The sequence below is a fragment of the Pseudomonas alkylphenolica genome (genome assembly GCF_016009175.1).
In the GTDB taxonomy this organism is placed as follows: domain Bacteria; phylum Pseudomonadota; class Gammaproteobacteria; order Pseudomonadales; family Pseudomonadaceae; genus Aquipseudomonas; species Aquipseudomonas alkylphenolica_B.
Genome location: NZ_JADUCM010000001.1, coordinates 226,366 through 284,036, shown reverse-complemented (window position 1 = coordinate 284,036; position 57,671 = coordinate 226,366). Strand labels below are relative to the sequence as shown.

At 60.0% G+C, this 57,671-nt stretch carries 47 protein-coding genes and 3 pseudogenes (2 of these 50 only partly in view); 29 read left to right on the top strand and 21 right to left on the bottom strand.

The window, feature by feature from the left end:
• Positions 1-444, bottom strand: the beginning of a protein-coding gene (locus tag I5S59_RS01365) for an amidohydrolase (RefSeq protein WP_197875044.1). 1,299 nt of this gene lie to the left of the window's left edge; only the first 444 of its 1,743 coding nucleotides appear in the window; it begins with the start codon at positions 442-444; its stop codon lies beyond the left edge, outside the window.
• A gap of 103 nt (positions 445-547) precedes the next feature.
• Here I5S59_RS01365 and I5S59_RS01360 point away from each other — a divergent pair, with 103 nt between their 5' ends.
• The 3 genes from I5S59_RS01360 (at position 548) to I5S59_RS01350 (ending at position 3,289) form a co-directional block, all read left to right on the top strand.
• The gene (locus I5S59_RS01360) at positions 548-1,465 is read left to right on the top strand and encodes a LysR family transcriptional regulator (RefSeq protein ID WP_197875043.1); all 918 of its coding nucleotides are present in this window, start codon (positions 548-550) and stop codon (positions 1,463-1,465) included.
• A 38-nt stretch (positions 1,466-1,503) separates the two neighbouring features.
• A complete protein-coding gene (locus tag I5S59_RS01355; protein ID WP_197875042.1) occupies positions 1,504-2,640 on the top strand; it encodes a polyamine ABC transporter substrate-binding protein in 1,137 nt (378 codons plus the stop codon).
• Between the two features lie 94 nt (positions 2,641-2,734).
• Positions 2,735-3,289, top strand: coding sequence for a YdeI/OmpD-associated family protein (locus I5S59_RS01350; protein WP_197875041.1), 555 nt, complete (start codon positions 2,735-2,737; stop codon positions 3,287-3,289).
• Between the two features lie 15 nt (positions 3,290-3,304).
• Here the strand turns inward: I5S59_RS01350 and I5S59_RS01345 are convergent, their stop codons facing one another.
• Positions 3,305-6,010 (bottom strand): AAA domain-containing protein, encoded by a 2,706-nt coding sequence (locus tag I5S59_RS01345; protein WP_197875040.1) that lies wholly within the window; start codon positions 6,008-6,010, stop codon positions 3,305-3,307.
• A 213-nt stretch (positions 6,011-6,223) separates the two neighbouring features.
• On the opposite strand from I5S59_RS01345, the gene I5S59_RS01340 reads away from it, so the two are divergent.
• The 11 genes and pseudogenes from I5S59_RS01340 (at position 6,224) to I5S59_RS01290 (ending at position 18,451) form a co-directional block, all read left to right on the top strand.
• Positions 6,224-7,357 (top strand): aminotransferase class V-fold PLP-dependent enzyme, encoded by a 1,134-nt coding sequence (locus tag I5S59_RS01340; protein WP_197875039.1) that lies wholly within the window; start codon positions 6,224-6,226, stop codon positions 7,355-7,357.
• Positions 7,358-7,520: 163 nt separating this feature from the next.
• Complete coding sequence (locus I5S59_RS01335; protein ID WP_197875038.1) at positions 7,521-8,666, top strand: AI-2E family transporter; 1,146 nt, start codon at positions 7,521-7,523, stop codon at positions 8,664-8,666.
• Positions 8,667-8,680: 14 nt separating this feature from the next.
• Complete coding sequence (locus I5S59_RS01330; protein WP_197875037.1) at positions 8,681-10,189, top strand: efflux transporter outer membrane subunit; 1,509 nt, start codon at positions 8,681-8,683, stop codon at positions 10,187-10,189.
• Between the two features lie 17 nt (positions 10,190-10,206).
• Positions 10,207-11,304 (top strand): HlyD family secretion protein, encoded by a 1,098-nt coding sequence (locus I5S59_RS01325; RefSeq protein ID WP_197875210.1) that lies wholly within the window; start codon positions 10,207-10,209, stop codon positions 11,302-11,304.
• Positions 11,294-12,346 (top strand): DUF2955 domain-containing protein, encoded by a 1,053-nt coding sequence (locus I5S59_RS01320; RefSeq protein WP_197875036.1) that lies wholly within the window; start codon positions 11,294-11,296, stop codon positions 12,344-12,346. Before I5S59_RS01325 ends, I5S59_RS01320 begins: the two co-directional genes overlap by 11 nt.
• Complete coding sequence (locus I5S59_RS01315) at positions 12,340-12,783, top strand: potassium channel family protein (protein ID WP_197875035.1); 444 nt, start codon at positions 12,340-12,342, stop codon at positions 12,781-12,783. The genes I5S59_RS01320 and I5S59_RS01315 overlap by 7 nt, the downstream gene beginning before the upstream one ends.
• A gap of 284 nt (positions 12,784-13,067) precedes the next feature.
• A complete protein-coding gene (locus I5S59_RS01310; protein ID WP_197875034.1) occupies positions 13,068-13,865 on the top strand; it encodes an SDR family NAD(P)-dependent oxidoreductase in 798 nt (265 codons plus the stop codon).
• A gap of 105 nt (positions 13,866-13,970) precedes the next feature.
• On the top strand, positions 13,971-14,627 hold the full coding sequence (locus I5S59_RS01305) for a hypothetical protein (RefSeq protein ID WP_197875033.1): 657 nt from the start codon (positions 13,971-13,973) through the stop codon (positions 14,625-14,627).
• 205 nt (positions 14,628-14,832) lie between these two features.
• Positions 14,833-15,453: pseudogene (locus I5S59_RS26385) on the top strand (tyrosine-type recombinase/integrase).
• 152 nt (positions 15,454-15,605) lie between these two features.
• On the top strand, positions 15,606-16,394 hold the full coding sequence (locus I5S59_RS01295; RefSeq protein ID WP_197875032.1) for a DNA polymerase beta superfamily protein: 789 nt from the start codon (positions 15,606-15,608) through the stop codon (positions 16,392-16,394).
• A 197-nt stretch (positions 16,395-16,591) separates the two neighbouring features.
• Complete coding sequence (locus tag I5S59_RS01290; protein ID WP_197875031.1) at positions 16,592-18,451, top strand: ATP-dependent nuclease; 1,860 nt, start codon at positions 16,592-16,594, stop codon at positions 18,449-18,451.
• A 271-nt stretch (positions 18,452-18,722) separates the two neighbouring features.
• Here the strand turns inward: I5S59_RS01290 and I5S59_RS01285 are convergent, their stop codons facing one another.
• Positions 18,723-19,271, bottom strand: coding sequence for a hypothetical protein (locus tag I5S59_RS01285; protein ID WP_197875030.1), 549 nt, complete (start codon positions 19,269-19,271; stop codon positions 18,723-18,725).
• Between the two features lie 662 nt (positions 19,272-19,933).
• On the opposite strand from I5S59_RS01285, the gene I5S59_RS01280 reads away from it, so the two are divergent.
• The 5 genes from I5S59_RS01280 to I5S59_RS01260 all read left to right on the top strand — a co-directional run bounded on the left by I5S59_RS01280 (position 19,934) and on the right by I5S59_RS01260 (position 25,883).
• Positions 19,934-20,275, top strand: coding sequence for a DUF6124 family protein (locus I5S59_RS01280; RefSeq protein WP_197875029.1), 342 nt, complete (start codon positions 19,934-19,936; stop codon positions 20,273-20,275).
• Between the two features lie 272 nt (positions 20,276-20,547).
• Positions 20,548-21,501: a sensor domain-containing diguanylate cyclase gene (locus I5S59_RS01275; RefSeq protein ID WP_197875028.1), complete on the top strand. Its 954-nt coding sequence runs from the start codon at positions 20,548-20,550 to the stop codon at positions 21,499-21,501.
• A gap of 390 nt (positions 21,502-21,891) precedes the next feature.
• Complete coding sequence (locus I5S59_RS01270; protein WP_197875027.1) at positions 21,892-22,398, top strand: sigma-70 family RNA polymerase sigma factor; 507 nt, start codon at positions 21,892-21,894, stop codon at positions 22,396-22,398.
• On the top strand, positions 22,395-23,393 hold the full coding sequence (locus I5S59_RS01265; protein ID WP_197875026.1) for a FecR domain-containing protein: 999 nt from the start codon (positions 22,395-22,397) through the stop codon (positions 23,391-23,393). Before I5S59_RS01270 ends, I5S59_RS01265 begins: the two co-directional genes overlap by 4 nt.
• An 81-nt stretch (positions 23,394-23,474) precedes the next feature.
• Positions 23,475-25,883, top strand: a complete 2,409-nt coding sequence (locus I5S59_RS01260) for a TonB-dependent siderophore receptor (protein WP_197875025.1) — start codon at positions 23,475-23,477, stop codon at positions 25,881-25,883.
• A gap of 90 nt (positions 25,884-25,973) precedes the next feature.
• Here the strand turns inward: I5S59_RS01260 and I5S59_RS01255 are convergent, their stop codons facing one another.
• From I5S59_RS01255 to I5S59_RS01245, 3 genes are all read right to left on the bottom strand, one after another.
• Complete coding sequence (locus I5S59_RS01255; RefSeq protein WP_197875024.1) at positions 25,974-27,026, bottom strand: GGDEF domain-containing protein; 1,053 nt, start codon at positions 27,024-27,026, stop codon at positions 25,974-25,976.
• A 213-nt stretch (positions 27,027-27,239) separates the two neighbouring features.
• On the bottom strand, positions 27,240-27,680 hold the full coding sequence (locus tag I5S59_RS01250; RefSeq protein ID WP_128323552.1) for a CopD family copper resistance protein: 441 nt from the start codon (positions 27,678-27,680) through the stop codon (positions 27,240-27,242).
• Positions 27,681-27,709: 29 nt separating this feature from the next.
• The gene (locus I5S59_RS01245; protein WP_197875023.1) at positions 27,710-28,381 is read right to left on the bottom strand and encodes an SOS response-associated peptidase family protein; all 672 of its coding nucleotides are present in this window, start codon (positions 28,379-28,381) and stop codon (positions 27,710-27,712) included.
• A gap of 223 nt (positions 28,382-28,604) precedes the next feature.
• On the opposite strand from I5S59_RS01245, the gene I5S59_RS01240 reads away from it, so the two are divergent.
• Positions 28,605-29,114, top strand: a complete 510-nt coding sequence (locus tag I5S59_RS01240) for a ProQ/FinO family protein (protein ID WP_128323554.1) — start codon at positions 28,605-28,607, stop codon at positions 29,112-29,114.
• A gap of 51 nt (positions 29,115-29,165) precedes the next feature.
• On the opposite strand, the gene I5S59_RS01235 is transcribed toward I5S59_RS01240, so the two are convergent.
• From I5S59_RS01235 to I5S59_RS01210, 6 genes and pseudogenes are all read right to left on the bottom strand, one after another.
• Entirely contained in the window at positions 29,166-29,882 is a 717-nt protein-coding gene (locus I5S59_RS01235; protein WP_128323555.1) for a GntR family transcriptional regulator, read from the bottom strand.
• Positions 29,883-29,952: 70 nt separating this feature from the next.
• Positions 29,953-30,984, bottom strand: coding sequence for a GlxA family transcriptional regulator (locus I5S59_RS01230; protein ID WP_197875022.1), 1,032 nt, complete (start codon positions 30,982-30,984; stop codon positions 29,953-29,955).
• Positions 30,985-31,055: 71 nt separating this feature from the next.
• Positions 31,056-31,907 carry an ABC transporter permease gene (locus I5S59_RS01225; RefSeq protein WP_197875021.1) on the bottom strand — a complete coding sequence of 284 codons (852 nt, stop codon included), beginning with the start codon at positions 31,905-31,907 and terminating at the stop codon, positions 31,056-31,058.
• Positions 31,894-32,754, bottom strand: a complete 861-nt coding sequence (locus I5S59_RS01220) for an ABC transporter permease (RefSeq protein WP_197875020.1) — start codon at positions 32,752-32,754, stop codon at positions 31,894-31,896. The genes I5S59_RS01225 and I5S59_RS01220 overlap by 14 nt, the downstream gene beginning before the upstream one ends.
• Positions 32,751-33,868, bottom strand: a pseudogene (locus I5S59_RS01215) (quaternary amine ABC transporter ATP-binding protein). The gene I5S59_RS01220 and the pseudogene I5S59_RS01215 overlap by 4 nt, the downstream one beginning before the upstream one ends.
• A gap of 75 nt (positions 33,869-33,943) precedes the next feature.
• The gene (locus I5S59_RS01210) at positions 33,944-34,795 is read right to left on the bottom strand and encodes a glycine betaine ABC transporter substrate-binding protein (RefSeq protein WP_128323560.1); all 852 of its coding nucleotides are present in this window, start codon (positions 34,793-34,795) and stop codon (positions 33,944-33,946) included.
• A gap of 470 nt (positions 34,796-35,265) precedes the next feature.
• Here I5S59_RS01210 and I5S59_RS01205 point away from each other — a divergent pair, with 470 nt between their 5' ends.
• The 5 genes from I5S59_RS01205 (at position 35,266) to I5S59_RS01185 (ending at position 41,497) form a co-directional block, all read left to right on the top strand.
• Positions 35,266-36,585 (top strand): NAD(P)/FAD-dependent oxidoreductase, encoded by a 1,320-nt coding sequence (locus I5S59_RS01205; protein WP_128323561.1) that lies wholly within the window; start codon positions 35,266-35,268, stop codon positions 36,583-36,585.
• Positions 36,586-36,615: 30 nt separating this feature from the next.
• Positions 36,616-37,944: an MFS transporter gene (locus I5S59_RS01200; RefSeq protein ID WP_128323562.1), complete on the top strand. Its 1,329-nt coding sequence runs from the start codon at positions 36,616-36,618 to the stop codon at positions 37,942-37,944.
• A gap of 49 nt (positions 37,945-37,993) precedes the next feature.
• Positions 37,994-38,896, top strand: coding sequence for a dihydrodipicolinate synthase family protein (locus I5S59_RS01195; RefSeq protein WP_128323563.1), 903 nt, complete (start codon positions 37,994-37,996; stop codon positions 38,894-38,896).
• A gap of 1 nt (position 38,897) precedes the next feature.
• Positions 38,898-40,388 carry an aldehyde dehydrogenase gene (locus I5S59_RS01190; RefSeq protein ID WP_197875019.1) on the top strand — a complete coding sequence of 497 codons (1,491 nt, stop codon included), beginning with the start codon at positions 38,898-38,900 and terminating at the stop codon, positions 40,386-40,388.
• Positions 40,389-40,588: 200 nt separating this feature from the next.
• Entirely contained in the window at positions 40,589-41,497 is a 909-nt protein-coding gene (locus tag I5S59_RS01185; protein ID WP_197875018.1) for a DMT family transporter, read from the top strand.
• Positions 41,498-41,584: 87 nt separating this feature from the next.
• Here I5S59_RS01185 and I5S59_RS01180 read toward each other — a convergent pair whose 3' ends face one another.
• On the bottom strand, positions 41,585-42,202 hold the full coding sequence (locus I5S59_RS01180) for a hypothetical protein (protein ID WP_128323566.1): 618 nt from the start codon (positions 42,200-42,202) through the stop codon (positions 41,585-41,587).
• A gap of 169 nt (positions 42,203-42,371) precedes the next feature.
• On the opposite strand from I5S59_RS01180, the gene I5S59_RS01175 reads away from it, so the two are divergent.
• From I5S59_RS01175 to I5S59_RS01165, 3 genes and pseudogenes are all read left to right on the top strand, one after another.
• A complete protein-coding gene (locus I5S59_RS01175; RefSeq protein WP_197875017.1) occupies positions 42,372-43,091 on the top strand; it encodes a tellurite resistance TerB family protein in 720 nt (239 codons plus the stop codon).
• Between the two features lie 168 nt (positions 43,092-43,259).
• Positions 43,260-43,445 (top strand): annotated as a pseudogene (locus I5S59_RS01170) (MFS sugar transporter); the annotation flags it as partial.
• Between the two features lie 67 nt (positions 43,446-43,512).
• Complete coding sequence (locus I5S59_RS01165) at positions 43,513-44,451, top strand: cyclase family protein (protein WP_197875016.1); 939 nt, start codon at positions 43,513-43,515, stop codon at positions 44,449-44,451.
• Between the two features lie 69 nt (positions 44,452-44,520).
• On the opposite strand, the gene I5S59_RS01160 is transcribed toward I5S59_RS01165, so the two are convergent.
• Positions 44,521-45,357, bottom strand: coding sequence for an SDR family NAD(P)-dependent oxidoreductase (locus I5S59_RS01160; RefSeq protein ID WP_197875015.1), 837 nt, complete (start codon positions 45,355-45,357; stop codon positions 44,521-44,523).
• 266 nt (positions 45,358-45,623) lie between these two features.
• Between I5S59_RS01160 and I5S59_RS01155 the strand changes: the two genes are divergently transcribed.
• Positions 45,624-46,892: a serine hydrolase domain-containing protein gene (locus tag I5S59_RS01155; RefSeq protein WP_232239531.1), complete on the top strand. Its 1,269-nt coding sequence runs from the start codon at positions 45,624-45,626 to the stop codon at positions 46,890-46,892.
• A gap of 45 nt (positions 46,893-46,937) precedes the next feature.
• On the opposite strand, the gene I5S59_RS01150 is transcribed toward I5S59_RS01155, so the two are convergent.
• The 7 genes from I5S59_RS01150 to I5S59_RS01120 form a co-directional block, all read right to left on the bottom strand.
• Complete coding sequence (locus tag I5S59_RS01150; RefSeq protein WP_197875014.1) at positions 46,938-48,026, bottom strand: formylglycine-generating enzyme family protein; 1,089 nt, start codon at positions 48,024-48,026, stop codon at positions 46,938-46,940.
• Between the two features lie 35 nt (positions 48,027-48,061).
• On the bottom strand, positions 48,062-50,413 hold the full coding sequence (locus I5S59_RS01145; RefSeq protein ID WP_197875013.1) for an arylsulfatase: 2,352 nt from the start codon (positions 50,411-50,413) through the stop codon (positions 48,062-48,064).
• 148 nt (positions 50,414-50,561) lie between these two features.
• The gene (locus I5S59_RS01140; protein ID WP_197875012.1) at positions 50,562-52,973 is read right to left on the bottom strand and encodes a TonB-dependent siderophore receptor; all 2,412 of its coding nucleotides are present in this window, start codon (positions 52,971-52,973) and stop codon (positions 50,562-50,564) included.
• A 120-nt stretch (positions 52,974-53,093) separates the two neighbouring features.
• Complete coding sequence (locus I5S59_RS01135; RefSeq protein ID WP_197875011.1) at positions 53,094-54,080, bottom strand: FecR domain-containing protein; 987 nt, start codon at positions 54,078-54,080, stop codon at positions 53,094-53,096.
• Positions 54,067-54,582, bottom strand: coding sequence for a sigma-70 family RNA polymerase sigma factor (locus I5S59_RS01130; RefSeq protein ID WP_197875010.1), 516 nt, complete (start codon positions 54,580-54,582; stop codon positions 54,067-54,069). The genes I5S59_RS01135 and I5S59_RS01130 overlap by 14 nt, the downstream gene beginning before the upstream one ends.
• A 320-nt stretch (positions 54,583-54,902) precedes the next feature.
• The gene (locus I5S59_RS01125; protein WP_197875009.1) at positions 54,903-57,383 is read right to left on the bottom strand and encodes a TonB-dependent siderophore receptor; all 2,481 of its coding nucleotides are present in this window, start codon (positions 57,381-57,383) and stop codon (positions 54,903-54,905) included.
• Positions 57,384-57,474: 91 nt separating this feature from the next.
• Positions 57,475-57,671, bottom strand: the 3' portion of a protein-coding gene (locus I5S59_RS01120) for a FecR domain-containing protein (RefSeq protein ID WP_197875008.1). The gene runs 766 nt beyond the window's last position; 197 of the gene's 963 nt are visible here — the last part of the coding sequence; its start codon lies off the right edge, out of view — the gene reads right to left on this strand; its stop codon occupies positions 57,475-57,477.

Below are 57,671 nucleotides of genomic sequence, written 5' to 3'. Positions count from 1 at the left end.
GAACGCCTGCGCCTTGGACCAGTCGCTGGAGTTCATGCCCACCCCCTGAAGGAACTCGCCAAGCTTGGCACGGCCATCGGCGCGCCAGGTGCGCAGGCGCTGTTCCAGCTCGTCGACGCTGACCGATTCGCCTTCCATGTTCGCCGCTGCAAGCTCCAGGCCGCCGAACACCGAGTGCGAGTGAGAGTCGATCAGGCCGGGCGTGACGCGCTTGCCTGCCAGGTCAATGACCTGGGTGGCGTTGTCGGCGAAGCCACGCACCTCGGCGTCGCTGCCCGCGGCGACGATTTTGCCGTGCTCGACGGCGATGGCCTGAACCTGGGGGTTGGCTGGGTCGGCGGTGAAGATCTTGCCGTTGACCAGTATCAAGTCTGCCGCCGCCATGGATTCCGATGAGGAAAAAGCGACTGCCAGTGCCAGTAGCGCCGGAACGAACCGAATCATGTGCTGCCCTCTTGTAGTTGTTGGCGACGGCGAGACTATCTGTGTCATGCTATTTCCAGAATGGCCACTTCGCTAAAAAGCTTTTTGCCAGTTTGGAAAAACTATGGACACGCTCGGTGCGATATCGATGTTTGTTGCCACGGCTGACCAGGGCAGTTTCAGCCGTGCGGCAGAAATGCTGGGCAAGACGCCTTCGGCCCTGACCAAGTCCGTGAGCATGCTGGAAAAGCAGCTGGGTACCCTGCTGTTCGAGCGCAGCACCCGGCGCATTGTGCTCACCGAGTCGGGCCGTATTTATCTGGAGACGGCGCGGCAGGTCTTGCGCAGCCTGCATGAAGCTGGGGAAGAGATCAGCCAGCTGCACCAGGGGCTGTCCGGTACGTTGCGGCTGACCGCGCCCCTGGCCTTCGAGCGCGCCTTTTTGGGCGAAGTGTGCGCGGGTTTTCTGCAGGAATACCCAGATATCCAGTTACGTGTCGAATTGTCCGATGACTTTGTCGACCTGATCGAGGCCGGCTACGACCTGGGAATCCGTCAGGGCCGCAGCGATCTGCCGGGGTTGATTGCACGGGTGGTCGGCCAGAACCGCATCTTCCTCTGTGCCAGCCCGGAATACGTTGCGCGCAACCCCCTGCCACTGTCGCCGCAAACCATCGACCAGCACGACTGGCTGAAGTACGTTCACCCCGCGCTGGATGTGAAGATCTGGTGGGTCCAGTCGGCGGCAGGAAAGGTTCGCCTGAACTATCCGCAGCGCGCCCGCCTGGAAAGCGACAGCTATGACCTGCTGCTGCAAAATGCGCTGGCCGGGCGTGGCATCCTGCATACACCGCAATGGAGCGTGGACAGGTATTTGCGCGAAGGGCGCCTGGTGCGTCTGATGCAGGATTACATCATCGACCCGGATGCCTTCGGTGATGACATCCTGGCGGTGTATCCCAGCCATCGCCGCGCCAGCCGCAAGGTGCTCGCCTTCGTCGATTACCTGCAGGCCCACCTGTCACACCTCAACAGTGCCTGACTCAGGCGGCGACAAGTAACCGTTATGGCGCAAACATCATGAAACCTCTATTCGCACGAGCAACGCCTGCCCGCTGGGCAAAATCGCTGCTATCGGTGCTGGTACTGTGGGCCTCATTTGGCGGCTACTGCCACGCTGCTGACGGCGCCAGAGAGCTGCGGGTGTACAACTGGGTCGAATACCTGCCGCAGTCGGTGCTAGAGGACTTTCAGCGCAACACCGGGATCAAGGTCACCTATGACGTGTATGACACAGGTGAAGTGCTCGAGGCCAAGCTGCTCGCGGGTAACTCGGGTTACGACATCGTCTTCCCCTCGCACAATCAGCTACCCAAGCTGATCAAGGCGGGAGCCCTGGAGCCGCTCGACAAGACCCGGCTGCCGAACTGGTCGCACCTGGACCCGGCGTTCATGGGGGAGCTGGCCAGGATAGACCCCGGCAACAGATATGCTGTCCCCTACCTTTGGGGCACCACCACCATCGGCTACAACGTCGACGCGGTGAAGAAAGTGCTGGGGCATGACGTTTCCGAAACCGAGTCCTGGGGGCTGGTTTTCAAACCGGAAAACCTAGCGCGCTTGAGTGCTTGCGGCGTGGCTTTTCCGGACTCGGGGCCCGAGGTTTATGCGCTCGCGCTTAACTATCTGGGGCTGGACCCCGCGAGCACAAAACCGGATGACTATTTCAAGGCGCAACAGCTGCTGATGCAGCTGCGCCCGAGCATCAAGTATTTCCACTCTTCGCGCTTTGTGACCGATCTCGCTTCTGGCGATATCTGTATCGCCGTCGGGTATTCGGGGGGGCTCATGCTTGCCAGGAGCACCGCTGAGGCTGCGCATAACGGCGTTCAGATAGCGATCGCATCACCCCGCGAAGGCGCGTTGATGTGGGCTGACAACATGTCCATCGCGCAGGGGGCCAAGCACAAAGCGGAGGCAGAAGAATTTATCAATTACATCCTGGAGCCCAGGGTCATTGCCAGGATTTCAATGGAGATTGGCTACGCAAATCCCAATGCAGACTTCTCCGCCTATGTTGATCCTGCGACCGCTGCAGAGAAAGGTCTTTTGATCTCGGCCCAGGCACGGAGCGGTCTGTTCTTGCAGCAGCCCATGCCAGCCAATGTCGATCGGTTTATAACCCGCTTGTGGATGGGGCTTCGCAACGGGAAGTGATGCAAAGTGCGCAGTACCTGGCGGTTCTGGAGATTTCCTTCTGTACTGAATCTTTATCGCCGCTGAGCCCGGCGTGATAGCTGGAGGCGTTGCCATGAAAACAATCGATGTGAAATCCCGATTCGAAGCAACGCTTCTTCGCCCGGCAAAGCCTGGAGACGATGCGTCGTGGGCGTTCGTCGTGCTGCCAAAAGACACGAGCGAGCAACTTCCCAGGCGTGGAAGGACGACGGTTGAAGGCACACTCAATGGGCAGCCTTTCCAGGCAACCCTTGAGCCGGATGGCCAACTGAGCCATTGGCTGCAGATAAGTACAGCGTTACTCGAAGCCGCAGGTGCTGCCCCTGGGGATCGCGTTACATTAGAGCTGGCCCCTGTGAAGCAGGAACCCGAGCCCGACATCCCGCCAGACTTTCAGGAGGCACTGGCAGCCACCCCTGAGGCGCGTTTGGTCTGGGAAAGCACGACCACCCTCGCCCGCGTCGACTGGATTCACTGGATTACTTCAGCCAAACAACTCAGGACGCGCGCAAAACGCATCGGCGATGCCTGCGACATGCTTGCGTCCGGCAAGAAGCATGTTTGCTGCTTCGATCCGTCCGGTTACTACAGCAAGGCCTTTCGTGCACCTGAGGCAGAAGATTTTTAGAATGAATAATGCTGCTTAGGGGCCAGGGCGAGCCCACTGGTCGATAAAGTCGCCCACTCTCTGCGCAATATCACTCTCGACAGTCCGCAGCCGCAGGATGGGAATACTGCTTTTAGCCAAAATGTCATTCTTCAAGGCGTCCCGAGCAGCCTGCTCAGAACGATCATGGTACCCGCCATCGACCTCGATTACCCCTAGCGGGGTCTTGCCTACTTTGAAATAGATCACGAAATCGCAACTGGCGCGCCTCAAGAAGGCACGCTGGCGTTCTGTCCATTGCGGGTTAGCCGGCGATGCGAGCTGATCCAGCCTGATCTGAGTGTGATACATCAATGTCTGGTACGCCGGGGCACAAAGCGCTTCGCGCAGCAGTTGCTCCACGATCTGCTCGGACTTGAAGCGCGAATCCCTGGGTCGCAGGCGGGCGTTCAAGCGTGCAAGGGACTGGTCGTACTCGCGGTACAGCACATCGAATGCCGACACCACCGGCGCCCGTACGATCTGCTCGTCCTGCGCGTAATAGCTGATGTAGCGGATCAGGGCGGCAATGTGGCCATTGTTGTCGGTGAACACTTCATCGCCGGTCACCAGGGTGAAGCGATGTTTGGCACGGGAGACGGCCACGTTGATCATGCAGGGGTCGTCGACGAAATCCAGGCGCCTTCGCGCCTGGTTGTAGTGTTTCTTGTCCAGTACGGTGGAAAAGACTATCTCGTCGCACTCCCGCCCCTGGAATTTGTGCACGGTGTCCTTGACGAAATCTGCCGGAAGGCGCGTGCCAGCGAGGTTCACCTGTGCCCGGAACGGGGCTATGTAACCACGGCCTTCGCCGTCCATTCCGACTGCCTGACCCTCGTCCTCAAGCACCTTGAGCAGGGAGTCCAACTCCCGAAGGTTGGTGTTCTGCCGTGCGTGATTGCCCTTGGTCGTTACCACCAGGCGAAGGGGTGCTTCGCCCTTGTCCTCGGTCATTGGCACCAGTGCGTTGTCGTAGAACTGCTGGTTGCAGAACTGGATGATCCTGGGGTGGCAACGGTAATGCTCTTTCAGCAGGGTCCTGGGCAGCGCGTGCTGGAAAACGGCGATACATGAATCGAGCAGGCTGTAATGTTCGCAATCGTAAGCCTCGGCAGGCGCCTGAAGCCCCAGTCTTACAGGGATGTGCGGCAACTGGCGGTTGTCTCCAACGACGACCAGATTCTTCGCACAACCCAGTGGCAGGATGCCTGGCACGATGTCCTGCAAAGAGGCTTCGTCGATGATCACATAGTCGAGGACCGCCCCCGGTGCGATCGAGTTGACGATGGAGTGCGTGCCGCTTCCCAGAACAGGAAAGCGCCGCACGAAAGCGTCAAAATGCCTGCGGTAAGTCTTGGCATCGAAACTGTCCGACGGCGGTACCTGACGTTGCAGATGCTGCTTCAGATGGTGCATCGATGCTGATGTCAGTTCTTTCAGCAACGCCGTGAAATTTGCGCTTGCCAACGATTCACGGCACGCCCGCAGTTCCGTTTCCTTGTCCCGTAGCGACTTGTCGTAATAATGCATCTGCAGGGAATGAAACATGGCCATGCGCGCCTGGCCCGGAGCGAAAGGTTTGGCACGAAAGATTCTGAATTTGAACAGTAGCTCCATGCGGTCTTTGAGTTGAATGCGCTGCTCGCCGAGGTTGGCCAGGTAGGCCATAAGGTCTGCAGTCTTGCGCGGGGTCAGCCCGTACTTGTCCAACGAGCCTGTGGTTTGCACATCGCTTTGCCCCTGCCACTGCTGCAGGTAGCGGCGCTCGATGACCAGCTCGTCGAGCTCGATTTGCAGTTGTGCCGCCTTGTTGTGGTCGTGCAGGTGCTGCTTCAATCGGGTCACCAGAACCTGGATCTCCTCCAGGGACAGCGCAGGCTCGGGCGCGCTGGACGGCCAAGCAGGCAGGTCGGCGAAGAATGCGTCGCGGTTGTCCTGGTTGCCGAGTTTGGCGACCAAGTGGCCCAGGCCACATTTCTCCAGCTTTTCGTAGACGTTTTCCACGGCCGCATTGTTGTTGGACAACACCGCTACCGTCTGCCCGCGTAACAAGATATTCGCGAGGATGTTGAGGATGGTCTGGGTCTTACCGGTCCCCGGCGGGCCTTCGATCACACTGATTTGCGCGCTGAACGCCCGCTCGACCGCCTGGACCTGGCTTTCGTTTAACCCGAACGGATAGATGAGCCCCTGGCCCGCCTCGCGTGTGCCGTTGTGCCCCGTGCAATAGGCTTGCAAGGCTGTGCCGTCGATGGCGGGCAGTTTTCCGAGCTGACGCACGACATTGTTGGCGATTTCTCGATCTGTCTTCGACTCAGCGTGATCCTGTCGGGCATTCGCCACTGTAGTGAGATAGCGGAAGACCGCTGTGTCCTTGATCGACGTCGGGGCGGTAAAGCTGATGCCGTCCATCTTGTAGACATAGGGCCTGACGCCCCCCGGATAATGCACGACAGCATAACGCTCGCCGTAGATCGTGGCTTTGGCGATGGGCGTGACGATTGTGCTGCCGGGTTTCGTCAGCAGCATGTTGCTGAGCTCCCGAATGGGGGAAACTCGACAGTCGCTGAGCGGGTGGGTGTATTTTTTCCTGAGGGGGTAATGACACGTCAGTAGCAGAGCCTTGTACTTATCGCTCCAGAAAATCGCCCAGTCGCTGATCTCCGCGGTCTTGTCTTCACCATCCACATGAATCGAAGCCATATTCCCTCATTCCTATGCGCACGGTATCCGGCTTCGCCTCGCGCCGAATGCTACTTTCTCCATGATGGGTCATCTTGCCATTGTTGCGCGAAGGGTCGATAGCCGGCTCATGCTTCCGGTCAGCTTCCGTGCTGGAGGCCAAGTTACCTTGTCATTTGCCAAGGCTTGAGGCAGGGTCGATACCACGGAAATTTCTGCCAAAGGAGTCACCGCATGTCAAAGCTATATCCCAGCATCGATCCTGAGGGGCTGGTTGAGTACTCGGTGGTCTACACCGACCGCTCGCTCAACCACATGTCGCAGCAGTTTCAAGGCGTGATGAAGAACATTTCCAGCACCCTGAAACAGGTCTACAACGCCCAGGCAGTGGCGGTGGTGCCGGGCAGTGGCACCTTCGGCATGGAAGCGGTAGCACGGCAGTTTGCCACCGGCCAGCAATGCCTGGTGATACGCAACGGCTGGTTCAGTTATCGCTGGAGCCAGATCCTGGAGATGGGCAACATCCCGGCGGCCACCACGGTGCTCAAAGCCCGACCGGTCGAAAGCGGTCGCCAGGCTGCCTACGCGCCTCCCCCGCTGGACGAAGTGCTGGCTGCCATTGCGGTGCACAAGCCGCAGATTGTCTTCGCTCCCCACGTTGAAACCTCCTCAGGGATCATCCTGCCCGACGACTACCTGCGGGCCGTCGGCGACGCCGTGCATGCGGTGGGTGGCCTGTTCGTGCTGGACTGCATCGCCTCGGGCACGATCTGGGTTGATATGCACAAGTGCGCTGTAGACCTGCTGATCAGCGCACCGCAAAAAGGCTGGAGCGCCTCCCCTTGCTGTGCCCTGGTGATGTTCAGTGCCTTGGCTCTGGAGCGCATCGAGCAGACGCAAAGCAGCAGCTTTGCCTGCGACCTGAAAAAGTGGCTGCAGATCATGCAGGCCTACGAACAGGGCGGGCATGCCTACCATGCGACCATGCCCAGCGATGCCCTCGCGCGCTTCAACGACGTGATGAAAGAGATGCAAGCCTACGGTTTCGACAAGGTCCGCGATGAACAACAGGCGCTGGGCGACCGGGTGCGCGCAATGCTCACCGGCAAAGGCATCAAAAGCGTGGCTGCAGTCGGCTTTCAGGCCGCTGGCGTGGTGGTGAGCTACACCGATGATGCCGACATCAAAAGCGGCAGGAAATTTGCCGAGCACGGCCTGCAGATCGCCGCCGGCGTACCGTTGCAATGCGACGAGCCGGCCGACTTCCAGACCTTCCGCCTCGGCCTGTTCGGGCTCGAAAAGCTGCACAATATCGAGCGCACGGTCAGCACCCTGGAGCAGGCCCTGGACGAAGTGCTAGTCAACTAAGCCCTCATCTTGCCGTCAGCCAGCCCATGGTGCTGTGCGTCTACCCATAGCTGCCCTTCACGGAGGGCAGCTACCGTTGCGAGAGCTTGGAGCTCCCGGCAAATCAACGTCTATGCTGCCTAAGCGTATCCCGATCCTGGTGCGAATCGCGAGGGACTAGACAATGTTGCGCACGAACATTTCTGCAAGGGCGCTGTCCGGTGGGTTGCTCGATGTTCTAATTCGCGCCGGCCTGATCACGGTGCTGGTGCTGTTCTGCTTCCAGATCTTTCATCCCTTTCTCAATTTGATGCTCTGGGCAGTAATACTGGCCATTACCCTGTACCCGCTGCACAACATGCTCAAGGGCAAACTGGGTAACAAGGACGGTCGCACCGCTACCCTGATCGTAGTGGTCGCCCTGGGCTTGCTGATGGTGCCGATTTACCTGCTGGGCACTTCGATCAGCGATTCGATCGAAGGCACCCTCGCCGTGCTCAGGTCCGACAGCCTGGAAATCCCGCTGCCAAGCGAAAAGATCGCCGCCCTGCCCCTGATTGGCAAACCGCTCTACACCTTCTGGATGCAGTCGGCGACCGACATGAGCAGCGTACTGATGAAGCTGATGCCTTACATCAAGACGGTCGGTTTGACCCTGCTGGGCAAGATGGCCGGTGTTGGCGTGGGCTTTCTGCTGTTCATCGGTGCCCTGATCATTGCCGGTGTGCTCATGGCCTACGGTGAAAACGGCGAACGCAGCGCCATCGCTATCGCCACCCGCCTCTCCGGCCCCACGCGCGGCCCGCGCATTACCGAGCTGTGCACCGCGACCATCCGCGCGGTCGCCCAGGGCGTGGTGGGTATCGCCTTTATCCAAATGCTGCTGGTGGGGGTCGGCTTCGTGCTCATGGGGGTGCCCGGTGCTGGGCTGCTGGCCATGCTCGCGCTGTTGATGGGGATCATGCAGTTGCCGGTGATTCTTGTGAGTTTGCCGGTAATCGCCTATGTCTTTGCCACTGAGGGAACCTCGCTTGCCACAATCGTGTTTGCCATCTACAGCCTGATTGCCGGCATGGCCGACAACATCCTCAAGCCAATGATGCTGGGCCGCGGCGTCGATGTACCTATGCCAGTGATCCTGATTGGTGCCTTGGGCGGTATGGTCAGCGGCGGTTTCATCGGGCTGTTCATCGGGCCGGTGGTACTGGCGGTCGCCTATCAACTGTTCTGGCAATGGGTCGAGGACAAACCGCTAATCGACGTACTGGATGAACAGTCGCGCGATGAGCAACCGCGACTTGAGAAACCAGACGAGCATCCATCGGGCTGAGGAGAGTGTGCTTGATGTCGTGTCCTGCTCGCATGAGCCGGCTGCTGCTGTGTGGCGCCTTGGGCCTGGGTGGCTGTGTGCGCCTTGGCCCTGACTTCCAGTCACCGACCCAGGCCTGGGTCGGGCACTGGAACACTCAGGCTCTGGAGCGTGTCAGCCAGCAACATACGCAACCCGATAGCCGGCAGTGGTGGCACGTATTTACCGACCCGGTGCTCGACCATCTGATCGCCGAGGCCGATGCCCACAATGCCGACCTGGAGATCGCCGGTCTGCGGGTAATGGAAGCCCGCGCACAATTGGGTATCGCGTTAAGTAACCGCTACCCCCAATTCCAGCAGGTCAGCGCCGACAGCGTCTACCTCAAGCGTCGCCAATGGGGCGGCGACAACCCGCAAGACAGCCATCTATGGCAACACAGCGCGGGTTTCGACGTCGGCTGGGAACTGGATTTCTGGGGCCGATTCAGCCGCGCCATCGAGTCGGCCGATGCGTCTTGGTTCGCCGCCCAAAGCAACTATGAAAACGTTCTGGTACTGCTTCACGCTCAGGTGGCGCAAACCTACTACGCGCTGCGTACCGCCGAGGCGCGCCTGCTCATCGCCAGGAACAACGCCAGACTGCAGAAGCGCAGCTATGAGATTACCGAGCGCCTGTTTACCAGCGGTGACAATGCCGAGCTAGACCTGCAACAGGCCAAGACTCAGTACCTGGGAACCCTGAGCACCATTCCCGATCTCGAGGCGCAGGTCGCAAGCACACGCAATGCATTGTCCACCTTGATAGGCCGCCCGCCCGGCGCGATGCCGGAACTCCATAGCAACACCGGTATGGTGCCCTTGGTCGACCGTGCCGTGCTGCAGGGTGTGCCGGCCGACTTGCTGTTGCGCCGCCCGGATGTTCGTACCGCAGAAGCACAGGTCGCAGCCCAATCGGCGCTGATCGGTGTCGCCGAGGCCGACCTTTACCCCTCCATCAGCCTGCTGGGCAGCATTGTGTGGTCCGCAAGCTCTCTGGACGGCACTTCCAACACCCTGGACCTGATCGGCGGGCCGAGCCTGCGCTGGGACGTGTTCGACCATGGCCGAATCACCAACAACGTGCGCATCCAGGATGCCCGCCTGCAGCAATTGATAGTCGTCTACCAGGACAGCGTTCGCCAGGCGGCACGTGAGGCCGACGATGCGGCCACCGGTCTGGTCAAGGCCCTGGAACGCGACCGTATCCTCAGCGAAGCGTCGATTGCCGCCGAGCGCTCGGTATCCCTGGCCAATGCCCAGTACCGTGAAGGCTATTCGGATTTCCAGCGGGTACTCGATGCCCAGGCTGCCCTGTTCGCCCAGCAGGATAACTACCTGGTCAATCGCAACACGGCCGTCAACAGCCTGATCGCTCTGTACAAGGCCCTCGGCGGCGGTTGGTACAGTGACCGTCCGCTGCTCGACCCCGCCACCCGCCAACAGATGCAGCAACGCACCGACTGGGGCAACCTGCTCGATGAAGCGAAGGAAGGTGTCAATTGAGTGACCGCCAACAAGAGATGGAAGTAACTGCACCGTCGCCTGTGGCCGACCCGGCAAAAAAAGCGCTGAATTGGGTTGCTGTGCTGATCGTCCTGAGCCTGGTCTGGTACCTGCTGGCCGACCGCTTTACCCCCTACACGCAACAGGCACGGGTGCAGACATTCATCGTTCCGGTGGCGGCGGAGGTCGCGGGCACTGTCACCAAAGTCAACGTGCGCAACAACCAGGACGTCAAGGCCGGCGACGTCCTGTTCGAGGTGAACCCGCAGCACTACCAGATCGCTGTCGACCGCGCGCGTGCCGACTTGCAGAGCACCCGCAAGCAGATCGGCGCCAACACCGCCGGCATCGACTCCAAGGTGGCGTCGCTGAAAGCGGCCCAGGCCAACGAAGTCATGTCCCGCAAGGACCTCCAACGCCTTGAGCGTCTGTACAAGGAAGACCCTGGGACCATCTCCGTACGCCGGCTGGAAATTTCCCGCTCCACCCTCGATGCGGCCGTCGCCCATGTCGCCGCAGCGCGGGCAGAAGTAGAACGCGCCCGAGAAACCCAAGGTGGCAGTGACGAGAAAAATGCCCAGCTGCTCAGCGCCATTGCCACTGTGGACAAGGCCGAGCTGGACCTGGCCAACAGCTCGGTTCGTGCCCGCTCGGACGGGCTGGTCACCGACCTGCGCACCGATGTTGGCCAGTTCGCCGCAGCCGGTGCGCCGTTGATGACCTTGATCGCCATCCACGATGTGTGGGTCACGGCCGACATGACGGAGAACAACCTGGGCAAGGTCAGGCCCGGGACCCCGGTGCGCATCGTGCTGGATAGCCTTCCCGGCACGGTATTCGAAGGCCGTGTGCGCAGCATCGGCTATGGTGTGAGTACCGGCCAGAGCACGCCAGCCGGGACCTTGCCCACAGTGCAGAACAGCCGTGACTGGCTGCGCCCGGCCCAGCGTTTTCCAGTGATCATCGAGCTTGCGCCCGGCCAGTTGAGCGACCTCAGCGGCATCCGTGTCGGTGGCCAGGCCGAGGTCATGGCGTTCCCCAGCGAAGGCAACCCGCTGAACCTGCTGGGCCGGCTGTTCCTGCGCGTGATGAGCTGGATGTCGTATGCCTACTGAACAACAAGTCCGTGCCAGGCGAGCCCTGCGCCTGGCCACTGGCACTGCGCTGTGCCTGGCCGCAAGCTTCGGCCTGGCCCTGCCGATCCCGTTCATCGCACCGATGCTGGCGCTGACGATGCTGGCGGCGATGAATCGACCACTGCCGTTCAAGGCCAGCCTGGGCCTGACGGTGGTGCTGATGGTGACCACCGGCAGCGGCTTGCTGTTGATACCGCTGCTGCATTACTACGCGCTGACCGGTGTGATACTGGTCGGCCTGTGCCTGTTTCTGGTGTTCCGCTATGGCATGAGTGGCGGCAATTCGCTGGTCGCCACCTTCATGGTGGTTGGCTTGACGATGATCAGCGCGGCCGGCGCTACCGAGTTCGACCTGGCACTGCAGGTGATCGTGTCGCTGGTCAAGGGCTTGCTCCTGGCCGTCACAGTGGTGTCGATCAGCCACTGGCTGTTCCCTGACCCGCTCGGCGCCCAGCCGCCCGCCCCCACCCCAGCCCTGTCGGCCGACGAAATCAGCTGGTTGGCTTTGCGCGCAGCACTGGTGGTGATGCCCGCCTTCCTGTTGGCGCTGATCGATCCGGCCAGCTACATGCCGATCATCATGAAGTCGGTCAACCTCGGCCAGCAGAGCACCGCCACCCGTGCACGCACTGCCGGGCGGGAGCTGCTCGGCTCGACCCTGCTCGGCGGCCTGATGGCGATTCTCTTCTGGTTCGCCCTGGGCCTGTTCGTCAACCTGTGGATGTTCTTCCTGTGGATGCTGCTGTTCGGGCTGGTGCTGGCCCGAAAGCTCTACGGGCTGAGCCCGGGCAGCTACACGCCGGGCTTCTGGCTCAACAGCCTGACGACCATGATCATTCTGCTCGGCCAGTCGGTGCAGGACAGCGCCGCCGGCAAGGATGTCTACACCGCCTTCGCCATCCGCATGGGGCTGTTCATCCTGGTCACCCTGTACGCCTGTGCGATGGTTTACCTGCTCGACAAGCGCCGGCAACGTCGAAATGCTTCCAAGCCACCTGCTGAAGAGGGTCACCCATGCTGATCAATTTTCTGGTAGGCCTGCCGGTGATCGTGCTCTGTGTTGTGTTGCAGGCAGTGTTTCTAGCCCTGTGCGCGCGTCGCTATGTGTCGCTGCGACGCAAGATGAACCTGAGCCCCTCCTGGGGCGATGACGTGCGCTTGCTGTCGATGGTCATGGTGGTGATGCTCATCGGCAACTACGTGCAGATGGCTTTATGGGCGCTGTTGTTCCTGCTGCTCGGTGAGTTCGAGGACTTCATCACCGCGCTGTACTTTTCCGGAGTGACCTTCTCCACCCTGGGCTATGGCGATGTGGTCCTCAGCCCGCAATGGCGCTTGCTCAGTCCACTGGAGGCGGCCAATGGCATACTCATGTTCGGTGTTTCAACCGCAATCATGACCGCTGCGGTGATGGACATCATCAAACAGCACACGTCTGGCGAGCATGCAAAGCGATAGAGGCCTACGGACCTTCACCCCCGGAATAGGCGCAAAGCGCTCCAAATCACCGGGACAAACCTTATTCACGGGTCATTCGCCTGAGCCAGCGTCCTGTAGCGAATTACCGCCACTTCATTCCTTCTCGTTCTCCTGTCCCTGCCTGCTTTGCGGCGCCACGCTATGGCGGCGGCGCTGAGCGGTGTCTTCATCAGCCTGGACCTTGGCTATGCTGCATATCGGTCGCCAGCAGGCTGTCGCTGGCACGCCCTCCATCGCTGCAACTCACGCACAGGAGCCACCCCATGAACATCGACCTCGGCGCGCGCACCGCCATCATCAGCGGCTCGACCGGCGGCATTGGCCTGGCCATCGCTCGCGGCCTGGCCCGCGCCCACGCCGACGTAGTCATCGCCGGCCGTAGCCAGAATTCGCTGGATGCCGCCCTGGCCGAGCTGCGCGCCCAAGGCGGACGAGGCCAGGTGCAGGGCGTCGTCGCCGATCTGGGCACCGCCGCGGGTGCCCAAACCTTGATCGCCGCCCATCCCGAGGCCGACATCCTGGTCAACAACCTGGGCATCTACGACGATGTCGACTTCTTCGAAGTAGACGACAGCGAATGGGCCCGCTTCTACGAAGTCAACGTACTGTCGGGCGTGCGTCTGGCTCGCCACTACGCCCCGGGAATGGTGAAAAAGGGCTGGGGGAGGATTCTGTTCATCTCTTCGGAATCGGGCATCGCCATCCCTGCCGACATGATTAACTACGGCGTGACCAAGAGCGCCAACCTTGCCGTCTCGCACGGTCTGGCCAAGCGTCTGGCAGGTACCGGCGTCACCGTCAATGCCGTGCTGCCCGGGCCGACCCTGAGCGACGGCGTCGCCAACATGGTGGCCGAAGCCGCCAAGGCCTCCGGTCGCAGCATCCGCGAAGAAGCTGACCATTTCGTGCGCAGTGCCCGCCCGAGTTCGATCATCCAGCGCGTTGCCGACGTCGACGAAGTCGCCCACCTGGTGGTTTACCTCGCTTCCCCTTACTCCTCCGCCACCACTGGCGCAGCCCTGCGGGTCGACGGCGGTGTGGTCGACAGCCTCGCGATCTGAATCCAGCGTGTTTGAACACAAGGGCCGCATAGCGGCCCTTCGTCAAAGGCAGCTAGCGGCCTGAAGCAGCCATTCAATGCTCGACAACAACAGGGGCAATTCACCATGCAGGATCACGTACTCAAGCGCATCGATGACCTGATTTCGCGGGGCAATGCCGCAGCCCGGTCACAGTCGCCCCAAGACTACTGGATGAAAGATGTCGTGGAGGCACAGAGTTGGTTCTCGTCCGCGGCTAACGCGATACACCAGGTCGCCCCGCCTGGCAGTTTCTACATGGCAGAGTTGAAGAGGATCGTCGAGCATGAGCAACTTAACGGCGGCTTCCCAATTTCCTCCATCAAAAAACTTCTGGGTCTACTTCAGTCGGTGCAGCATGAAGCGCAAGCTGGGTTGCTGGTTAAGCTTGAGGACCAAGTAGTCGCCTTAGCGTTCGATGACTTCCTTGATCATGCGACGCAGTATCATAAGGCCGGTAAGCTCAAAGAAGCTGCTGTCCTGGGTTCTGCAGTGCTTGAAGACACTATCAAGCGAATAGCTCGGAAGTCTGAGATTGCGGTTAATGGTATGTCACTCGAACCTCTCATTGATGAACTGACCAAACGCAGCGTCTTTACACAAGTAAAGGCGAAGCGTTTGAAATCATACGCAGCGGTCCGCAACCACGCTCTTCACGCTGAGTGGGAGAAATTGGACATCAGAGACGTTGGCGCACAACTCTCTGGGCTTCGTGAACTTCTGGACGAGCATCTTTGGCGCTGACGTCGAACCGGTCGTTCCAGCCGATCGCTTTCGGTGGGAGCTGAACTCCAACGTCATGCAAAAGGAGTTCGCATGCTCCCTGAGATTTCCGGCTGAATCGGCCTTTGATTTTAGAAAAACCTGAGTGTCAGCAATGGGTCGAATAGCGACCACCACTCGTTGTGGCTGATTCACCCTGGTCCTCCCTGAACGTGGAGGACCAGCCATGAACACTATTGCTAGACACAGCCATCAGCCTTGGAACAAGGGAAGCTTGTCGGGCAGAAAGCCCCGCTCCGAGTCAGAGATATCTGGGCCATTCGGGTCAGACTCTAGCTCGCGGAGAGGACGTGTGATTTGGCGCTCTTCAACTTGGCCATCGACAGCAAGCTACGTGCCTGTGACTTAACCAAGCTGAGGATTCGAGACATCGTCCATGGGGAGCATGTTTCGTCATGGGCCATTGTGATGCAGCAGAAAACTCAGCACCCAGTGCAGTTTGAAGTCACTGAGCAAACTCGAACGGTTTTGGAGGCATGGATGCATCAGGCGCACCTCCGCAGCGAGGACTTCTTAATTTCCGACCCGATTGCACGCTTCAGACCATCTTTCCACTAGGCAATACGCTCGAATAGTCAAAGCGTGGGTGACAGCCATTGGCCTGGACCCAACCATGTACGGTACTCAAACACTACGGCGAACCAAAGCATCGCTTATCTATCGCAGGACGAAGAACCTGAGAGCTGTTCAGTTTCTGCTTGGGCACACGAAGCTTGAAAGCACCGTCAGATACCTGGGAATCGAGGTCGATAATGCCCTAGAAATGGCGGAACAAACGGAAGTCTGACTATCCATAGTGACGGTCAATGCTTGACCGTCGCTATCCCGACCTATAGCTGACGGTCGCGAAGGGCTGAGTTAGGCCAGAAGCAGCCACTGGACAGTCCGTCTACGAATGAGTAGCGTACAAGCGAAATATTATCCATTTTGAGTTCGCACATGGTTTCTTTGGCTATTCAGGAAGAAGTTAGAAACCGCCTTCGCCGTGCTGAGGAAGAGCATGACGTGAAGGTGCTTTTAGCCGTTGAATCTGGCAGCCGCGCCTGGGGATTTGCCTCTCCCAATAGTGACTATGATGCGCGCTTCATCTATGTCAATAAACCAGAATGGTATCTCTCTATTGGCCTCGAAGAACAACGTGACGTCATTGAGTATCCGGTCATAGATGACATGGACATAAGTGGCTGGGACCTGCGTAAGGCACTGAGACTATTCTGGAAGTCCAACCCAGGTTTTGTGGAGTGGGTGCAGCCCACTAATATTTACGAAAAATCAGGTTCTTTCCACGAACGGGCTAAGGATTTACTACCATTAGTGTACTCAGTCGAGAGTGGCATCCACCATTATCCCAGCATGGCCAAAACCAACTACAGAAGCTACTTTCAGGCCCCTCAGGTACCCTTACAGAAGTACTTTTACGTGCTGCGCCCCTTGTTGTCGGTGCGGTGGCTGGAACAGTTTCATAAGCCCGCCCCCATCGAATTTGACAAGCTGCGTGGCAGCATTGAAGGAGAGCCCGAATTCCAGCAAGCCATCGATGACCTGCTTGCAATAAAACTCCAGTCCCCGAAAATGGGGCTATCGCTCCAGGTCATGCCCATCCAACAATTCATTGAGCGAGAACTGCATCGACTTGAGACCATCAAGCCGCTCCGAAGAGAACGCACAGAGGTTGAGCCGTTACTTTCCGGACTTTTTCGCTCTTTGCTCAAAGAAGCCTGGGGGTGACGGGCAGCGTCGCGGCCCCTTTATAGTTCAGTCTGAACTCGCGATCCAGGTTGCATGCTTCCTCAGATCGTTACCCGCTCACATCGATGACTATGAGTCAATAAAAGACCATAGAGCCAAAATCATTTTAAAAAACAAGTGAAAAACACTTCCCGCTTACGTCGCCAACTTACAATTGAGCACCAAGGAGCAATGCTGTGAAATTTCCGATACAGTTAACTGCGAACATAAGAAGCCATAATGGGCCTATTAATAGAAACCTTGTCCTGAATAACGGGCTGACAGTCCTTTTGGGGCCCAATGGATCAGGTAAAACCCACATCCTTCGGGGCCTAAAAGACAGTTTCGAAAGTCATGTTGATGGGAAGAAAGTACGTTTCCTCTCTGCAGGACGAATGGGAATGTTGGAGCAATTTAGGTCCAACTATGATGGTTATCGCCCTAATCCAGAGTATGACAACGCTTCATATGGTGCCAAAAGTGACTCCGTTCGGCGACATCTAATGGAAACACTAAATGGTGATTTCCAGACCCTTGCCGAGCGCGCGGACATTCTTATTAAAATTCAGGAGCGTCTTAGAAAGCTATTTAAGCGAGACCTACTTATAGAGTGGGACGCAGGAAGCTTGAAAATTTTGTTTTCTCGCATTGACGGTCAATCTCAGCCCTACTCCTCAGGACGTGAAGCATCAGGCTTAATGCATCTGGTGGGGATTCTTTCTGCGCTTTATGATGATGAAGTTGGTGCGTTGCTTTTAGATGAGCCCGAAGTCTCATTACATCCACAGCTACAAGCGTTTCTCCTCAAAGAAATTATTAGCGTGGCAGGTCATCCGTCCGAAGGCAAAAATAAGAAATTTGTTGTGATTGCAACACACTCCACCGAAATGATTCAGCTAGCACGCCCAGATGATTTGCTGTCACTTGTGTTTTGCTATGACCTGAACGCAGACCCAGTTCAAATAGCGGCAGATGCAGGTGAACTAAAAAACAAGAAAATCCAAGGTCTAATCGCTCGTCTCGGGCAGGAGCACAAGTTATCGTTGTTCTGCAAGCGCCCACTTTTGGTGGAAGGGCCTTCGGACTTAATGATATGTAGCGCTCTATCTAGCAAGGCCGATATGAATTTGGAGGCATCTGGTTCACAACTCCTTCCGGTAATTGGTAAGGGGCAGATGCCAATCGTTACAAAATTACTTCGCCTATTGGGTAAAGAGCCAGTCGCGCTAGCAGATGCCGATGGGGTCGCCGACGGCCTTGAATTGGTCAATCAGTTTCTCGCAAAATGCCCACTTGCTGATCAAGATGCTGCAAACCTAGGATTTTCTTCAGCATCTGCCATGGCGGGTACTATATACGGTGATTTTTGTAAGCTTGTACAAGACAGGTGGTCTGAGATCTCCACAAACGCGGAAACTCACCCCTATTGGACAAACAAAAAAGAAGGCGAAATCGATATCGCGCAGCGCCGAGCTGCATTTTGCACCCTTTTCTCATCCCCCGACGTCGTTTTAGCTAGTTTATCAAGCGATAATGCTTGGACTAATATCAAAAAACGATTATGCGTTTTATTGGACGTACTCGAGAAGTCCGGACTTTTTGTGCTAAGGCGGGGGTCAATTGAGTCTTATTATCAAGTGTCAGATAGATTTACCTCTATAGGTAAGCCAAGCGCGGCTGCCGATGAAATGGAATCCATAAGCCAACTTGATAAACTAGCGATCCAAGGGCCGTACGATGATATTTTGAGATGCGTGCAATTTGCTTCGAACACAGAGTCAATTTGCGAAGCTGATGCCCTAAGAGATCTCCTACTTGCTGTCGCGGCACCAGCACATGCAAGGTTAAAGTCCGACGGTTCCGCGAATGACTTCAACACCTTAGCTAGATCAATACTTGGCGATCGCTCAAAAATATTCGATCTTACTGTAAGAGATGATTCACTAGTTATATCTATAGCAAGCAACATACTAAGTATCACTGGCTTTCCACTGACAATCCGCAAGGATGATGATTTGGTCAGGATTATTAGTTCGACGCTTTCGGAAAATGTATAACCCCCCAACGGACACACTAAAAATGTGTAGCTAAACTCACACGCCGTCACACTTTCTAGAGTTAAAGGCGCCGATTCGGAAAATTGAATCGGCCCGTTTTACAGCCATGCTGGAATGACTGCTTTTGGCCGGATGCGGACGGCTACTGAAGTCAGCTTCCAGCCATGTGCTGCCGGGAACGCCAGAAGAAGAGGTCTTTCACGTTTGACATGAGTAGTGCCTGGAGGCAAACACCGCCGGCAGGAAGGCGTCCGTACGATGGATAGTTAGGTCACTCGCGACGCTTCGACATTTCTCCGACGCTCTGACTAAGCGACGCGAGTGAGCGTTCGATGACTGCGAGGCCCCCATGTGCTTCTGTATCTGCTGCCAAGGCCTGTTCGTTTTCACGCAGGTCAAGCAGTGACTTCTGCGCCGCATCAGACAACCCAGTATCGGGTAAGCGCAGACAAGACACCTTGAGTAAGTGATATAGCCGGTCTTCATTGACCGTCGCTCGCTTCACATGGTGGCGAAGTAGCCCAGCGACGAAGAAGAGCGTCAACACGAAGCCGCTGAGCATTATGTACCCCAAATTGTGTTCCGCTGCCAACTTCGTGAAGTCTACAGTTGAGGGCTGTTGCAGGCCTGCAGAACTCGCGGCCGTGATCGCCGAAGCGGTAGTTTGGAGGAGCTGAATGAGATAACTGCCAAAGGCTAGCGAGCCCATAAACACCACCACGGCGAAAAAAAGCATCGTGATGAGATGGACTCTTGCTCGACGTCGATGAAACTGCAATGCGTTCCGAACTTCCCGAACAACGGCTTCAAGATCATGCATAAGTGACTCCTAGGTCCCTAACGTAAGGGTGATCGCACCGACCCGCAGGCCATTTCTGGCGTTGTGCTCTAAATCGGGACGAAAAAGAGCTTATAGCCGAGCTTTGCAGCATCTATTCCGTAAAGCCTACACGCAATGGGTGCCGGTTTTTGCGAAATGGCACATTTTGCGGCGTCATGCGAGACATGAGCAGAAGAGGTTTATGTGAGCGACGGCTTTGAGGCTTTCATCAGAATGACCGCTCAGGGTCGGAACCGGTCGTTCAAGAAAGGCTGAATCCACAGCCGAAAGCAGCCATTGCTCATCCCCCTTGTATCCCCTCCCCAACCCCGCTACCCTTCCCTTCGTCGCTGTAAATCCAGCGACCAGGTTTGGTCACCTGCGAAATCAAGGCGCACAAGCGCCCCATCCGATTCAGCTGGCGCTTTTTTTGTGCCTGCTGCTTCGTGTTATGGCGGCTGTGCGCGGGGCGCATTCGTGCGCGCCGGGTTCCTTGATTCCCGGTTGACCAACCTGCGTACAGTCGCCACCCATCGCTTGATCACGGTTTGTGGCGGCTCCTATTCAAGGAGCAGCACTGTCGAAAACGCGTTCCTGCGTACTGTCGCCCCTGATCGTTTGGTCACGGCCTGTGGCGGCTCCACCAATCAAGGAGCAACACCATGACAAAACCCGTTCCTGATCCCCCCCTCGTCACCAAATCCAGCACCACCTTCGGCTCCTGCGACGGCACCCACGATCCCCTGTTCGCCGTACGCCCCGGCGTGTCTGCCGAAGACGCGCTGATCCACGCCACCGTCCTGCTCAAAAGCGCTTACCAGACCAACGCCCAGGCCTGTGACATGGTCAATGCCGAGGTACGTGGTTTGCTGTGGGCGACCCAGCACTCGCTGGAAATGAGCCTCGCGCTGGTGGAAGCGTTGCTGGATGAAGTTGAGGCGCGTGCCGCAACCGCAGCAGTGCTGAGACGTACCGTGCTAGCGGGCCAAGCGCCGGTAGAGTGAGCTGAGTAATTGGTTCAGGCCGCAGATGCGGCCATCCGGTGATTTAACCTACCCGCGCTCCAGCTTTACGCAAGCCATACGGTTTTGGTGCGTCGCGTCCAATTGCGAGAGCACCATTGCTTCTGTGTGATGCTTTCCCTTTGGCTGGGTGTAGCCGCTTGCGATGAGCACTAAGGGCTGCAATCGGCCAGAAGCGCTCGTTCAGTAAATCCCCACGGCTGATTGCTTCAGGCTAGAGTGGCTTACTGAAATCGATCTGAGGGCTATTGCCTATGTCCGATGTAAGCGAGTTTGTTAATGACAGTGGGGTGTACAGAACCTTGCTGGAGTCGACCAAGGCGATTCCGTGGAAGATTGATTGGGCCACGATGAAATTCGCTTATATCGGCCCTCAAATCGAAGCACTGCTGGGCTGGAGTCCTGAAAGCTGGGTGAGCGTGGAAGACTGGGCTATGCGCATGCACCCAGAAGATCGCGAATATGTGGTGAATTTCTGCGTGTCCCAATCCCAGGCTGGCGTGGACCATGAGGCGGACTACCGAGCGCTGACAAAGGACAACGGCTATGTGTGGATTCGCGACGTTGTGCACGTGGTGCGCAATGACAGAGGCGAGGTCGAAGCACTGATCGGCTTCATGTTTGACATCAGCGAACGCAAGAAGACCGAGGACCAACTGCTGAGCTTGCAGAAAGAGCTAGAGGTGCTTTCGTTCAAGGACGGTTTGACGAATATCGCCAACCGCCGCCGCTTCGATAGCTGTTTTGAGTTGGAGTGGGAACGTGCGCGCCGCGAGCGCCAGCCACTGTCTCTGTTATTGCTGGATGTCGATTTCTTCAAGCAGTACAACGATTTGTACGGCCATATTCAAGGCGACAAATGTTTGATAGCGATCGCCCAGACGCTGAGTTTGGCGTTGGATGGCCCTCGCGATCTTGTCGCTCGCTATGGAGGCGAAGAGTTTGTCGTGCTGCTGCCCGAAGCCGATGCCGAGGTGGCGCGTAAAGTTGCTGACCGTTGCCAGCGGTTGATTCAGAAGCAGTCCATCGTGCATGCGCTATCGCCACATGGCCACCGCGTCACTGTCAGCATCGGCGCGGGCTCGGTGGTGCCAGGTGAGCTGGAAAAGCCTACCGACTTCATCAAAGCCGTAGACAAGCAGCTATATGCGGCTAAAAACAACGGTCGGCACCGAGTTGAATATGTACAGTTGGAAGGGTTGGCGTGAAAAAACAACTACCCGTCATTCATAGAGAACCTGTGAGCTACTGCTAAGGGTCGAAAGCGGCCGGAATGGGATTTAACGTCGGGAGCAATGGTCTTGCCCGATTTCTGCTGCAGTCGCCATCTGTGTGGGAGCGGGTTCACCCGCGAACACCGGCTAAGCCGGTGCCATCCACCGCAGTGCATCGTTCGCGGGTGAACCCGCTCCCACAGGGGACGCCTGGGCAAGTGGCTGCATTGGGTCGGTAGCTACCCTGCGCCACTGGCAGCTACCTGCCAAGAGCAACCATTACAAATCAGGCCAGTCATGCACTGCATCCTTCTGCGTTCTTGTCGCCACTCAATTAGTCAAATATGATACTACGTCTCATTTGCATCGATTCTTTGGCAACTCATGACCTCCGTCGATACCGCTCAGCTCGCTGCACTCTACGAACAGCAACACCGCTGGTTGCGTAGCTGGCTGTATCGGCAATTGAGCTGCTCACACCGCGCTGCTGATTTGATGCAGGACACCTTCATGCGCCTGCTGGTCAGCAACGAGACGTTTGAAGTCCGCCAGCCTCGCCCCTTTCTGGCCAAGGTGGCGCGCAGTGTCCTGTCCAACCACTACCGCCGCGCACGCTTGGAAAAAGCCTATCTGGAGGCGCTCCAGACCGAAGACGAAAGCGTGCTGCCGGACCTGGCGACCCAATTGATTATTTTCGAGACGCTGGTTCGACTCGACCAGGCACTCTGCGAACTGGATGTCGCCGTCAAAAAAGCGTTTCTCTGGTCGCAACTCGATGGGCTCAGCCACGGGGAAATTGCCGAGCGCCTGGGTATTTCAATCGCTACCGTCAAACGCCATATCATCAAGGCGGGTGCACAATGCATGCTGGTGATGGAAGCGCTGAAATGACTATCTCCGCAAACGCCGTTACTCGCGAACCATCACTCTCACCGAAAATGTGTGAGGAGGCGATGGCGTGGTGGCTCGACATGCAGGAGGCCAGTTTCGATTCACCCACACAGGCCGCCTTTATGGCATGGCGTAGTGAACACCCCTTGCATGAGATAGCCTGGGAAAAAGCCTTGGCCCTGGGGGAGCAGCTCGATTCATTGCGCACCCGAGGCGATCGAAACCTTGCCCGACAGGCCCTGTTGCTCCCCGCCCAGGAAGGGCTGAGCAGGCGTAGGGCAATCAAGGGCCTGGCCTTGCTGCTGACAGTGAGTGCCGGCGCATGGTCGGGTCGAGACAGCGAAGTGGTGTCGCGCATGAGTGCCGATTACGCCACGGGTGTGGGCGAGCAACGACGTGTTGCGCTGGCCCCGGATCTGTCGCTTGAACTCAATACCCGCAGTGCGATAAATGCCCATGCGACTGACCATCGCTGGCACCTTCGATTACTCAGCGGCGAGGTCTTGATCGACACTGCCGTGAACCCGGCTCTCTTTATCGATACCGCTCAGATTCGGGCGCAAACGACCTCGGCGCGTTTCACGGTACGCCAGTTTGACAACGGCTCAACCCAGTTGGCGGTCTATCGTGGCTCGCTTCAAGTAATCCCGACTCAGGCCAGCACCTGGACTGCCCTGCAAGCTGGACAACTGGCTCGTTTCGGGCCGTTCGGGATGCTCGATCAGGGTGCAATGCAAGCATCCGCTCCCGCCTGGGCCGAAGGCATGATTGTCGCCAACGGCCAGCCGCTCCAGGCGTTCCTAGATGAACTTGGCCGGTATCGTCATGGCCATCTCGGGTGCGACCCGGCATTGGCCAATCTGCGCGTATGGGGTACCTACCCGCTGGCAAACAGCGATCGAATCATCGAGGCCGTCGCCCAGACGCTGAAACTGGACGTACAGCGTTTCACTCGCCTGTGGATCAACCTGCGCCCTTTGCCAGCTAACGTTTGAAGTTTTTTCGTCCTCGATGAGCCGTTTTGATTTCTGGCGAGACTCATAGGCCATACATCAAAAATCATCGGGAAACTCCACATGCATCACCGCAGTGTTTCGTCCTACTCCGCTACCTCGCTCGCCACCACCCTTGGTTGCGCCGCAGCGGTACTGATCGCCACTTCATCGCCTGTGTTGGCAGCTGCCGATAGCAGCGTGCAACACTACGAAATTCCCCCGGCGTCACTAGGCACCGCGCTCAATCAACTGGGCCAGCAAGCCCATTTGCTGTTGTCCTTTCCCAATGACTTGATTGCCGGACAAAACAGCCCTGGCTTGAGTGGTGATTACACGGTCGACGGTGCTTTACAGGCGCTGCTTGAGGGCAGCCAGCTCATTGCGGTTCGCCAGCCGGATGGGCGATACACCCTCGAGCGGGCGCCGGTCACCCCCCGCGTGGCGCTGCAGAGCATTTCAATTTCGGGCAAAGCGCCCGGGTCGACTACAGAGGGCACCGGGCTCTACACCACCTACTCTTCCAGCAGCTCGACCCGTCTTAACCTGACCCCCAAAGAAACCCCGCAGTCGCTGACCGTCATGACCCGCCAGCGCCTGGATGACCAGCGCCTGACCAATCTCAGCGATACCCTCGATGCCACACCGGGCATCATCGTGTTGCGCGACGGACTGGGGGCCGAATCCGACGGCTATTTCTCCCGCGGCTTCGAGATTCAGAACTTTGAAATCGATGGTGTGCCCACCGTCAAGCGCATGGACAATTACACCCAGAGCATGGCCATGTATGACCGTGTGGAGGTGGTACGCGGTGCGACCGGCCTGATCAGCGGCCTGGGCAGCCCTTCAGCGACGATCAACCTGATCCGCAAGCGTCCGACCGCCGAGGCTCAGGCCAGCATCACCGCTGAAGCCGGCAACTGGGACCGCTACGGCACCGGCTTTGATGTGTCCGGCCCGCTGACCGAAACCGGCAACGTACGCGGTCGCCTGGTCGCCGACTTCAAGACCGAGCAGTCCTGGGTCGATCGCTACAAGCAGGACTCGCAACTGATCTACGGCATTACCGAGTTTGACCTGACTGAAGACACCCTGCTGACCATGGGCTTCAGTTATCAACGCACCGACGTCGACTCCGCCATGCGCTCCGGCCTGCCGACCCGCTTCACCGACGGCTCGCGCAGCAACCTCAAACGCTCGCTCAATTCGGCTCAGACCTGGTCATACAACGACCATGAACAAACCAGTTTTTTCACCTCGATCGAACAGCAGTTTGCCAATGGCTGGAGCGGGAAGATCGAACTGACCCACTCCGAAAACAAGTTTGACGAAGTCTTCAACTACGTCAACGGCAGCCTCAACCCGGACGGCAGTGGCACTACTCAGTTGCCAGTGCGTTTCTCCGGTATCCCGCGCCAGAACAACATCGACGCCTACCTGACCGGCCCGTTCGACCTGTTGGGCCGCGAGCATGAATTGATCGCTGGCGTGACCTTGTCCAACTACTACGAGAACGTGCCCGCCTACGGCGGTTGGAAATACGACTATTCCGGCTCTCCGGCCGGCGCGATCGACAACCTGCTGAACTGGAACGGTGATTCGCTGAATCCGGAATTCAACGTCACGGGTAAATCCACTACCGACGAAACCCAATACGCCGCCTACCTCGCCACGCGCCTGCACGCCACCGACGATCTCAGTATCTTGCTGGGCAGCCGCGTGATCGACTGGCATCGTGACATCGAGGATAAACCCTACGACGCAGACCACACCAAGACCAAAGAGTCGGAAACCGGCGTCTACATTCCGTATGCCGGCGTGGTGTATGACGTCAACGAAACGTGGTCGCTGTATGCCAGCTACACGAAAATCTTCAACCCTCAGTCGTCCTGGGTTCGCGACATCGACAACAAACCACTGGATCCGATGGAGGGCACCGGTTATGAAGTCGGAGTCAAGGGCAGCCACTTTGACGGCAGGCTGAACTCCAGCGTCGCGCTGTTCAAGATCGAGCAGGACAACCTGGCGATCTGGATCGATACCCCGGGCGGCAACACCTACAAGTCGGAACAGGGAACCACGACCAAGGGCGCTGAATTCACCCTGGACGGAGAACTGGCCGAAGGCTGGCAGGCCTCCGCCGGTTATGCCTACGCGGTCAGCACCGATGCTGACGACCAGCGTATCGTGACCACCCTGCCTCGCCACAGTCTCAAGACCTTCACCAGCTATCGCCTGCCAGGCATTCTGGACAAGGTCACCCTTGGCGGCGGTGTGAACTGGCAGAGCAAAACCGGAGCCGATCTGCATACCTTCACTCAGGGCAGCTACGCCGTCACCAACCTCTTGGCTCGCTACGACTTCAACCAGCATCTGAGTGCGTCAGTCAATCTGAACAACGTGTTCGACCGCGAATACCTCAGCTACGCCGGCGACCACGGCATGTACGGCGCGCCAAGAAACATCATGACGGGTATCAAATACACCTTCTGACGTTCACACGCTCCGGGCCGAGCCAGGGCCATCGGTTTCAATCACTGCTGGAAATCGATGGCTCGCAAGCGTTCGCTTAAAACAAGGTATTCAGGCCTGAATGGCTTCTACCCTGTTTCGACCCGATGACTTGCCCTTGTAGAGCGCGTAATCGGCCCGCGCAATGGCATTGCTGAGCACTTCGTCAGCACGGTACTGGGTAATGCCGATAGACAGCGTCACCTGGATTTTCTTGCCGTCATTGTCAATTTCCAGCACCTGAATGGCCTTGCGTAAACGCTCAGCAGTTTCCGCCGCCTGCTCAAGATCGGTGTCCGGCAATACCCCAAGAAACTCTTCGCCGCCCCAGCGACCAATAAAATCCTGTTCGCGCATCAGGCTTTGCAGGTGTTGGCTCACGGTAACGAGTACCCGATCGCCAACATCGTGCCCGTACTCATCATTGATCTGTTTGAAGTGATCGATATCCATCAACATCAAGGTGAGGTTGGTGGGACACCTGTGGTGGCGTGCCAGCAGCTTCTCGGTCAGGGCAACGATCTGCCGGCGATTGAACAGGCCGGTCAGCGAGTCGGTCATTGCCATCCGCGACAGGCTGGTGTGCGCGCGAGTTACCGTGATTGCATAGAACAGCGCCAGGTAGCTGAACATGCAGAACACCACGGTCAGGTTGAAGATGTTCACGCCCAGCAAGGCATTGGAGGAAATGGGTTGCAGCGGCTGCATGTACCACATGAGGACATACAACCCTGCATAGTAGATCCACAGGTGTGCAGCAAGGATCCACGCGATGCGGGCTCGCGTACTGACAAACAGGGCGGGAATGAACATCAGCAAATAATAGTGAAAGCCACTTTCCCAACCCACCAGCACCGTTCCCAGCCCGGCATGTACCAGCACTTCTGTTTGGATCAATGCGAAACCAAGGCGATTTCGCCGATGGACGAACGCTCGATAGGCGCACACATACATGGCCACACTGATAACGTTTATCCAGGCCAGAATGGGGGAGCCAAGCCAAAGGAAAATAAAGAAAAAGGCTACGTCAATACTGCCAGCCAATACGCAGCAACGCATTGAAAGCTGCCAGAACTCGGGACGAGCATCGCGCTTGTACAGGCTATTTGAATGCCTTGCTTGCATATCCCTTGCTTCCTGGTAGCCGCTTATGAGTCCTGCTTTCTAGGTAGTTCCTTATACCCGTGCGCCGCGGTGTAAAAAAAGGCTGACACCCCGTGCGCGCACCACACGGTACGAGACGCAGCCCCTAATGTCTACTGGCTATAGGCCAGTGACGGCCGGGCCGGATTTGCCGGGTGAGTCACTGCAGGCGCTGAAAGCCGCGGCAGATGACACCTACCAGCTCAACAGAAACATTGCCTTGGCCAGAAACAGAATGCCCAGCATCTGCACCAACACGCTGAGGTGGATCAGCCGTGAACGTGCCGGCGTCATGCGTCCTGTACGCATAAGGAACACCACGCCGAGGAAATGCCCGAGGATGCTCAAGGCCAGGCAGATCTTCAGCGTCAACAGCACGCCGAAACTGCTGGCAGAGGGCTCGGCCAGCGCGGCGCGGTAATGCCAGGCCAACCCCAGCCCTGCGCCAAACAGCACCAGTACCACCCAGTGCATGACCTTGCGTGCCCGCTGCCCCAGCGCCCTGGACAGCTGCTCACGCGGCCCGGGCTCCAGGCTGCGCACTGCCCGGCTCAAGATCATCACTTCAAAGAACACCCCACCGACGAAGAAGGCGGCAGCGGCCAGGTGGGCGAATTTCAGCAGCAGATAGGTCATGTCAACGCCTCTTCCGGGAGGGAAACACCTCAGCGATTGTTCAGTAGCTGGATGCTTACGGTTTCCTGCATGACCGCCTCGTAGTCGACGGGAAACCATTCGAAAATGTCATCAGACGCGGCTTGAGCCTGGACAATCTCGTGTGGCCGGCCTTTTTCAGTGGATACATCGATCCACTCCAGGGCCACTTCGGGGGACAGAATCAATGGCCGAACACCCCGCTCGTCCACTAAACCGCCCCGCTTTTCACCCACAAGCAGAACAAAGCCATCGTCGACAGTAGCGTCGCGCCCGGCACGCGGAAACTGGCCAACGGCGGCAATGAGGCAGGCCTGGCCGTCGCGGCGCCGCACATAGTGGGGGCGAGGAAGATCCGTTCCCCTGCTACTCCATTCGAACCAGCCATCGATCGGACACAAGGCTCGATGTTGCCAAACGGCTTTCCAGTAAGGACTGTGCGTGACCTTGTCGACCGGCGCATGGAACTGGGGCGATTTAACCTTGGCCCAGCGCGGAAACCAGCCCCAGCGGACTGGGTCGAAGACCAAACAATCGCTCTGGCCATGCACAAGCCCCACTGCGCCTTCTGGTGCAATGCTGGTTCGCGGTTGCAGCGGTTGCTGCTGACGAACCTCCTTGTGCCAACCTAAAGTCGAGATCAACTGGACAGGCGAGCTGAATTGAGCCAGTCGTTCACACATACCTGGTCTCCTCTGCGCACTGTGGCCAGCGCGCGGACAATCCATGAGCGCTACAAGCATGGATCATTGCTGTTTTCGGACTCAAGGGCAACGGCGTGAGGTACCGGTTTTATTGATCCATGCCAGCCTTTATGGGGATAAGCACCACCCTATTCATAGCCATCTTTGTGCTTGATGGAATATCCTTGCGCCACGCAATCAACTTCGAAGCAGTGAATTAACGATGGGTTTTGAACAACTAGCTGGGCTACGCGACCGCCTGCGGGCTGAAAAAGAGCAGGCAAAGGCCGAGACTGCGCCCGCCCCCAAACGCAAATCCGCCCCGAAGGCGCAGCCTCGTGAGCAAGATCCGGCGGTGGCAGCGATCTGGCCATTGCAGAAGCATTTTCCATTGGCATTCCCTGTCAGCCCGGCCCCCAAGGTGCCGCTCAAGGAAGGCATTTTCAAGGATGCCGAGCAGCACCTTGAGCTGCTTGGTATAACCCGCGAACAGCTCAAGTTGGGCATCGCCACCTGGTGCAAGGGCGCCCGTTACTGGACCTGCATGGTGGAGAATGCACCGCGCCTGGACCTGAACGGTCAAGCCGCGGGCACGGTGACCGCCGCCCAGGCGATTCATGCAAAGCAGCAAGCGGCGCGGCAACGCAGCCAGGACCGGCGCAATCGTGCGAAGTCAAAAGCACCTGTGCAGGCCCCAACCGCAACCACAGCCGTGGAACAGACTACGGACTGAACCCCACGCGCCCAGCACCGCGTCGCCGACCATAGCCGTCGGCGATGCCGTTCAGGCGTCGAACTGCACATCCAGGCCTTCGGGCGCTGCGAACATCGCCATGCGCCGACGCGACAGGTCCATGTGCGCGCGGATCAGCCGCTCGGCATCGTCCACGTCGCGGCGTTCGATGGCGTCGATTATCTGGTCATGCTGGTTGGCCGCCGTTTCCAGGTCTGCCTGAAGGTCAGGGTCTACCTGAACCTTGTAGAAGGTTTTGCCCAGCCGCGCATGGTCGATCAGCAGGCGGCACAGGCTGGGCATCAGGTAGGGGTTGTCGGCCATGCGGCCGATTTCCAGGTGAAATTCATCGTTGTACAGCACCCGGCCATCGACATCACCGGCGTCCACCGCCTGGCGGAAACGCTGCTGGATGCGCTTGAGGCCCTCGATCTGCGCCGGGGTGGCGTGCAGTGCGGCAAGCTTGGTGGTTGCCACGTAGATCAGCGGCGCGGCAAGAAAGAAGCTGCGCAGCGTCTGGTGGCTCATCAGCGATACCCGTGGCGCGCGATTGGCCTCCAGGTCGATGTAGCCTTCGGCGGCCATTTGCCGCAGCAATTCACGCACCGGCGGGCGCGACAGGCCGAACTCCTCGCTCAGAGCGACTTCGTCGAGCACCGCGCCGGGGGCGAGCTCCATGCTCAGGATCCGCTTGCGCAATGTCTGGCCCAAGGCCGTCTTGCGATCGACTGCGGGCCCTTCGCCCTCGTTTACCACTACCGCTTTCATGGCTTGCTCCCTGGTTGACCGGCCCCAATACTACAATCTGTAGACTTCAGAGCGGTAGCCCGTTTGTGGTCTACAAGGCTTGCCGGGCCGCTTTCACGCAGCCATGGCGGATTTCCTTCGACGGCGCGTAGCCGTAGAACGAGGTGTAGCATTTGCTGAAGTGGCTCGGCGAGACGAAACCGCAAGCCACCGACACGTCGATCAGTGCCAGGTCCGAGTGCTGGAGCAGACGCCGGCTTTCAGTGATGCGCAGCTCCAGGTAATAGCGCACCGGCGTGGCGCCCAGTTGCAACTGGAACAGGCGCTCCAGCTGGCGCTTGGAGCGGCCGACCAGCTGCGAGAGTTGGTCCAGGCTCAGGGGCTCCTCTATGTTCGCACTCATCAGGCTGATGGCTTCGCGCAACGGCTCGCTGACCTTTTCGTGCAGGGCCGGGCTTTGACGGCGGTAGCGCGATTCCTCGAAATTCAGGATGTCGACGATGGCATCCGACAACCCGCGACCATGGCGTTTCTCGATCCAGCCGAGCACCAGGCTCAGGGCGCCGGACGGGCTGGCGGCGGTGAGCCGGTCGCGGTCCTCGACGAAGCTTTCGCAGACCACCCGGCTTTCCCTGGCGATCTCCGCCACGGCGGCGCGATGTTCGGGATGCACGGCGCACTGGTAGCCGTCGAGCAGGCCGGCCTGGCCGAGGAACCAGGCACCGTTCCACAGGCCGGCCAGGGCGATACCTTGCGCGGCGGCGGCCTTGAGTACCTCGTTGAGTTCGGGCACCGCGCGCAGCACCGTGCGCAGGCCGCCACACACCACCAGCAAGTCCAGCGCCAGGGCCGCCGGGTCGAGGGCCGCGTCGGGGCAGATCACCAGGCCCAGGTCACTGGTGACGGCCTTGCCGCCCAGGCTGAACGTGCGGGTTTGGAAGGAGTCGGCGAGGATCAGGTTGCCGGTGACCAGGGTATCCAGCGCCTGGGTGAAGGCCGGCAGGGAGAAATGCTCCAGCAACAGGAACCCTACCCGGCTGAACACCGCCGGTTGCCCGTTGTCACCGGTGAAACGCAGGTTGCGCCCTTGCAGGGTGTTGCAGAATTGCCTTCTCTGGACCACGGCGTGCCTCGTCGACGCTGTTCTTGCTCGGGACTGACGCCTGCCAACCGAAGCCAGCAGGCTCAACACAGTTACACCTCAGGCTGGCGATGCCTGCGCTGCAATGCTCCACGCGACAGCCGGTCAAGCAGCAACGCCACCGCCACGATCGCCAGCCCCGCGCGCAGCCCCGGCCCCATTTCCATGCGGGTCAGCCCGCGGGTGACCTCCGCACCCAGACCGCCCGCGCCCACCAGCCCGGCCAGCACCACCATCGCCAGCGACAGCAGGATGCACTGGTTCAGGCCCACCAACAGCGTCGGCATGGCCGTGGGCAGTTCAATTTTCAGCAGGATGGTGCCCGGCGAGGCACCACTGGCACTCCCCAGCTCCAGCAGGTCTTTGCGCACCTGGTTGAAGGCCAGAGTGGTAAGCCTGAGCATCGGCGGAATGCCGTAGACGATGGTGGCGATGATTGCCGGCACCTTACCCAGGCTGAACACCATCACCGCCGGGATCAGGTAGACCCAGGGTGGCACCGTCTGCATCACGTTCATCAGCGGCCCCAGGGCCCGCTCCAGGCGCTTGATGCGCGAGGCCAGAATGCCCAGGGGAAAGGCGATGGCCACCGAAATCAGCACCGAGACGGAGACCAGCGCCAGGGTCTGCATCGACGACACCCACAGCCCCGACAGCCAGCAGAAGCCCAGCATGCAGGCCGCCAGCAGCGCGGCGCGCACGCCGATGGCCAAGAACGCGAGTAGCGCCACCAGCGGAATCATCAGGTAGAACGGTAGCCACAGCAGCGCCGCCTCGACACCGCCGAGCATGGCCTCGATGACCTTGCTGATGACGGCGAACAAGGGGTGCCAGTTGGCGTTGAGCCAGTCGACCGCCGGGGCCAGCCAGGCACCGGGCGACAGCTTGAGGTCAGTGAGATTCATGCAGCGCCTCCTTGCCGGCGCGGGTTGCGCTCTGCGCCAGCCGGTCGAGGATCAGGGTAAGGATCACAATGGCAATGGCGCCGTTGATCGAGCGGGCGATGTCCAGGGTACGGATCGCCCCGTAGATCACCTCCCCCAGCCCGCCGGAGCCGACAATGCCGGCAATCACCATCATGCCGAAGGCCATCATCAGGCTCTGGTTGACCCCGGTCATGATGCTCGGCAACGCGAACGGCACACGGATCTTGAAAAACAGCTGCGCCGTGCTCGTGCCGCTGGCCTCGCCCAGCTCGATAAACTGCCGGGGTGTGCGGCTGATTCCCAGGGCCGTCAGGCGCAGCACCGGGGGCACGGCGACGATGAAGGTGGCAACCAGCGCAGTGGCCGTGCCATAGCCCAGCAGCGCGATGGCCGGCAGCAGGTAGATATACGGTGGCAACGTCTGGATCAGGTCCAGCAAGGGTTCAAAGGTGCGGTTCAGTGCCGGCGACAGCCCGGCCGCGACGCCGAGCGGAATGCCGACCGCCAGGGCCAGGGTGGTCGCGGTCAGCACCAGTGCCAGGGTGCTGATGGTCTCCTGCCACAGCCCCATGAAGGCACACAGCAGCAGTGCCAGGGTGGCACCGAGCGCAAAGCCGCGGCTGGCGGTAAGCCGCCAGGCCAGCAGCCCGATGAGCACCGCCAACCCGGGGTACGGCACCACCTTCAGCACCCAGAACACCGCCTCGTACAGGCCCGTGAGCACGGCATTCAGGCCGTCGAAGAAACCGGCGCAATGTTCGGACACCCACTCCAGCGCGCCGTCGACCGTTTCATCGAAGTGCGTGGCAAAGGTCGGCTCGTTCATAGCGATGCCTCCCCTATCGGTGCAGCGTGAACGGCCGGCACCTCCTGGGCCTGCCCCTGCACGCCACGCAACAGGTCGCTCTGGGTGACCACACCGACAATCGCGCCTTTCTGCACCACCGCCAGCGCATCGCTGCCAGAGCCGACCATCAGGTTGATCAGCTCATCCAGGTCGGCCTGGGCCTCAACCCGCGCCAGGCTTTCCGCCTCTGCCCCCGGCCGGGACGCGCGCCAGGCGTGTACCGCCGTCATGATCGAATGGGCACGCACCAGGTGCAGGCGCGAGATGCCGGCAACGAATTCGGCCACGTAGGCGTCCTTCGGGTTGAGCACGATGTCTTCGGCCGTGCCCTCCTGGATGATCACCCCGTCTTTCATGATCGCGATGCGGTCGCCGATGCGGATCGCCTCCTCCAGGTCGTGGGTGATGAACACCGCCGACTTGCCCAGGGACTTGGTCAACTGGCGGAACTCGTCCTGCAACTGGCGGCGAATCAACGGGTCGAGGGCGCTGAAGGGTTCGTCCATCAGGATCACCTCAGGGTCTGAGGTAATCGCCCGGGCCAAACCGACACGCTGCTGCATGCCGCCGGACAGCTCGTCCGGGTAGCGCCCTGCCCACTCGGCCAGGCCGACCTTGGCCAGCGCCTGCTCGGCCACTTTGTGCCGTTCGGCCTTGCCCACGCCCTGCACTTCCAGCCCGAATGCGGCGTTCTCCAGCACCGTGCGATGGGGCAACAGGGCGACGCTCTGGAACACCATGCCGATATGCTTGGCACGCACTTCGCGCAGGGCCTTGGCTTCGAGGCTGGCCAGGTCCAGGCCCTTGACCCGCACGTGCCCGGAAGTGGGGTGATCAGCCGGTTGAGCAGGCGGATAAGGGTGGACTTGCCACTTCCGGAAAGCCCCATGATGCAAAAGATCTCGCCGCGCCGCAGTTCCATGCTGACGTCGGAGACACCGACCACACAGCCAAAGTCCTGCAGGATCTGGCTCTTGGACAGGCCACGTTCCAGGTAGGCACGCATCGCCTCCGGCGCCCTTTTGCCAAACACTTTCCAGACGGACTGGCAGCTCACCAAGACGTCGCCAGGCGTGTCATTTGTCGTTTTCATATCGCACCCGTCGAACCAGAAGTTTCTGGTTGTTTGAATAATCCAAGTTCGGCAGCAGCAACTAACAAAGGCGTATCAGTACTTCTTGATGTTTTCCCAACGCTTGAGCAGCTCGGCGTTCTTGTCGGTCCAGTCCTTCACCGCTTCGTCCATGCTCTTGCCATCCTTCACCGCGCCGTTGATCGAGGTGATGGCGGTCAGCGGCACGTAGACGCTGGCAATGGCTTCGCGGGCCTGGGGGTTCTCGGCGCTGAACCCCTTCCTGGCGATCCAGTAGTAGCCCTGCGGTGGCGCGAAAACGCCTTTGGGGTCCTTGAGGAATTTGATGTCGAACTTCTGCGCCATCCACGACGGCTCCCAGACGGTGACGGCGATCCAGTCCTTGCGGTCCACGGCGGACTTCAGCGCAGCGGTCATGGCCGCCGTGCTGCCTTCGAGCAGGTCAAGCGTGAGGCCATACTGCTTCACCGCCTCGGCCGCCTCGCTCATCAGGCCCGAGCCGGGCTCGATGCCGATGATCTTGCCGTTGAACTTGTCGGCGTTCTCATTGAGCTGTTCGAGGGAGTCGATGGGTACGTAGCTGGGCACGGCGATGGCCTGGTACAGGCCATGGGAAACAGGTGAGATCTTCTCCAGCTTGTTCTTGTTCTTGTTCCAGTAGTCCTGGGCCACGTAGTCGATCTGCGAGGCGAGAATCTGGATGTCGCCCTTGCCCAGGGCGGCGTAGGCGATGCCCCATTCGGAGAAGGAGGTTACCTTCACGGTGTAGCCGGAATCTTCGAGTACCTTTTTGGTGATGCCGCTGATCGGCGTGAGGTCTTCCCAGGACAGCGTGCCCATGTTGATGACCTTCTCTTCGGCCTGCGCCTGAAAGATCGTCATCGCGACCACCGCCAACGCACACAACGCCTTACGCATGATGCTCATATCGCTTCCTCGCTCGCAGATCGAGAGCAAGCCCGCTTTACAGGAGACGGGCTTCGTTATTGTTATTGAGTAAATCCCTTCCCCGACACAAAGCACCGGAATCCCTGGCCACACCCCTGTTGGCAGTGTGGTTTCTCAAGAGGCTGGCACGAGATCCGGTCACCGTCAACGCAATTGTCTTCTAACTGTATACCGATAAAAGTCAATGTGAATTAATTTTATCTAATTGATTTATAACGATTTATTTAGATAACTAGCAGCTTTCAGTCCACAAAAACGTCGTCTTTTGACATACCGAAGTCGCTTATTGACATCGTTGAAAACAGCACGACGCCGCTCGTCGAAATGCCGATAGACATATTGTATATCGAGCAATATATTCAGTAGACGAATTGTAGACACAGCCTTGGAGCGGAGCATATCCACCGGGCCGTGCCCTTCAAACCGGTACTGAAGTCGAGCCGTTAACAATGACAAAAATCACGTCTTTACCTGCCGATGACCGCACCTGCGGTTGGTATCACCTCAGCCCGCCGCGCACGCCCACGCCGCGGCACAGCGGACACAGCGAGGTTCGCTGGTGCATCGTCGGAGCCGGCTTCACCGGCCTTGCCGCTGCCCGCCAGCTGGCACTGCATTTCCCCGATGAGCAGATCCTGCTGGTGGAGGCCCAGGAGGTGGGCTTCGGCACCTCCGGGCGCAACGCCGGCTTTGCCATCGACCTGCCCCACGACATTGGTGCCGAGGACTACATCGGTGATATCGAGATTGCCAAGAAGTCGATGCAGCTCAATCTCACCGGGCAATCGTCGCTCAAGGAACTGGTCAGCCAGTTCGACATCGACTGCCAGTTCAAGCACTGCGGCAAGTACCAGGCGGCCATCGAACCACGCGGCATCGCCGTACTCGACGCCTACCGCCGTGGCCTGGACAAGCTCGGCCAGCCTTGGGAAATGATCGAGGAGCAGGACCTGCCGGGGCATATCGGCACCGCCTTCTACCGCCAGGCGCTGTTCACCCCGGGCACTGCCCTGGTGCAGCCGGCCGCGCTGGTCAAGGGCCTGGCCGACAGCCTGCCGGCGAACGTCCGGCTATGCGAGAACACGCCGATCCTCGACGTGGAGTACGGCGACAAGGTGCGCCTGACACACGCAAGCGGCAGCATCACCGCCAATAAGCTGATCCTGGCCAACAACGCCTTCGGCATGAGCTTCGGCTTCCTCCAAGGCCGCATGCTGCCGATCTTCACCTACGCCAGCCTGACCCGGAAGCTGACCCGCGAGGAGCAGGCGCGCCTGGGCGGCAAACCCTACTGGGGCGTGATTCCGGCCGACCCGTTCGGCACCACGGTGCGGCGCACGCCGGACCAGCGCCTGTTGATCCGCAACAGCTTCAGCTTCAACCCCGACGGGCGCAGCAACGCCAAGTACCTGGAGCGCTTTGCGAGCCGCCACCGGGCCTCTTTCGCCCAGCGCTTCCCGATGCTGCCAGAAGTCACTTTCGACTACACCTGGGGCGGCTCGCTGGCCCTGTCGCGCAACCACACCAGCCAGTTCGGCCAGCTGGCGCGCAACGTCTACGGCGCACTGTGCTGCAACGGCCTGGGCGTAACCCGCGGCACCGCCACCGGCAAGCTGCTGGCCGACTGGCTGGCCGGCGAGCGCAACACGCTGATTGATTTCCTGCTGGATTCCCCCGGCCCCAACAGCAACCCGCCACAGCCATTCCTCTCCATGGGGGTGAACCTGAACCTGGCGTGGGGGCAATACCGGGCCGGCAAGGAAAGCTAAAAACAAGATCCACGAAGAAGCGGAGTTACCATGACAATAAATAATCGCTCCATCGAAGACGTACCGCTCAACAGCTTCCACAAACTTCTGACCGTGCGCTCGGCGGGCGGCTCGTTCGTCGACGGCTATGTGCTGAGCATCATCGGCGTATCGCTCATTTACATGACCAATGCCCTGGGCCTGAGCGGCTTCTGGCAGGGCATGATCGCCGCCTCGGCGCTGATCGGCATCTTCTTCGGCGGCTTCCTCGGCGGCTGGCTCACCGGGCGCCTGGGGCGCAAGCGGGTGTTTTTCATCGGCCCTGCCCTGTTTGTGTTGTCGTCGGTGGCGCAGTACTGGGTGGAATCGGCCGTGGCGCTGTTCCTGCTGCGCTTTCTGATCGGTATCGCAGTGGGCATCGAATACCCGGTGGCGACGTCCCTGCTGGTGGAGTTCCTGCCGAAGAAATACCGCGGCCCGCGCCTGGCGATGCTGACGATCATGTGGTTCGCGGGTGCCGCGTTCGCCTACGTGCTCGGCAATTTCATCCTTAACGTCGGTGGCGAAAATGGCTGGCGCCTGGTGCTGGCCAGCTCCGCGCTGATCGGTGTTGCCCTGTTCATCGTGCGCCTGGGCACGCCCGAGTCGCCACGCTGGTTGTTGAGCAAGGGCCGCAGCGCCGAAGCCGAGCAGATCATCAAGCAGGTGTACGGCGCAGACTTCTCGCTGGCCAACCTGCCTGAACAGCCCAAGGAGCAGAAGGTCTCGGTGTGGAACCTGCTGCATTCCGGCTACGGCAAGCGGATGCTGTTCGTGACCATGTTCTGGAGCTGCTCGGTGATCCCGGTGTTCGCCGTGTACGCCTTCGCACCGAAGGTACTGCAGGCGCTGAACCTCAATGGCGAATGGGCTTCGTTCGGCTCGGTGGCGATCACCCTGTTGTTCGTCATCGGCTGTGTCATTGCCACCCGCCTGATCAACAGCATGGGCCGGCGCAGCATGCTGATCTACAGCTTCCTGTTCTCCGGCCTGGCCCTGCTCGGCCTGGGCGCCTTCCACGACAGTGCACCGCTGCTGATCCTGGTGCTGTTCGGCGCCTACGCGCTGTTCATTGGCGGCGCCCAGGTGCTGCAACTGGTCTACCCGAACGAACTGTTCCCCACCGAAATCCGCGCCCAGGCCGTCGGCGTCGGCACGTCGCTGTCGCGCATCGGTGCGGCCGTGGGCACCTGGCTGGTGCCGATGTCGCTGGAGTCGCTGGGCATTGCCAACACCATGCTGGCTGCCGCCGTCGTGACCTTCGTCGGCCTGGCCTTCGCCTGGGCACTGGCCCCGGAAACCCGTTCGCTGAACCTGCAGCAAGCCGCTTCGCTGGGCTGAAGCTGAATCTGAACCAACCCCAATTGACCGTTGCACTGGAGAATCAACCGTGAAATTCGAAGGCATCTACACCCCGGCAATCACTCCCCTGGCCGCTGACGGCTCCATCGACAAGGCGGCCTTCGCCAACGTCCTGGACTTCCTCGTCGAGTCAAAGATCCATGGCGTCATCATTGGCGGCTCTACCGGCGAGTACTATGCCCACACCGCCCAGGAGCGCATCGAACTGGCCGCCCAGGCCAAGGACGTATTGAACGGCCGCTTGCCGCTGATCATCGGCACCGGTGGCATCCGCACCGAAGACGCGGTGGCGTTCGCCAGCCACGCCCGTGAAATCAAGGCCGATGCGCTGCTCGTGGGCACCCCGCCCTACGCGCTGCCGACCCAGCAAGAGATCGCGATCCACGTGAAGGCTGTGGACCGGGCCGCCGACCTGCCGATCATGCTCTACAACTACCCGGGCCGCATGGGCGTAAGCATGGGCGAAGAATTCTTCGACGCGGTCGCCGACGTGAAGAACATCGTTGCCATCAAGGAAAGCTCCGGTGACATGGCCCAGCTGCACCGCCTGGCTATCCAGCGGCCGAACATCGCCCTGTCCTGCGGCTGGGATGACCAGGCCCTGGAGTTCTTCGCCTGGGGCGCACAAAGCTGGGTATGTGCCGGCTCCAACTTCATCCCGCGCGAGCACGTGGCGCTTTATGAAGCCTGCGTGCTGGAGAAAGACTTCGCCAAGGGCCGCCGGATCATGGCAGCGATGATGCCACTGATGGATTTCCTCGAAGGCGGCAAGTTCGTCCAGTCAATCAAGTACGGCAGCGAGCTGCAGGGCCTGCGCACCGGCGGTGTACGCGCCCCGTTGCAAGGCCTGGATGGCGCAGAGAAAGAAGCACTGAAGGACGTGGTCGCCACCCTCAAGCGCACTATCGCGCAGATCACTGGAGAAGCCTGACATGGCCGAATTGCTCAGCAAGGAACAGTACGCAGCGCTGGCCTCGAAGCTCGAGTTGCGCACCCGGGCATTCATCGACGGCGAGTTTCGCGATGCCATTTCGGGCCGTACCTTCGTCACCACCAACCCCGCCACTGGCGAGCAGCTGGCAGAAGTCGCCGCCTGCGACGTGCAGGATGTCGACCTGGCCGTGGCCGCTGCCAAGCAAGCCTTTGAGGGCGGCCGCTGGGCCAGGTTGTCGCCGGGTGAGCGCAAGCACATCCTGCTGGACTTCGCCCGCCTGCTGGAAGTAAACGCCCATGAGCTGGCCGTGCTGGAAAGCCTGGACAGCGGCAAGCCGGTCAGCGAATGCCAGAACGTCGACGTGCCGGAGACCATCCACACCATTCGCTGGCACGCCGAATTGATCGACAAGATCTACGACAGTACCGCGCCGCCCGGTGCGGCGGCGGTGACCATGGTGGTACGCGAAGCCATCGGCGTGGTCGGCCTGGTACTGCCGTGGAACTTCCCGCTGCTGATGCTCGCCTGGAAAATCGCACCGTCGCTGGCCGCCGGCGGCTCGATCGTGGTCAAGCCGGCCAAGGAAACCACCCTCAGCGCCTTGCGCGTGGTGGAGCTGGCGCACCAGGCCGGCATTCCGCCGGGGGTGTTCAATATCGTGCCCGGGGGCGGTCGCGAAGCCGGTGAAGCCATTGGCCGGCACATGGACATCGCCATGGTCAGCTTCACCGGCTCAACTGACACCGGGCGGCTGTTCCTCAAATACGCTGCCGAATCCAACCTCAAGCGCGTGGTACTGGAACTGGGTGGCAAAAACCCGGCCGTGGTGATGAACGATTGCGAAGACCTGGACGAAGTCGCCCAGTTCGTCACCGCTGGCGCGTTCTGGAACATGGGCGAGAACTGCTCGGCGTCCTCGCGCCTGATCGTCCACAAGGACGTTAAGGACGAGCTGCTGGTACTGATCGAAAAGCACCTGAAGGACTGGAAGCTGGGCGACCCACTCGACCCGCAGAACCGTCTGGGTGCCATGGTCAGCAAGGCGCATTTCGACAAGGTACGCGCCTACCTGGAGTATGCCGCCGAGCAGAAGCTCAGCGTCGTCCAGGGTGGCGAGACCGAATCGGGCGTATTCGTGCAGCCGACCATCATCGACGGTGTGACCCGCGACAGCCGCCTGTTCGTCGAGGAGATCTTCGGACCGGTACTGAGCGTGACCAGTTTCTCGACGATTGACGAGGCCATCGAACTGGCCAACGACACCATTTACGGCCTGGCGGCGTCCGCTTATACCGGTAGCCTGCGCAACGCCCTGCGCCTGTCGCGGGAGATCCGCGCGGGAGTGGTGACGGTGAACTGCTTCGGCGAGGGCGATGCCTCGACGCCGTTCGGTGGCTATAAAGAGTCCGGGTTCGGTGGGCGCGACAAGTCCATCTGGGCCCATGACCAGTACACGGAGCTGAAGACCATCTGGATCAACGCTGCGTAGGCTGCATGAACAGGTGCTGTTCTGACGGCGTTCGGCACCGAAACCGGCCCCCGCTCCACGCAAGCGGGGGCCAACCTGTTTTACGGCGAATAAGCAGCAAGGCTCGATGAGCACAACAACGCTGCGGCGCTTTCGGCGGCCGAATCCTCGGCAGCCACACCTATCCAAACACTGATTTCTACGGATATCCGGAAACTGCCATGTTCGCCACACAAACCGGGACGGCGTCTACGCTCGTCCATCGCAATGCCTTGATCAATGCCCATATCGCTGCGGTGCTGTTCGGCCTCACCGGGATCCTCGGTGTGCTGATCCATGCCGACGCCACAGTGATCACCTTCGGCCGTGCGGCCTTCGCCTTTATCGCCCTGGGCCTCGTCGCCCAGTTGCAGGGACGTTCACTCTTCACCGGCTTGCGCTTGCGCGAGTTCGGGCTGATGGGCCTGACCGGGACGCTGCTGGCGTCGCACTGGGTGACCTTCTTCATTGCCATCAAAGTGGGCGGCATCGCCGTCGCCACCCTGGGTTTCGCCAGCTTTCCGGCGTTCATCGCGGTCATCGACTTGCTGGTGTTCCGCGCGCGGATCAAGGCTGGCGAAGGCCTGTTGCTGATGCTGGTGACTCTAGGTCTGGTGCTGGTGGTGCCATCGTTCGACCTGCTCGACCAGGGCACGGTCGGTCTGCTCTGGGGCTTGGCCTCGGGCCTGTCGTTCGCCCTGCTCGCCATCGCCAACCGCCGTGCAGCGCGGGGCATGGATGCGATTCGGGTAGCCTTCTGGCAGAACCTGATCGTGGCTGTGCTGGTGGCACCGTTTGCCGTGTCGCACTTCGCGGTGCAGGGGCTGACGGTGAACGACTGGGTTTACCTGGGCGTGCTCGGGGTGGTGTGCACCGGGCTGTCACAGTACCTGTTCGTCAAGAGCCTGGAAGGCCTGGAGGCCCGTAGTGCTGGGATGATCATCGCGCTGGAGCCGGTGTATGCGATCGCCTGCGCCTGGTGGCTGTTCGGTGAGCAGCCGTCGTTGCGAATGGTGCTGGGGGCGGTACTGATCATCGTGGCGACGATTGTGTCGGCATGGAGCAGTTCGGGGCAAGCCTGCGGGCATTGAGGTGAAGCTGATCGAGGGCGATCCCCCAAAAGAAGTAAATGCCGGACATTGCCAAGGCGTTGCAAGCCATAGCGGCTTGCATGCTGTCTACCGTGCTTTTTTCGTCGGCTCCGACATCGGCGTCGAGGACTCACCCGCGATTCGCCTGACCAGCGCCGCATGACCGCTGGCGTCGTCGCTACGGGAGATGACCTGGATGACGGCCATGCGATCGCCGGAGCCTGCGATAAAGGTGCTGTTCAAGGTTTTGCCGCCACCCAGGGTTGCTGTGCTGTCGACCTGTCGCACACCCAGGCCATTGCGGCTAAGGCGCAATTCGCCGGTTTGGCGAAAGTCCGGTAGCCCGGCGCTCTGGCGGTCGACGAAGCCAGTGACGGCGCCGTCGAGGAAGGCATCGTCGTTGTCACCCGGGCGCGACGCTTCGGGGAGCGGTTTCTCGATCACCATGACCACGCGCTTTTCCTGCGCATTGGCATACAGGGTGCCCACAGCGTCGGCGCCTTCGCTGCTCTGTTCATCGGCGCTCAACGGGCTGGCCTCGAAGCCTGCCGGCAGCTTGAAGCTGAACTTGCCGCCGAGCACTGCGACCTGAACTTCAGGTTTCGGCTTAGTGGCGGGTTTGCTGGCGGCATGCAGATTCGACAGCCCCAACAGGCCGACAACGGCCAGGGTCAGCGTCAGGGTTCTTTTGTTGAAAATCGACATACAGCCTCTCAGTGGGCATCGGACAGGGGGCACAGGGTGGATATGCTCACACAAACCTGACCTGCGCAGTAAGCCCCGGGTTTCCCGTCGGCCAGACGGTCATGGCAGATCGCCTTGAGGGGGCTATCGTTGCTTGTCTGGGCAACGACTACCGACCGAGGGAGGCGCCATGAACACCAGTGATCTACTCGAACAATTACTTCGGGCCGGGCAAGGCTCGCAAGCGCAACAAGGGAGCAGCGGCATGTCATCGCAAGACGGCCTGGGCGGTTTGCTCGGCGGGCTGCTGGGCGGCGGCGGTGCAGCGGGTGGCAGTGGTGGCCTGGGTGGTTTACTGGGCGGCCTGTTGGGTGGCGGTGGTGGTGGCGCCAGCGCTGGCGGCTATACCCAGGGGCGCTCCGGGGGTGGCACCAACTACGCCGCCCTGGCGTCGTTGGGCATGATGGCGTTCCAGGCCTATCAAAGCTGGCAGCGCAGCCAGGCGGCAGCCCCGCAACAGGCAGTACGTACAGTCGATCAATTGTCCGGCCCCGAGGCCGAGGATCACAGCCACGCCATCTTGCGCGCGCTGATTGCGGCAGCCAAGGCTGACGGGCGCATCGACAAGCAGGAAGAACAGTTGATCTACGCTGAAATCAAACGTCAAACCGACGACCCGCAGCTGCAGCAATGGCTGGATGAGGAGGTCAGCAAGCCCCTCGATGCGGCCGAGGTGGCGCAGTCGGCCCAGGACCCGGCCATGGCCGCGGAAATGTACCTGGCCAGCGTGATGCTGGTGGATGACCAGCAGGACGCCGAGCGGGCTTACCTTGACGAACTGGCCGGCGCACTGCAAATCGACCCGACATTGCAACTGCACCTGGAACAGCAGGCCAAGGGCACTGCCTGACCAGGCCAAGATGCCTGCGCGCTTCATCACCTGAAGCCCGCGCAGGCAGGGCCCCCGCAAATTGCCATTCTTGACCTCAACGCAAATAAGTTTGGCTATTTCAAGGCTTAATCTGCATGTGTAAGCCCCGCACACTGCGAACCATTGCTTACCCCACTGGATCGCATCATGCCCCTTGCACCCCTCGCCCTTACCTTGGCGGCCTTCGCCATCGGTACTACTGAATTCGTTGTCGTCGGCCTCATCCCGACCATCGCTGCAGACCTGAGTGTTTCACTACCTTCCGCGGGCTTACTGGTCAGTCTTTATGCACTTGGCGTAGCCCGCCTGTTGACTGGCCGGCTGGATCGGCGCGCACCCACGGCCCAGCCCGTTCAAGCCTGAGCACGTTATTTGTTCGTTGTAATACTGGAGATACATGATGAAATCCTTTTCAACGCTCGCCCTGGCGGCCCTGCTACCGCTTACCATGCAGGCTGCCAGCGCAGCTGACTGGTACCCGTCTGCCTATGGTCCGAACGATGAGATCGGCGCTGCCAATCTGTTGACCCCGGATGTGGTGAAACAGGCGGTCGCTCTGGTCAAGACGGGCAAGACATACCCCTTGGCTGTGCCCGTGGACAAGAGTCTTCCAGCATACCGCCATCGCAGTTTCCGCTTGTACAACGTGCAGGTCGGGCAGCAGGCCGGCAAGTCGCTGGGGCCGAACAAGTTCACCTTCAACGATGAACTGGTGAATGCCTGGACCGGTGTTGGCACCCAACTCAACGGGATTGGCCATATCGGCATCGACAACGTGTATTACAACGGCAACAAGGCGGCCGACTTTGTGACGGTCGATGGCGTCACCAAGCTCGGCGTAGAGAAAGTGCCGCCGATGGTGACCCGTGGCGTTGTGCTGGACATGACCGCCTACTACAACCAGGCCATCGTGCCCGGTGGCACCGAGTTCAGCGTGGCCGACATCCAGGCGGTGTTGAAAAAGCAAGGCATCACCCTGCGCAAGGGCGATGTGGTGCTGTTCAACACCGGCTGGCTGGAATTGATCGGTAAGGACAATAAGCAGTTTCTGGACGTGGAACCCGGTATCGGCATGGAAGCAGCGCAGTGGCTGGCCGATCAGGGCATCGTCGCCTTCGGCGGTGACACCTGGGCTTCCGAGGTTTATCCGAGCCCGCAAGGCAAGGACGAATTCCCGGTCAACCAGTACATGCTGGCCAAGCGCGGTATCTACAACCTCGAGCTGATCGACAGCCGTGCATTGGTGCACGACAAGGTTTGGGAGTTCCTGTTCGTGCTCGGCCAGCCGCTGTATGTTGGCTCCACTCAAGTAAACATCAATCCGGTTGCCATTCACTGATCGCGCTACCAGCGGGATCCCTGCCCGCTGCGAGCGCTCTCGCAACGGGCCTGGCTCACCTTGAAAGGCTCACTGACGTCGAGGCGTTGGCAGATGCCCGCCGTCAACGTAGATGTTCTGCCCGGTGATCCACTCACCTTGATCACTGCACAGGAACGTGACCAGGTGCGCGATATCGTCGCCCGTACCTGCGCGCCCCAGCGAGATGTAGGCCGCCACCATGTCATCCCATACCTTACCCCGCGGTACGTCGTCCAGGCGGCTCGTCTCGACGATCCCGGGGGCAACGACGTTGACCCGGATTTTCTTTGGCCCCAGTTCCCGCGCCATGATGGTCGTCAGCCCGTTGATGGCGACTTTCGTGGTGGCGTAGGCGCTGGTATCGGGGGCCAGCAGTTGCGCCGCCAGCGACGAAATATTGATGATTGCGCCCCCCTCCCCCTGTTCCCCCATGCGCCTGGCAAACGCCCGGGACATGTAAAACGTACCGTTCAGGTTGGTGTTCATCACCCGTTGCCAGGTTTCGATCGACATCTGCGTTGCCGGCACGCGATCACCGCCGCGCGTTGCGCCTGCGTTGTTCACCAGAAAGTCCACTCGACCGAATTCGGCTACCACCCGCTCCAGTAACGCCTCCACCGCCTCCGGGCTGCTGACATCGGACACCACCGGCAAGGCGCGCCGACCGAGCCGGCGAACTTCGTCGGCCACCGACTCGATATCCCGCCAGTTCACCGCGCGTTCATCCTCCGGATACTGCTCCGCAGGCCGCCCCGTGCCGGTCAACACGATGTCACACCCCGCCTTGGCCAATGCCAGCGCAATCGGTCGGCCGATGCTGCGCATTCGGCCTGCACCGGTAACGACCGCGACCTTGCCCTCAAAACCGGTCAATATGTACGACATATCACTTCCTCTCCATTGAACAGGAATCGTGCTCGCCCGTCCGGCGAGTCGCCGCAGCAAGAAGATTCTTTATCCCGCAAGAGAACATCGTCCGACAGGACTAAAACACGCTTCATTTTCATCCACGGTCCTAATCCAAACGGCCGTGTTTTGAGCATGTGACCACGGGTTACCATGGTGAAGATCAATCAAAAGGGAGTTGAGCTATGAAGCCTGGTCGGATGCAACGCGTTGTACCTGTTCCCCTGGTTTTTGCAGTGCTGGCAATGCTGATGCCGAGCGCCGCATTCAGTAGCTCACCGCCCCTCGATGCACTGGAAAGCGACCCGGCAACAATGGGCTGGATGGTCGGTTCGCCACCACCACCGGAGCGCATGATTCGTTTCGAGGACGGCAGCTATTTTCAGTTTCCGCAGATGCGCTGGAGTGTCGCGCACTTCAGGGAGTTGATGCCGACAACCAACGTCTCGCGTGGCCTTGGCGCACCCGGCACGCTTGTGCGTGCGCTGCAGCCGGGTATCGATGAGGTGAGCTTTGTTCCAACGGGCAGTGAGCGCCCGATGACCTGGCGCGACTCGCTGCTGGTGAACTACACCGATGGTATCGTCGTGCTGCACAAAGGCCGCGTGGTGTATGAACGCTTTTTCGGCGCGCTGAAACCGGATGGCCAGCATGCAGCGATGTCGGTGACCAAGACGTTTGTCGGCACGCTGGCGGCGATGATGGTGGCCGAAGGCACGCTCGACCCTGAACGCAAGGTAGTGGAGTACGTACCCGAGCTAGGCAAGTCGGCGTTTGGCAGTGCGACGGTACGCCAGCTGATGGACATGACCACAGGCATACGCTTCAGCGAGAACTATGCCGACCCGAAGGCTGACGTCTGGGCACATGCCGCCGCCGGCAACCCGCTGCCAAAGCCGAAAGACTACACCGGGCCGCGTTCATACCATGAGTACCTGCAAACTGTGCAGCCAGAAGGGGCTCACGGCGAGGCGTTTCATTACCGCACGGTCAATACCGACGCACTGGGTTGGGTGTTGGCGAGGGTGAGTGGTAAAAACGTTGCACAACTGCTTTCCGAGCGTATCTGGAGCAAACTCGGGGCGGAGCAGGACGCTTATATGACAGTCGACTCCACCGGTACGCCGTTTGCTGGCGGCGGCCTTAATGCCGGGCTGCGTGACCTGGCCCGGTTTGGAGAAATGATCCGCAACGATGGGCGCTATAACGGCCAGCAGATCCTGCCAAAAGCGGCCATCGATGACATTCGTCGCGGTGCCAGCAAAGAGGACTTCGCCAAGGCGGGCTACCCGCAGCTGGCGGGCTGGAGCTACCACGCCATGTGGTGGCACACCCATAACGAGCATGGTGCCTTCATGGCCCGGGGTGTCTTTGGCCAGTCGCTGTATGTTGACCCCAAAGCCGAAGTGGTGATCGCGCGATTCGCCAGCCACCCGACCGCCGCCAACGCGGCGAATGATGCGACGACCCTGCCCGCCTACGACGCTGTCGCCCGGTACTTGATGAGCCGGTAACGCCAGGTTGCCAACACCCGGCGATGTTCAAGCCTGAAAGTGGGTTCAGTTCGACGCTTCCCACTGTGCATTGCTCATCGCCAGGCGGAACCCGAGATGGGACATCGGATTGGCAGGGTCGGAGCCTTGCCTGGCGCTGGTGCGAAAGCTGGTGCAATAGCTGTCGCTGCACAGGAATGAACCACCCCGGATGACCCGCTGGGGAGCATTGACGGCGGCTGATGCGGCGTCATAACTGCTGGCAGGCCCAATCGGGTTGATCGTTACCCCTCCGTCCGAACGCCCGGCAACGGCCTTGAAGGCATCACTGCGGTACCAGTCGGCGACCCACTGCCAGACGTTCCCGGACATGTCGTAGAGACCGTAGGCGTTGGGCCGGTAACTGGCGACAGGCTTGGTGCCAATCTTGAACAGCGTGCTGGCGCTGGTCACCGGAAAGGGTTGCTCCTCAATCCAGGTATTGGTCATTCGCTCGCCCCCGGGCGCAAACTCGTTGCCCCAGGCGTAAGTGGCCTGCTCGAGCCCACCGCGGGCGGCGTATTCCCATTCGGCCTCGGTGAGCAGCCGCTTGTTCGCCCAGTGGGCGTAGGCCTGCACATCGGCATAGGACACCTGCACGACCGGGTGCAGTTCTTTGCCTTCGATCGAGCTTTGCGGGCCGGTGGGGTGTCGCCAGCTGGCACCCGGCACAAACGCCCACCACTGGCTGAAGTCATCCAGCGGCACGGGGCGGTCGCTACCGACGAAAACCATCGCCCCGGGGACCAGCAGGCTGTCGTCCGGCCTTGGCGTGCCGGGGGGCAATTGCACCTTCAGGTCTTCCCATTCAGGCTTGCGCTCCGCCGTGGTGACATAGCCTGTCTGTTCGACGAACCGTGCAAAGTCGGCGTTGGTGACGTCGTAGCGGTCTACCCAGTAGCCGTCGACCCGCACCTTGTGCGCCGGGCGCTCATTGGGCAGCGCCTTGTCATGGTTGCTGCCCATGAGAAACTCGCCGGCGGGAATCCAGACCATGTTCAGGGGGCCGGATTGCCCGTCCCCCACGGTCAACGGCGCCGGCCCCCGCCAGTGTTGGTACCCGGCGTAGGAAAGGCCAGCCCCTACCGGCAACAGCAGTACCAGCCAGAGTCCCACGCGTCGCGTCCTTACTCCCATGCACTCCTCCTGGGTCACTTCAGGTCGATCACGACCTTGGCGATATCACCTTCGAACCTGAAGGGCGGTTTGTACGTGTTGACCACGGGTTGGCCACTGTCCTCGCCAATTCCGAAGGTGTCGATGCCAAAACGTCCTGCCACGGTTTTCTCGACCCGGCCTTCGGCGACCTTCTTGCCATCGATGAGTATCGTGGCGGTGCCGCCCTTGCCCGCGCCATCGCCGTCGTAGGCGAAGTCCAGCTCCACGGTACTCTTGCCTTTGGGGACGGCCTGAGTGGAGGCCACGCTGTAGCGGTTTTCTTCGAACCAGTTGTAGTGGAACACGGGCTTGCCCTTGTCGAGGTACAGCGACATGCCCGCCGATACGCCCCCTATCGCCATGATGACGCCGCTGTCCGCATCACTGTGGGTATCGATCTGCGCGGTGACTTTCCACGAGCGGTTTTTCATGTTGGGCGCGGCGGACTCGGCCAGGCGGGTCGCGCCAGCGTAGTACGTGAACTGCGTCGCACCGGGGGTTGAGCCGGGGACCCCGGGCTTGGGCACCCGAAGACGCGCCGCACCGCGGTCATCCAGCGGGTAGACACTGTAGCGGGTGGCCTGCTCGTCGAACTTGGCCTTCATTTCCTTGACCTTGTCCGGCATCTGCGCGGCCAGGTCGTTGGCTTCGCTGAAGTCCTTGTCCAGGTTGTACAGCTCCCACTTGTCTTCGTCCCATTTGCCGGGCGCCAGGTCCTGCCGCCAGGGCAGCGTGTGCTGGGCATTGGCCTTCCAGCCATCGGCGAAGATGGACCGGTTGGACAGCACTTCGAAGTATTGCTCGGTGCGTGGCGACGGCGCTTTGGCATCACTGAACACATTCAGGAAGGACGCCCCCGCCAGCGGCTTCTGCTGGACACCGTTGACGCTCACCGGCATCGGCAGGTGGGCAGCATCGAGGAGCGTCGGCACAACATCGACCAGATGAACGAACTGGTCCCGGGGCTTGGGATCGGGTTTGATCCTGGCGGGCCACGACACCACCATCGGGTTGCGGGTACCGCCCAGGTGAGAGGCAACCTGCTTGACCCACTGGAACGGTGTATTTCCCGCCCAGGCCCAACCTACCGGATAGTGAGCCTCGGTGGTGGGCCCGCCGATCTCGTCGTAGTACTTGAGGGTCTGTTCAATGGTGGTCTTCTCGCCATTGAGCGACTTGATCTCGTTGATAGTGCCGTCGGGCCCGCCCTCGGCCGAGGCGCCGTTGTCACCGACCACGTACATGATGAGGGTGTTCTCGGCACCGGGCACGGTCTTGACGGCGTCGAGCAGGCGGCCGATCTCGTGATCGGCGAACGCGAAGTACCCGGCGTAGTTTTCCATCAGGCGCGTGTAGAGCTTTTTCTGGTCGGCAGAGAGGCTGTCCCAGGCCGGTACCCAGTCAGGCCTTGGTGTCAGCTTGGTGTCCGGCGGAACGATGCCCATCTCCAGCTGGCGCTTGAAAACCATCTCCCTGTATTTCTCCCAGCCCATGTCGAACTGGCCCTTGAACTTGTCACGCCACTCCTTGGCCACCTGATGCGGTGCATGCATGGCACCTGGGGCGAAGTACATGAAGTAGGGCTTTTCCGGGGCCACACTCTTGGTGTAGCGCAGCCTGGAAATGGCCCTGTCGGTCATGTCCGTCATCAGGTGATAGCCCTGCTCGGGTTGCGTGGCCGGTTCCACGGCCGTGGTGTTTTCGAACAAGACGGGGTAGTACTGATTGGTTTCCCCGGCATTGAAACCATAGAAGTATTCAAAGCCCAGGCCGGTCGGCCAGCGGTCAAAAGGGCCCGCGGCCGAGGACTCCCAGTCCGGCGTGTTGTGGTTCTTGCCGAACCAGGAGGTGCTATAGCCGTTATCTTTGAGAATCTCGCCGATGGTGGCGGTGTCACGCTGGATAAGGGTGCTGTAGTTCGGCAGGCCGGTGGCCCACTCCATCAGGAAGCCGTTGCCGGCGTCGTGATGGTTGCGCCCCGTCAGCAGGGCCGCCCGCGAAGGCCCACAGATGCCCGTGGTATGGAAGCGGTTGAAGCGCAGGCCTTCAGAGGCGAGCTTGTCCAGGTTAGGCGTGGGGATCAGCCCGCCGAAGGTGCTGCTTTGCCCGAAACCCACGTCATCGAGCAGGATGATCAGCACATTGGGGGCGTCCTTGGGAGCCGTGGGTACCTGCTGCCAGGCTTCCTGGGACTGGGTGTAGTCCTTGCCGATTTTGCCCGCGAACGGCGAAAGCGGAATGGGTAGAACGGTTCGATCGGGCCACGTAGCAGCGGTATCGGCAGCCACGGCGAGATGTGGTAGCGCGCCAAGCGAGATCAGAATGAGCCAAGAACGGGATTTCATCCGTGTTGCTCCTGCATTTAGGCGTACAAACTACGTTCGCGTTCATGTTGATAGCCCGAAAGAATAGTTCTTGTTTGTAAGATGGGACGTCTTCATTTTCAACCAGGCCGCTAATTCAAACGGCCGTGCTTTGCGCCTGCACCATGGCTTACCAGCTGTAACTCACCTTGGCGGTAATCTCGCGTCCCGGGTTGTAATAGTTCGCCGTGCCGGAACCGACCACGTGTTGCTCATCCAGCAGGTTGCTGACGTTTACCGCCAGGTCAGTGCCTTTGGCGATCTGGTAGTTGAAGGCGGCGTCGAACAACGTCGTGCCATCGGTTTTGCCGGTGTTGGCGGCGTCCAGGTAGTAGGCGCCGACATAGCGTGCACCCAGGCCAACACTCACGTCGGTGCCGGGCACATCGTAGTAACTCCACAGCGAAGCGGAATGCTTCGGTGCCGTGGTGAACTCATTGCCCTTGAGGGAGCTGCCGTCGTACAACGAACCACGCAGTACTTCGGACTCCATGTAGGAGTAGCCACCAATCAGGCTGAGGTTCTGCGTGACTTGCGCTTTGGCCTCCAGGTCGAGACCGCGTACCCGTGACTCGCCCACCGTCTGCTGTTCAATGATGCCGCTCGGTAGCACCACGGCGATGGTGACGTTTTCCTGGGTCAGGTCATAAACAGCTGCAGAGAACAGAGCGTCAATCTCCATCGGCGAGTACTTCACGCCCACTTCGTACTGCCGGCCCGTCTGCGGTGTAACGCCGACCTGGGGTGGCGAGACGGATTCCACCATGCTCACATAGGTAGAAACCTCATCGTTGACGATGTAGGTCAACGCACCGCGGTAGGAGGTTTCGGAAAAGTTGTCGTTATCATCAAACTGCACCGGGCTGGAGTACAGGTTGTAGCCCTTGCTGGACAATTCCATGGAGTCGTTGCGCATACCGGCGGTGACGATAAAGCGCTCGTAGAACGACAGGTTCTGCTGGAGGAATACAGCCTTGTTCGTCGCATCGTTCTTTTTCCCGGTATACGGCGTGAGCGCACTTGAAACGCCGGTGAACACCGGATTGGCAATGTCGATGGGTGACGCGAGGTCGTACACCGAACGTTCTTTGGTCGACGAATCGAGATACTCCACGCCTACCAAGGTACTGCTGTCGATATGCTCGAAGCGGGCATCGTATTGCAGCATCAGGTTGCCGTTGAACTGGTTGGCGTCACTGTCGGTGCCCAACAGATAGCGCGGAATCGTGGTGCCGACGCGCGAGGCGTTATCGCTCAGGTAAACGTAGCCATAGTCATCGCTCAACTCGCTGTAGCGCAGGTTGCTGCGCAGCACGAAACCGTTGTCGAAATCGTGGGTGATGTTGCCGCTGAGGCTGGTACGCTCGACATCGTGAAAGTTGTAGCTGGGCTCACCATAAAAGTCGCTGCGGTCGTATTCCTTGTCCAGCGGATAGCCACCGCTGTTAGGCGAGCTTTCGGTTTTGAGGTAGTCCAGCACCATTGTCGCCGACGTGTAATCGGTCGGCGCCCAGGTCAGCCCCCCCATAAACAACTGGTTGTCGTCCTGCGAATGGTCATACTCACGGTCGCTGTTCTGCCCTTTGGCAGTAAAGCGGCCGGCCACGGTTTTTTCGTCGTTCAGCGCATCGCCGACATCAATGCCTGTCTCGATATGGTTGAAGGAACCGTAGGTCACGTAGCCTTGGCCAAACTGCTCGAAGCGCGGCTGTTTGGTCACGAAGTTCACCGAACCACCCGGGTCCGCCGGGCCGAACAGTGTGGAGTTGGCACCCCGTAGAATCTCGATGCGCTCATAGGCGAACGGGTCTTCGCGGACGCCGCGCATCGAACTCAGGGTCAAGCCGTCGCGGTAGGTGGTGGCCTGGAAGCCGCGGATCTGGAAATAGTCGTTGCGATCGTCCGTACCATAAAAGTCGCTGACCACACCCGGGGTGTATTGCAGCGCCTCTTCCGTGGTACTGACACTGCGTTGTTCCATTTCCTTGCGGGTAACAACCGACACGGATGCCGGTGTGTTGAGAATGCTGGTCGCCACTTTGCCGCCAACCCAGAGTTCTTTGGCGACTACCGAGTTGGTGTCGTCGTCGGCATTGACCTTGACCTTGGCATTGATGATAAGCGGCGCCAGGCGGTAGTCCTCGACGTCGGTGGCGTCCAGTTCAAGCGGGCCGGCGGGTTTTTGTTGCGGTATTAGCAGGTACGCATTCGGGCCTTGCTGCTCGCTTTGCAACTCGCTGCCCTGCAACAACGCTGACAGTGCTGCCGAGGTTTCGAACGTGCCATTGACACCCTGCGTCGTGCGGTTGGCTACGCTCGATGCATCGAAGGAAAGACTGATGCCGGCTTCGCGCGCAAAACGGTCGAGCGCCGGCGCCAGTGGTCCGGCAGTGATGTTCCATTGCCGGAGCTGGTTACTCTGGTCAGCGCTCGCAGATTGCGCCAGCGACGGCAGTGCGTAGCTGCTGACGATCAACCCCAAGAGCGCACCGCGTAAGGCACGATTCAAAGGATGGCGCTGTGAAACCGGGGACGAACTCATTTTCTCGCTCCGTGTAAGGGGTTCGGCAGGGAGGCCTGTCTGTGGGCTTTCCTTACAGGTCGAACGAGAATGAGAAATCACCTCATTATTTTTTCAGGTAGGCACAAGGTGCACGAGAACTCAGCTGGTGGCGCTCAATGTCACCCAAAAACGGGTTCGATAATCAACGCGCAAGTGCAGTGACTGCGCGACCAATGCCAGCACCTGATCGTTGTCGGCGAGCTGAAAGGTGCCGGAAACGCGACGACCAGCAACCGCTTCGGCGCATCGCAACACACCCGGGCGATAGCGCGACAACTCCACAATGAAATCACCCAGGCGCATATTGCGCGCGCTGATCACCCCGTCACTCCAACTCCATAGGTCAAGGCCGTTATCCCGGAACTCACGGGCACCGCTTGATGTGAACAGCAGCTGATCACTGGCCTGGACGCTGCTGCTGCCATCGGCAAGGGTTTGACCGGATCCTGGAAACACCGTAACTGCCCCCCCTTGAACCGCGAGCAAGGTGCCGTCGTCACGCTCGCGCGCCAGGAAGCGGGGACTCTGGGCGCGCATGACCCCGTCGCGTGTCTGTACCCAGAAGGGTCGGGGTTGCGCCCGGTTTTCATCCGTGCCGACATTCACGATGATTTCACCGCGCCGCAGAATGATCAGGCGTCGTTGTGCGTCGAAATCGCTGTCGACAGCGCTGTCGCTATTGAGCTGGACAAGGCTGCCATCATCGAGCTGGAAGCTGCGTTGCTCGCCGGTGCTGCTGCTCTGCTGTGCAAGCATGGCCGGCAGCGGTGTGTAATCGCGGCCGAGCCACGCTGCTCCGCCAACAGTGGCCAACAGGCCCAGTAGTTTCAGGCTTTCCCGTCGACGCATGCCATGGTTTGTGCCGTAGAGGGTGTGCCGGGCCAATTGCGCTGGAATGCCGGCGAACTCATCCCCGAGTGCTTCCAGACGCTGCCACGCCAGCACATGCTCCGGGCGCTGCTGCAACCAGTGCTCGAACGTGCGCCGGGTTTGCTCATCGGCCTGATTGAAGCGCAGGCAGACCTGCCAGTGAATGGCCTGGTCGACAACGGCCGGATCCAGCGCCTGAGGCTCAACCTTCGACATAACGCAAGCGATAGCAGTGCTGCAGGGCCTTGGCCAGGTCGCGTTCCACCGTCGCGCGGGAAACACCCAGCTTTTCGGCAATTTGCGGGCAGGTCAAACCGTCGAGCTGAGCCAATAGAAATGCCTGGCGAACTCGCGGTTTGAGCATATCGAGCATGCGATCTATACGTTCGAGCGCATCCAGAATCAGCAGCCGGCTTTCTTCCGAGGGCACCTCTTGTTGAGGCAGTAACGAGACGCTCTCCAGGTAGGCACGTTCGAGTTCGCGACGACGGTACTGATCGATCATCAGACCACGGGCGATGCTGCTCAGGTAGGCACGCGGTTCGCGCAACGGGCTGGACTGACGGGATTTGAGCAGACGTACGAAGGTGTCCTGAGCCAGATCTGCCGCATTTTCGCGGCATCCGGTGCGTCGGCTTAGCCAGCCGTGCAACCAGGAGTGGTGGGTGCGATAGAGCAGCCCTAGATCTGCAATACCTAGTGTGTCGTCGCTGCGCATCGGCATCCCGGAAAGAATATGATTGATAATTAATCGCATTCTACTCAGGCGACAGGCCTCAGGCAATGAAACTGACCTTTGTTCTATCTCCGTGACGTTAGCGCTGCACCCCAACCTGTAGGAGCGTGGCTTGCCCGCGAAAAACGATGACGCGGTGGATCAGGCGCACCGCGGTGCCTGGTTCGCCGGCAAGCCTGGCTCCTACGTCGACACCACCTGTAGGAGCGTGGCTTGCCCGCGAAAACGATGACGCGGTGCATCAGGGGCACCGCGGTGCCTGGTTCGCCGGCAAGCCTGGCTCCTACGTCGTGAACCGCCAATCAGAAGCTCGCCTTTACCGACACCATGAAGTTGCGTGGGTCACCGTAGTAGTTACCGAAGTTCTCGGTACCGATGGTGGCGTAGTAGCGCTTGTCGAACAGGTTGTTGCCGTTGAGCGCAACCGACCAGGTTTCGTCGATGCGGTAGCCGATGCGGCCGTTCCACACCGCATAACCCGCCTGACTGATTTTCTCGCCCGTGGCCGGTGACACGCGGAAGTTGTCGCTTTGCGCACTGACGCCAGCACCCAGCGTGAAGCGCTCGAGCGGCCCGCTCAGTGCGTAGTCGCCCCACAGGCGCAACACGTGCCGCGGTACATAGCTGTTGAAGGCTGCACCATTCAGGCTGCTGTCGAGGTCCTCCAGGGTTTTGGTCTGGGTGTAGGTGTACCCCGCCAGCAGTTGCAAGCGTTCGATCACCTCACCACTGATCTCGGCCTCGAAACCCTGGGCGCGCACCTTGCCAGAGTTGACATAGCAGTAACCGTCGGACGAAGGGCAGGAAGAATTGAAGTCGGTCTGGGCCTGGTCCTTCTGGATTGTCCGGAACAGGTTGAAGGCGCTGTTCAGCCGCCCGTCAAACCAGGCACCCTTGATCCCCAGCTCATAGCTCTGGCCAACCAGCGGCTTGAGTGCCGAACCGTCTTCGGAGCGGTAGTTGCCTTGCGGGGTGAAAATGTCCGAATAGCTGGCGTAGGCGGTCAGGTTTTCGTTCAGGTCCAGCAGCACACCGGCAAACGGCGTGACCTGCCCGCTCTCGGTGGTGCTGGAGTGCTCCGAAGTACCCGAATTGATGAACACTGAATCGGTATCGGCGTTGTACCAGCTCACCCGGCCACCGACGACAACCGTCAGCGGGTCCGCCAGTTTCAACCGCAGGGTCGAGTAGACGCCCTTCTGCTTGATCACGGTATTGACCGGCCCACCACGAGACGCGTTGTCGATGAAGTAGCTGTCATCCGGCTCGGGAATATGTTTGTCAGGGTTGAACACGTTCTGCCGTTGCGCCAAGAAGGCCACCGAGTAGAAGTCATCCTTTTTCGAGCGACTGGCGTTGGCGCCCAACACGAGTTCATGTTGCTGGCCAAAGCCCTCGAACTTGCCGTCCACATACGCATCCAGGCCATAGTCGACCTGGTCGTAGTCATACATGCTGCCGAGCATGCCGGTGGTATTGATGCCAGGCGTCACGGCGCCGGAGGCGAAGGCGTATTTGATGTCCTGGGTGTTCTTGGTATAGACGCCGGCAACCTTCAGTGCCCAGTCGTCGTTGATGCGGTGGTTCACATCACCGAAGACTGTGGTGCGCTGACTGCGCCAGGTGTTCCACGAGGGATCTAGGCAGGTCGAGCGGCTGAGCTTGATGTCGCTGCCATCGCGGTAACGCGGCAGGCCGCCCCAGCACGGGTTGGCATCCACGTCTTCATAGGCAAGGCCGACGCCGACGGTGGTGTCGGGGCTCAGGTCGGCGTCGAGGGCGCCGTAGTACACCTGGTCTTTGCGGTTGGCGTCGTCAATCGCGTAATGCCGGCTCTGCTCGGCGACCACGGCGCGTCCGCGCAGCGTACCCGTCTCGTTCAGCGGGCCACCCGTGTCGACTTGCCCGCGGTAGTTGTCCCAAGTGCCACCGGACAAGGTGATGTCGGTGTGTGCGGTGGCCTGGCCGCGTTTGCGCACGAAGTTCACGCCTCCGGCAGTACCGCCAGCACCTTTCATCATGCCCGCAGCGCCCCGCAGGATTTCAACGCGGTCATAGTAGGCCATGTCGCCGCTGAAACTGTCGGCCTGAACGTAGAGGTTGCCCATGTCCAGCGGCACGCCGTCGTACTGGTACTGGCCCGACATGCGAAAGCCGCGCGAGTAGAAGTACTTGCCCCCCATGGTCGAGTCGTAGACGGTGATGCCCGGCGTCTTTTCCATGACCTGATCGATGGTGTTCAGGTTCTGGTCATCGAGCATCTTGCGCGTCATCACCGTGACCGACTGCGGTGTTTCCCTGAGCGAGTGCTCGCCCTTGCCGATGGTGACCGCCCCGGTGGTGTACGAGCCACTGTATTCGGTGGTCGCACCCAGCACCTGGCCATCGATGTTGGTAGCGCCCAGCTCCAGCGCCGAGCCCGCAGCCACGACTGGCCGCAGTACATAGGTGCCGTTGGCCTGGGGTTCGGCTTGCAGCCCGCTGCCCAGCAGAATCCGCGCAAAGCCTTCGTTGATGCCGTACTGACCTTGCAGGCCCGGAGATTTCACGCCGTCGATCTGGCGTGCATCAAAGGAAATGGCGGCACCCGCCGCACTGGCGAAACGGCTGAGCACTTCGGTCAGGCTGCCGGCGGGAATGTCGAAGGCTTTCACCGCCTGCTGCTGTTGCGCAGGCACCTGCGCCGCCAGCGCTGCCGTGGACCAGACGCCGACCATCCCTGTTGCCAGCAACCCGGCCTTCACTGCCGTCGCCAGACGCCCCGTTTTGTACACCTGAAACATGCTTACCCTCCCCCAACAACACTCAAAGAAAACTCACTGGGGGATGAGCCGAATGACGCCTGTGAAAAGTGCAAGCGAATGAAATTTATTTTCAGCCCGGTGCCGGCGCGCCAGCCGACACGTTGACCCAATAACGGCTGTAGCGCGTGATGCGCAGCGACAACCCGCTTTCCAGGGCCGCCAGCGCCCGGTCGGTATCATCGATGGGGAACGCACCGGAAACCTTCAGCCCGGCGATGCGCGGATCACAGCGCAGCACGCCGCTGCGATAGCGCGAAAGGTCGGCCA

Excerpts from the sequence above, each read along its gene's own strand:
- I5S59_RS01360 (WP_197875043.1), top strand. The coding sequence starts at position 548 with ATGGACACGCTCGGTGCGATATCGATGTTTGTTGCCACGGCTGACCAG.
- I5S59_RS01355 (WP_197875042.1), top strand. The coding sequence starts at position 1,504 with ATGAAACCTCTATTCGCACGAGCAACGCCTGCCCGCTGGGCAAAATCG.
- I5S59_RS01350 (WP_197875041.1), top strand. The coding sequence starts at position 2,735 with ATGAAAACAATCGATGTGAAATCCCGATTCGAAGCAACGCTTCTTCGC.
- I5S59_RS01345 (WP_197875040.1), bottom strand. The coding sequence starts at position 6,010 with ATGGCTTCGATTCATGTGGATGGTGAAGACAAGACCGCGGAGATCAGC.
- I5S59_RS01340 (WP_197875039.1), top strand. The coding sequence starts at position 6,224 with ATGTCAAAGCTATATCCCAGCATCGATCCTGAGGGGCTGGTTGAGTAC.
- I5S59_RS01335 (WP_197875038.1), top strand. The coding sequence starts at position 7,521 with ATGTTGCGCACGAACATTTCTGCAAGGGCGCTGTCCGGTGGGTTGCTC.
- I5S59_RS01330 (WP_197875037.1), top strand. The coding sequence starts at position 8,681 with ATGTCGTGTCCTGCTCGCATGAGCCGGCTGCTGCTGTGTGGCGCCTTG.
- I5S59_RS01325 (WP_197875210.1), top strand. The coding sequence starts at position 10,207 with ATGGAAGTAACTGCACCGTCGCCTGTGGCCGACCCGGCAAAAAAAGCG.
- I5S59_RS01320 (WP_197875036.1), top strand. The coding sequence starts at position 11,294 with ATGCCTACTGAACAACAAGTCCGTGCCAGGCGAGCCCTGCGCCTGGCC.
- I5S59_RS01315 (WP_197875035.1), top strand. The coding sequence starts at position 12,340 with ATGCTGATCAATTTTCTGGTAGGCCTGCCGGTGATCGTGCTCTGTGTT.
- I5S59_RS01310 (WP_197875034.1), top strand. The coding sequence starts at position 13,068 with ATGAACATCGACCTCGGCGCGCGCACCGCCATCATCAGCGGCTCGACC.
- I5S59_RS01305 (WP_197875033.1), top strand. The coding sequence starts at position 13,971 with ATGCAGGATCACGTACTCAAGCGCATCGATGACCTGATTTCGCGGGGC.
- I5S59_RS01295 (WP_197875032.1), top strand. The coding sequence starts at position 15,606 with ATGGTTTCTTTGGCTATTCAGGAAGAAGTTAGAAACCGCCTTCGCCGT.
- I5S59_RS01285 (WP_197875030.1), bottom strand. The coding sequence starts at position 19,271 with ATGCATGATCTTGAAGCCGTTGTTCGGGAAGTTCGGAACGCATTGCAG.
- I5S59_RS01280 (WP_197875029.1), top strand. The coding sequence starts at position 19,934 with ATGACAAAACCCGTTCCTGATCCCCCCCTCGTCACCAAATCCAGCACC.
- I5S59_RS01275 (WP_197875028.1), top strand. The coding sequence starts at position 20,548 with ATGTCCGATGTAAGCGAGTTTGTTAATGACAGTGGGGTGTACAGAACC.
- I5S59_RS01270 (WP_197875027.1), top strand. The coding sequence starts at position 21,892 with ATGACCTCCGTCGATACCGCTCAGCTCGCTGCACTCTACGAACAGCAA.
- I5S59_RS01265 (WP_197875026.1), top strand. The coding sequence starts at position 22,395 with ATGACTATCTCCGCAAACGCCGTTACTCGCGAACCATCACTCTCACCG.
- I5S59_RS01260 (WP_197875025.1), top strand. The coding sequence starts at position 23,475 with ATGCATCACCGCAGTGTTTCGTCCTACTCCGCTACCTCGCTCGCCACC.
- I5S59_RS01255 (WP_197875024.1), bottom strand. The coding sequence starts at position 27,026 with ATGCAAGCAAGGCATTCAAATAGCCTGTACAAGCGCGATGCTCGTCCC.
- I5S59_RS01250 (WP_128323552.1), bottom strand. The coding sequence starts at position 27,680 with ATGACCTATCTGCTGCTGAAATTCGCCCACCTGGCCGCTGCCGCCTTC.
- I5S59_RS01245 (WP_197875023.1), bottom strand. The coding sequence starts at position 28,381 with ATGTGTGAACGACTGGCTCAATTCAGCTCGCCTGTCCAGTTGATCTCG.
- I5S59_RS01240 (WP_128323554.1), top strand. The coding sequence starts at position 28,605 with ATGGGTTTTGAACAACTAGCTGGGCTACGCGACCGCCTGCGGGCTGAA.
- I5S59_RS01235 (WP_128323555.1), bottom strand. The coding sequence starts at position 29,882 with ATGAAAGCGGTAGTGGTAAACGAGGGCGAAGGGCCCGCAGTCGATCGC.
- I5S59_RS01225 (WP_197875021.1), bottom strand. The coding sequence starts at position 31,907 with ATGAATCTCACTGACCTCAAGCTGTCGCCCGGTGCCTGGCTGGCCCCG.
- I5S59_RS01220 (WP_197875020.1), bottom strand. The coding sequence starts at position 32,754 with ATGAACGAGCCGACCTTTGCCACGCACTTCGATGAAACGGTCGACGGC.
- I5S59_RS01210 (WP_128323560.1), bottom strand. The coding sequence starts at position 34,795 with ATGAGCATCATGCGTAAGGCGTTGTGTGCGTTGGCGGTGGTCGCGATG.
- I5S59_RS01205 (WP_128323561.1), top strand. The coding sequence starts at position 35,266 with ATGACAAAAATCACGTCTTTACCTGCCGATGACCGCACCTGCGGTTGG.
- I5S59_RS01200 (WP_128323562.1), top strand. The coding sequence starts at position 36,616 with ATGACAATAAATAATCGCTCCATCGAAGACGTACCGCTCAACAGCTTC.
- I5S59_RS01190 (WP_197875019.1), top strand. The coding sequence starts at position 38,898 with ATGGCCGAATTGCTCAGCAAGGAACAGTACGCAGCGCTGGCCTCGAAG.
- I5S59_RS01185 (WP_197875018.1), top strand. The coding sequence starts at position 40,589 with ATGTTCGCCACACAAACCGGGACGGCGTCTACGCTCGTCCATCGCAAT.
- I5S59_RS01180 (WP_128323566.1), bottom strand. The coding sequence starts at position 42,202 with ATGTCGATTTTCAACAAAAGAACCCTGACGCTGACCCTGGCCGTTGTC.
- I5S59_RS01175 (WP_197875017.1), top strand. The coding sequence starts at position 42,372 with ATGAACACCAGTGATCTACTCGAACAATTACTTCGGGCCGGGCAAGGC.
- I5S59_RS01165 (WP_197875016.1), top strand. The coding sequence starts at position 43,513 with ATGAAATCCTTTTCAACGCTCGCCCTGGCGGCCCTGCTACCGCTTACC.
- I5S59_RS01160 (WP_197875015.1), bottom strand. The coding sequence starts at position 45,357 with ATGTCGTACATATTGACCGGTTTTGAGGGCAAGGTCGCGGTCGTTACC.
- I5S59_RS01155 (WP_232239531.1), top strand. The coding sequence starts at position 45,624 with ATGCTGATGCCGAGCGCCGCATTCAGTAGCTCACCGCCCCTCGATGCA.
- I5S59_RS01145 (WP_197875013.1), bottom strand. The coding sequence starts at position 50,413 with ATGAAATCCCGTTCTTGGCTCATTCTGATCTCGCTTGGCGCGCTACCA.
- I5S59_RS01140 (WP_197875012.1), bottom strand. The coding sequence starts at position 52,973 with ATGAGTTCGTCCCCGGTTTCACAGCGCCATCCTTTGAATCGTGCCTTA.
- I5S59_RS01135 (WP_197875011.1), bottom strand. The coding sequence starts at position 54,080 with ATGTCGAAGGTTGAGCCTCAGGCGCTGGATCCGGCCGTTGTCGACCAG.
- I5S59_RS01130 (WP_197875010.1), bottom strand. The coding sequence starts at position 54,582 with ATGCGCAGCGACGACACACTAGGTATTGCAGATCTAGGGCTGCTCTAT.
- I5S59_RS01125 (WP_197875009.1), bottom strand. The coding sequence starts at position 57,383 with ATGTTTCAGGTGTACAAAACGGGGCGTCTGGCGACGGCAGTGAAGGCC.